The organism is Prosthecobacter sp. SYSU 5D2 (assembly GCF_039655865.1).
In the GTDB taxonomy this organism is placed as follows: domain Bacteria; phylum Verrucomicrobiota; class Verrucomicrobiia; order Verrucomicrobiales; family Verrucomicrobiaceae; genus Prosthecobacter.
The window spans coordinates 288,358-346,028 of sequence record NZ_JBBYXL010000007.1 but is presented as its reverse complement, the minus strand read 5'-3'; the positions used below and the strand labels follow the sequence as shown (position 1 = coordinate 346,028).

Sequence of the window (57,671 nt, the reverse complement as noted above, 5' to 3'; positions counted from 1 at the left end):
CGGAGGCGAAGGCGGTTTTGGGGAGCCAGTTGAAGGCTCTTTTGTGACTGTAAATCATAGCACCATCAGGTGTTGAGATACTCTCAATGAAGTAGTCCCAATCAAACTTCCCCTCTCCTAGTGGCATTCTCACCAATAATCCTTCATCACTGAACTGGTATGACACCGTAGTTGCGAAAGATGGAGAAGTTTTCAAGCCTCGCAGGTAGATTCGCGGCCCCAGCCAATAAACCAATGCTATTAAGATCGCGGCTCCCACCAAAAACCAATACTGCGGGAACATTTGGATTTTACCCTGGCTGAGAATTGAGGGAACGGTGGAGATAACAACCAATGCAACAGCCACCCAAAATGGCCAGCCAAATGCTGAGGAGCGACGTCTGTGCCATTTGTAACCCGCCAACATTGTTGGAGAATCAAAAGGCATTGAAGCTGTAATCTCTTCGTTCATCAAATTGGTTAGGCAGCCGCGAGCAGCTCTTCCTTGACCCAGTCGTAGCCTTTTTCTTCGAGCTTGAGGGCGAGTTCCTTACCGCCGGTGTGGACGATCTGGCCGTCCATCATGACGTGGACGATGTCGGGCTGGATGTAGTTCAGCAGGCGCTGGTAATGGGTGATGACGAGGAAACCGCGGTTCTCGCTGCGCATGGCGTTGACGCCGCGGGAGACAACCTTGAGGGCATCAATGTCGAGGCCGGAATCGGTTTCATCAAGGATGGCGTACTTGGGCTCCAGCATCATGAGCTGGAGGATCTCGTTGCGCTTTTTCTCGCCGCCGGAGAAGCCTTCGTTGACGCTGCGGCCGGTGAAGCTGCGGTCCATTTCCAGCTGGTCCATGCGTGCATAGAGCTGCTTGTAAAATTTGATGGCATCAATGTCCTCGCCTTTCGGCAGGCGGGCCTTGAGGGCGGCGCGGAGGAAGTTGGCGTTGCTGACGCCGGGGATCTCATGCGGATACTGGAAGGCCAGGAAGAGGCCGGCGCGGCTGCGGGCATCCACGGCCATGTCCAGGATGTTTTCGCCATCCAGGAGGACTTCGCCGCCGGTGACTTCGTAGTCTTCGTGGCCACAGAGGACCTTGCTCAGGGTGCTTTTGCCGGAGCCATTGGGGCCCATGATGGCGTGAACTTCACCAGGATTAATCGTGAGGTTGAGGCCTTTGAGGATTTCGCGGCCGGGGATCTGGGCGTGGAGTGCTTTGATTTCGAGGGACATGAGGGAGGGGAAAATTTATGACTTACGATTTATAATTTATGATTTGCTGACGCAGGCGGAGCAGGTGCCGTGGATGGCGATGTCCATGCGGGTGACCTTGGTGCCGGTGGGCAGGTTCCAGAATTTGGCGGGGTCGAAGTCGGCGGCAGGATGGGCGTCAATGACCTTGCCGCAGGTCTCGCAGTGGAAGTGGACGTGCTCGTGCAGATTCGCGCAGTAGCGGGACTGACCGCGCTCCAGCTGGACCTGGCGGATGAGGCCGTGGCTGGTCAGGTGTTCGAGACAGTTATAGACGGTGGCCAGGGAGATGCTGGGAGAGCGCTCTTTGACCTTGGCAAAGAGGTCGTAGGCAGTGGGGTGGTCGTTGGACTCAGCCAGGGCCTGGAAAACTTCCCGCCGGTGCGGGGTGAGGCGGGCATCGGTGCCCAGCACGGCCAGACGGCAGTCCAGGCCGCTGGGCTTGGGGGTAGAACGTGGGGATGGGGTCGCCATAGTTAGGTTAGAATTAGAATTGGAATGATTCTAATGTAATCGGTACGCGGCAGAATCAAGGGCGGATTTAGGAATTGAGGTGCATGTTTCTGGAGCGGGAGACAAATATGATGTTAGATAATATAATATATCATTAATGAAGTAGAGAGCTGGTGCCAGGCTTCTAGGGAGGAACACAGTGCCTGGGGCCGCGCTCGGGAGGCCAGTGGGGACCCAACGGTGCTACTCGAGGTGCTTCAGTAAGAAGGCGACGGTACGAGCCTGGATTTCGGCGAGGGCGGGCTGGATGTTGTCGCCACTAAAGCCGTGACCGGCGCCTTTGGAGATGAGGCACTCGATGGGGATGCCCTTGGCGGTGGCGGCATCGCGGAGGGCGAGGGCGTTGCTGTGGTTGAGGACGACATCGGCATCGCCATGGGCGACGAAGATGGGCGGGCTGCCCGGGCGGAGGAGCTCGATGGGGCTGAGCTTCAGGGCGAGGTCGCGTTTTTCCTCCAGCGGCCCGCCGAGGAGGGGGAGGAGGCGCTGGGGGCGCTCAAAGTTGCTGCCCTTCATGAGCTCGCGATCCACAAAGGAGACGAGGGGATAATACGAGGCCACGCAGCGGACCTGGACAGGCGGGCCAGAGATGGTGGGATCGCAGGGATAATCAGCCTCCTGGCCAAGGGCGGTGACAAGGGTGAGATGGCCGCCGGCGGAGGAGCCGAAGGTGCCGATGCGGTCCGGATCGAGACCGTATTCGGCAGCATGCCGGGCCAGGAAACGGACGGCGTCTTTGCAGTCGGCCACGGCATCGTTGGCGGTGGTGGGTTTTCCGTCCACCAGGCGGTACTCGATGCTGGCGCAGGCGATGCCATGCTGATTGAGGCTGCGGACGACGCCGATGATGTCCTGGCGGAGAACTTTGTATTTGTCACCGCCGCCCCAGCCGCCGCCGTGGATGTAAACGACGAGGGGGGCCTTTTCGAATTTCTTCTCCGCAGGCTGGAAAAGCATGAGGTCCAGCTTTCGGCCACCGGCTTCTTTGAAGACGATGTTGTTGATGATTTTGAGGTCCTCAGGGAAGCGCGGCACTTTGGTAGAGACACCTTTTGGAGCGGCGAGCGCAGTGGAAAGGAGCAGTAGACTGTTGAGGGCGAGGAGGAAAAGGGGGCGGCTCATGGAAGGGGCGTGGGTTAAGAAGAGAGCGCTGGTAACGAAGCGCAGAGGAATTTGTCGCAGCGGGTTTTGGGGGTGTTTGAATAGGGTCTTATCAGGGGTTGCCAGCGCCGGTCCGTTTCATCATTGTAAATCCTCATGCCCATGAACCTCACGCACGCTGAAGATCTGCCCTGGACGACTCAAAGCTCACCGAAGGGCAAGTATGGGGTGATGCGAAGGGCGCTTTCGCAGGGGGCGGGGGGTGGGAAGGATGTGGGGACTTGGGGCGGGGGGCATCCGTTTGAGGTGGAGATCCACCGGGTGGCACCCGGGAAGATGAATTTTCCTCTGCATGAGCACTCGGCGCAGTGGGAGGCTTATTACATCCTTTCAGGCAGGGGCCAGGTGCGTGGGGCGGAGGGGAAGGAGGGGATCCGGGCGGGGGATTACCTGGTGTTTCCGCCGGGGGAGGCACATCAGATCATTAACGACGGGGAGGAGGACCTGACCTTCATGGTCATCGCGGACCAGCCGCAGGCGGATGTGATCCATTATCCGGACTCGGGCAAGTGGCTGGTGAAGCCGCAGAAGAAGGTGTTTGAGATGAAAGCGGTGGAATATTTTGAGGGGGAGGAGTGAAGGGTGCGTCCTCGGAGGCGGGGACGGGGAACGAAATTTTTACGAGCACCCTGCACGCTCTGTGCTAAACATCACGCCCCGCCTTGCCTGGCGGGCTTAACTTACCCTTCTGAATCATGCCCAAAAAGACCATCCGCGACATCGAACTGAGCAACAAACGCGTCCTCGTCCGTGTGGACTTCAACGTGCCCCTCGACGAGAAAGACGGTGCGATGGTGATCACGGACGCGACGCGCATCCAGGAGACGCTGCCGACGCTGAAGTACCTCATTGAAAAAGGCGCGAAGGTGATCCTCTGCAGCCATCTGGGCCGCCCGAAGGGACAGCGCGATCCGAAGCAGTCCCTGGCCCCGGTCGCCCCGGCGCTGAGCGAGCTGCTGGGCTGCCCGGTGGAGTTTTCTGAAGAAACCACGGGTGAAGCGGCGAAGGCGAAGGCCCTGGCGCTGCCTGCCGGCGGCGTGCTGCTGCTGGAAAACACCCGCTTCCATGCCGGTGAAGAGAAAAACGACGCGGAACTGGCCAAGGGGCTGGCGGACCTGGCCGAGATTTTTGTGAATGATGCCTTTGGCTCGGCCCACCGGGCGCACAGCTCCACAGCGGGTGTTGCGGATCATCTGCCAGCGGTTTCCGGTCTGCTGATGGAGAAGGAGCTGACTTACCTGCACGACGAACTGGAGAACCCGGAGCGTCCGTTTGTGGTGATCCTGGGTGGTGCAAAGGTCAGCGACAAGATCGGTGTCATCAACCGTCTGCTGGAAAAGGCGGACACAATCATCATCGGCGGCGGCATGGCCTATACTTTCCGCAAGCTGGTGCAGGGCATCACGATTGGCAAAAGCCTGTATAAGGCCGAGTGGGAGCCCATCGCCCAGGCGGCGATTGACAAGGCCAAGGAGCGCGGTGTGAAGCTGCTGATTCCCGTGGATGCGCTGATCACAGATGCGTTTGATTTTGATGCCAAGAAGCTGGGCAATACGAAGTACACGGGCGTGAATGAAGACATCCCGGACGGCTGGGAAGGTGTGGACATCGGGCCGGAATCCGTGAAGCTTTTTTCTGAAGAAATCGCCAAGGCGAAGACCGTGATCTGGAACGGCCCGATGGGCGTTTTTGAGATCAAGGAATCGGCCAAAGGCTCCTTTGATGTGGCTGCGGCCATCGCTGAGAACTCCGCTGCGAAGACCATCATCGGCGGTGGCGACAGCGTGAAGGCGGTCAAAAAAGCCAAGCTGGATGACAAGATGACTTTCATTTCGACAGGTGGCGGTGCCTCTCTGGAACTCCTTGAGGGTAAAGTCCTTCCGGGGGTGGCCTGCCTGCAGGAGAAATGAAACGATGCTGAATTTGGCTGTGGTTGGCGGTTCCCGAAACTCCGCCCGCCACGGTCTGCCGGAATAACAACCTCTGCCCAAACCTCCCGACAGCGGGACATCCATTCAACACTCACCTCACCTATGACACACGTTCGCAAGCCTATCATCGCCGCCAACTGGAAGATGCACATGACGCCCCAGGAGACGGATGACTTTCTCCGTGCCTTCTCCCGCCTGGTGCCGGAAAAATGCCCGGTGCAGATCGTCATCGCGCCGCCTTCCGTCAGCCTTGCCCGTGCCCAGGAAGTGCTGAAAAATGCACAGGAAGACTGCGTGGAACTGGCCGCCCAAAACATGAGCCAGCACCCTGCCGGAGCCTATACGGGCGAGATCAGCGCGCGGATGATTCTGGAGTGCGGCTGCAAGCACGTCATCCTGGGCCATAGCGAGCGCCGCAGCCTTTATGGCGAGACGAACGCAGTCGTGAACGCCAAGCTGCTGGCGGCATTGGAAGCCCGCTTGCACCCCATTCTTTGCATTGGTGAAACTCTAGAAGAGCGGGATGGCGGCCTCATCGAAAAGGTGCTGGAAAGCCAGCTTCGCGAGTCATTGGCCGAAGTGGGCGCCCGCCGTGTGCTGGACTGCGTGATTGCTTATGAGCCCGTCTGGGCCATCGGCACCGGCCGCACGGCCAGCCCGCAGCAGGCCCAGGAAGCGCATGCCTTTACCCGCAGTGTGCTCACGGACATGTTTGGTGAAGACACCGCGCAGAAGCTGCGCATCCAGTATGGCGGCAGCGTGAAGCCTAACAACATGGGCGAACTGATCAGCCAGAAGGATGTGGACGGTGCTCTGGTGGGCGGTGCCAGCCTGGAAAGCGGCAGCTTCTGGGAAATTTGCCGGGCTTCGATCGACTGGATCAACGCCCAGCAGGCGTAGTTTCGTAAAAGGTCTTTTTGACCTGCGCCACCGGGTTGCTGGCGGCGCAGGTTTTCAGAAAAACTTGGGAATTTTCCCAGCTTGTCATGTGCGGCACGACTCCATCCTTGCACTGGCAGGGTGTGAGTCATAGGATAAAGTCCTGATGTCATCCGGCACTGAAGACATGCCCCTGCCCAAGGCGGAGGCGGTGAACTGGCGTTCACCGCCAGTGCTGGCTGTCTGGACGCTGGGCTTTGGCATCTCCTTGATGGCAGGATGGAGCGCGGTAGGACGGCTGGTGGAGCCTGAGAAGAGCCCGCAGGCCCTGGCGCTGCTCAGCGGCGGAGGCTCCCTGCCCTTCATGCATGCGGCGCTGGAATCGGCGACAAGCGAGGGGGAGGATGTGTCGGAGATCGAAACTCAGAAAGCTCTGGTGCAGGCGGAGGTCAGCAAGCTGGAAGAACAGATCGCCATTGAGACGAAGAACATGGCTGACTTGAAGAAGCGGCTGGAGGCACTGATGGCCACGCAGGGCAGTCCCCTGATGGACACCGCCGGACGCAAGCGGCTGGCGGAAGCCAAGCTGGCGGTCCTGAAACAGCTGAGCCAGTCGGCGGAGGCGCTTTTGGGGGCTAAAAAAGCGGCGGCTGACATGGCGGGCATGGTGCCGGTCGGCGGCGATGATTTGAACGAGAAGACCCTGGCGGCATGGCAGCAGGAGTGGGAAGCGCTGACGGCCGAAGCGGCAGGAAAAATCAAAAGCGCGCGGGAAACTTACGCTGAGCTCAAAGTCATCCAGGATGAATGGACCGCGTGGAGCCAGCAGCCGGGCAATGCGGGCAACTATGCGCGGATGGATGAGGCCAAAACACGCCTGGCGGAGCTGGATACCCTGGTGGCGGAAGCCCGCAAGCTGGAACCGGAAGCGCGAACCAAGCTGATGGCAGCCGTGGAAGAGGCGGAAAACCGGCTGGAAGAAGCCATCCAGAAAAGCGAAACGGGAGCCGCTGCTGAAAATGGCAGCAACAACCCCGCCAGTCCTGGCGCAACTGTGCCCTGAGCCATGTTTTTACAAACCTTCAGAATCCTCCCCTGGCAGCTTGGCAGCGCCGGGCTTCTGGCCTTTGGCTCAGCGCTGGGCGGCGGATATCTGATGATGGCCCCGGGGGCAACGAAAGAGGTGTGGGTGCCTGCCTCGAAGTCCTTGACGCTCGCCCTGCCCAAGGATGACCCTGCGGCAGCTTTGAAGGAAGAGCTGAACCGGCTGACCCTGGCCCAGAAGCAGGCTGGAGAAAAGCTGCAGCAGGTGAAACTGGAGAGCACGCAGTTGCAAAAACGTCATGAGGACCAGCAGGCCGCCATGCGCAAGCAGCAGGAAGACGCAGGCGCGCCCCTGCCGGAAGAGGAGCTTCTGAAGACCTACTTGGCAAAGCCTCCTGCCTGGCAGGAGCTAGGCCTGACCGGGGCGGATCTGAGCCTGGTCAGCAATGCCTGGAGCGCCCCTGCGAGCGAACCCTCCAAGGCGGAGATAGAAGCCGCAGAACTGCTGGAAAAAAGGCGGCAGCAGGTGATCCAGCAGGCCGAGCAGGAAAAGAGCGGATTGAAGAAGACCCTGGAAGAACGGAAATCCATGCTGGTGTCCCTGAAAAACGGGGTGGAGCAAAAAGAGATGGAACTGGTCTCCAACCTGGATCTGTCCAGCCTGAAGGATGAAGAGATAGCGGCGTTGAAGGCGGCAATCATGGGTCTGATGCAGGGTTCCCTGCGCGCTGTTCCTGGAAAAAACTTCACCAACAGTGTCGGCATGGAAATGGTGTGGGTGCCTTTCAAAGACAGCGGATTTTGGATCGGGCGGACGGAAGTGAAAATGACGGAACTCAAACAAGTGCTGCCTGCTGAAAGCAACAACTGCACCGCAGATGATGAAGGCATCGTGTACAGGATCCTGTTCTCTGAGGCTGATAAATTCTGCAAAGTGCTGAGCCAGAATGAGCGCTCTGCCGGAGCCATGACCAGCGGCCAGCTCAGCCCGGAAGGCTGGGCCTATCAGCTTCCCTCATCTGGGCAATGGCAGTATGCCCGCCAGACATCCAATGCACAGGGGCTGGGCCTGGAAAATCTGCAAGGCGGGGTGAGCGAGTTGATGTCAGATTCCTCCAATGCGGGATACCGGGTTATCTTTGGTTCCTCACCCGGGTCCTCGGAGGCGGATACGCGGCCCAAGCAGGTGCCGGACAGCCGCACCTTTGTCAAAATGGGGAATGACGCCAAAGTCGTTGGCAGCTCCATCACGGAATTTACCGGCAGGGTCGGTTTCCGTGCGGCCTTGCTTCCGGCCCCGCTCAATTAGGATATGAGCTCTCAGGGCTGCTTGGCGACCCGAATGCTTTTCCTTGCCAGTGTCTTGACGGTATCAGACGGCTGGAGAGTCAGCATGACGGTATGCTCATCGGCCCAGGACAGGTTTTGGATGGCGGGGGTGTCGGTGGAGGGGCATTTGCCATTGACATGCAGGCGCTTGGGCTGCGGGCCTTTTTTGGGGTCATACTCACTGGCGAGGCAGGCCAGAGAAGCGGAATCCGGGGAGAATTGGATTTGGGTATAGCCGCCGAGGGATAAGCTGGCCAGAGGCTGGCGGCGGGTCCAGAGGGCGGGAATGGTTTGCAGGGCCTCATCGTTGATCCGTAGAATGGCGGAATAACTCTGGATCTGCATGCCATCGGAATTCTCTGCCAGAGCATGAAGGGGATGTTGGGAGATGAACGCGAGCCGGGTGCCGTCCGGACTGAAGAGCAGCGAATCTGTCTGCACACCTGGGTAGGTGCCGAGACGGCGGTCATCCAGATAGACAGTGGCTGTGCCTGCCGCTGAATAAGCGACGGCCACATGACGGCTGTCCGGGCTGAAAAGGAGCTGGGCGGAGGCCGTACGGTTCAGCAGGGGAAGGGAGGCTGGGGCGCCTTCGGTTGAACCCGGCGCGAGGTCCAGGGGCAGCGGGGGCTGGCCTTCCACATGCAGGGTGGCTGCACCGTCCAGAGACCGGATAAGACAGGCGAAGCGGCTGCCGTCTGGAGCCAGGGCGACCTGCAAGATCTCCCCGCCCTCCTGGCTGCGGATGTCCACCGGGCGGTCATTCACAATGAGTTGCTGGCTGCCTGAGCGGAAGCGGGCCACACAGGCCACACGCTTGCCGTTTTGGCTTAGGGTCAGGTGGCTGAGGTGATCGTAAATAGCGCCGGGTCCCTGCTCGGTTACCACACGTTCTCCGGGCGGCGGAGCGTCAGGATCAGAGTGAGGCGATTTGACGGCGATGTAAGCCCAGTGCCGGCCTTCGGCGCAGAGCCGCAGGCTGGTGATGTGGGGATAGCTGGTGATGTGCCGGTCGTTGAGATAAAGACGGTCTTCATCGGAGGCCCGGGTGATGTAGGCAAGAGTGCTGAAATCGCGGCTGCCAAGCCAATGCTGCAATTCCCCTTCCAGGCCATGGGTGCGGTCCGGCAGCAGGAGGGCCTGGCGGCCATCGACGTCCTGGGCCTGGATGAGCCAGGCAGAGCTGTCTTCGGAGAAATGGAGCGCACTTTCCCCAGCCACCTGGAGGACGGTGCGGACGACCTTGTCCCCGAGATAGACGTCCGTAAGACTCGTCGCTCCCGCATCGCGGCGGGCAAAACAGAGCACCTGGCGGAGGTCTGGGCTGACCACGGGACCGCTCACTTCCAGGGAAGGCCTGGGCGGGTAAAGAATGTCTTCCGGCGGTTGGGCTTCTGGGTGAGGTGGGGCCACCGTGGCGGCTGCGGTAACGGTAGCGGGCGGTGGCCTGGCAGCGGACAGCGGCGATGAAACGTTGGCAGCTGCCGCGGCCAGCGTGACCTGCGGGAAGAGGGGCGCTGGAAGTGCAGGGCTGTATTGCGGAGGCTGGGGCTGCCTAACAAAAACCGTGACAACCATGATGACCAGCGCCGCAGTGCCAAGGACCCAGATCAGCCTGCCTTTTGGGGCAGGCGCAACTTGGGCCGCCGGGGGTGGTGGCGCTGGTTTTTCGGGGATGACTTCTGGCGAGGCCGCCGGGGTGCTGTGGGGGGTCGGGACAGCCGTTTTTGGCGGGGCTGCCGGAACCGGAGCGGCGATGGCCAGGGTAAACTGAAAATCGGCCACCTGAAAGGAGTCGTCATTCTGGAGGCACTGCCGGGAGACGGGCTTTTGCTGGCAAAAAGTGCCATTGGTAGAGCCCAGGTCAGACAGCCACCAGTTAGACTTGTTCAGCCTGATCTCGGCATGGTGCCTGGAGACTTTTTCGTGTTCCAGGATGATGTGGTTGTCTGTATCCCGGCCAATGCTCACATGCTTCCGGTCTCCGATGTCATATTCGGTAGCCTCCAAATCTGGGTGCAGGATCTTGAGACGCGGCATAGGGAAAGACAAAGGGATGAAAAGCGGCCTAACCAGGGAATGAACGCGAATACCACGCCGGGCAAAGAGCGCAAGCAGCCGATGCTTATTTCCAGCAAGGCTTCCGGCGAATTTGCGGAAGCGGCGGCAAGACTGGCAAAGGGATTGACAGGACGGGTGAAACACCCAAAGACTGCGCAGAGTGAAAGGACTACTCGAATACTTCAAGCCGGGCAGCCAGATCGTGGTCAAAGAGCTGAGCAAGGAACAGACGGCCTTTGGTCCTGCCCAGGTGCAGGCCGTCATCGAATGGCAGCCCGCCCGCGCGACCTGGACAATCCTGTGCGCTAACCCGAATGCGGGCCTGACCGTCAACGGGCGGTCGCTCACACCGGGTGCCCGGGTGGCGCTCGGGCACTTTGACGTCATTACCTCAGGGACCACGAATGTTCGCTTCCTGCGCATTCCAGAGCCGCCCCAGATGCGGTCCAGTACCTGTTGGGAAGTATTTCTGGGCCAGCGGAAGCTGGTGATCGGCCGGATGGACGGGGACGCGCTGACCAGCAGCACTCAGCCTGCAGATGTGGAATTTTGGAACCTGGATAATGATGACCGCTCCATTTCCAAGATCCATGTGGAGATCCGGCGCGAGTCAGCAGGGTTTGTGATTTATGACCGCAGCCGCACGGGCACCTATTTGAACGGGTCCGCCTTTGAACCGCGCCCGCTGGTGCCGGGTGACCGCTTTAATGTGGGAAGCTACTACTTTGAGTTCACGGGAACGTCCGTTCGCTGCGTGGATCAGGTGTGCGGAGCTCGGGTGGAGGGGCGTGGCCTCACCCTGGAGGTTCCTCATGGGGACGGGGTGAAGCGCATTCTGAAAGGCGTGTCCATTGAGATCAAGGCGGGCGAGTTTCTCGGCGTCCTTGGCGGCTCCGGCCAGGGCAAGTCCACCCTGATGAACATTCTGGCCGGGCTGTCCCTGGCCACCGATGGAGAGATTCTCGTGGATGGAGCACCTGCGGCCAAACACCGCAGCGAGGCCGGCGCCGTGGGCTTTGTACCGCAGGATGACATTGTCCATCATGAGCTGCGTGTGCGCGATGCCATCACCCTGACGGCAAAGCTGCGCCTCTCCGTACCGGATGCCGCCATTGAGAAACTGGTGTCCAGTATTCTGCACCGGCTGGGCCTGGAGCGGCAGGCGCAGCAGCCCATTTCGTCCCTGTCCGGCGGGCAGCGGAAAAGGGTGAACATCGCCACAGAGCTGCTGGCGCGGCCTCCCGTCTTGTTTTTGGATGAGCCGACTTCGGGCCTGGATCCCGAGAACGAAGAAGGCGTCATCTCCACGCTGCAAAACCTGTGCCTGACGGGGCAGACCGTGGTGTGTACCACGCACAGCCTGCACAAGGCCTATCTGTTTGACCGCATCGCCTTCATTCATGATGGCAGGCTGATGTTCATGGGCACGCAGGATGAGGCGCGCAGCCATTTCCTGGAGGTCAAGGATGCCACGGCCACGGAGAGCAGCGGAGCCTCGGTCAAGCTGGAGCGCATTTATAAACTGCTCAGCGAGCAGAAAGACACGGAGAAGTGGGAGCAGAAATTTGTCACCTCCCCGCTGGCCCCCTTTCAGCCGGATGCACCGCCGCCGCCGCGCCGGGTGGTGGCCAGCCTCCGGCGGCAAAAGCGGCCGGGCTTTCTCACCACCCTCAGCGTGCTGATCCAGACCCAGTGGAGCATCCTGAGGGCGGACCCGCGCAACTGGAAGTCGCTGCTGCTCCAGGCCGTGGGCATTGGTGCCCTGGCAGGCTGGGTGGGCCGGGATGACCCGGAGTTCAGGTTCTTTGCCTGCCTCATCGCCACGCTGTGGTTTGGCTGCAGCAATGCTGCGCAGACCATCACGCGTGAACTGCCCATCTTCCGCCGGGAGCGCATTGCGGGGCTGAGCCTGCATCCCTACATCTTGAGCAAGACGGCTTTCCTGTCTGTGATCTCCTGGCTGCAGGTGGTGATGCTGCTGCTGGCTCAGGCGGTGCCCGTGCTGCTGGGCGGGGCCACAGGGCTGGTCAGCAGTCCGGGACGGGATATTTTTCCCGGCACCCTGACGGGCATGGGCCTCTTTGGCCTGGCCTTCGGACTGGCCGGGGTGGTAGGGGTGATGATCGGCCTGAGCCTGTCCTCCCACGCGCGGACGACCACCCAGGCCACTCTGTGGGTGCCGCTGGTGCTGATCCCGCAGATCCTTTTCAGCGGCTTCGTGGTCACCCTGCCGGAGATGCCTCCGCTGGCGCGCTTTTTCAGCCATGCCGTGCCCAGTGCCAGCGCCCAGCGGCTGCTGGATGCCGGGAACATCGCCGGCGCCCGGATGCCGCTGATGACCGATAAAACGGAGGTCCCCATGTTTCTGTGGACAGACTTCAAGGATACGATGCCAGGCAAGCTGCCCCAGACGCTGATCCCGCTGGCCGTGGTGAAAAAAATTCGAGTGGACGGGCGGCAGGAATCCATGAGGTACCGCGAGGTGGATGAGTATGCCACTTCCTGGCAGAATGTCGCCGTGGATGCGGACAAGACTGGCAAGGTGCTACTGCTGCCGCATAGCGGCAAACCAGAGGATGAAGACGCGGACGGAGACGGATCCTCCACCAAAAACTATCTGTATAAACGTCCGGATGTGGTTATCGAATCAGGCAGCTTCTATGCCATGGGCAGCGCCGCTGTGCAGGGGGTCATTTCACTGCTGGCCTGGGTGGTGGCCTGTTATGGCATCATCTGGGTGGGGCTGACGCTGGCCCAGCCGGAGACCCTGCGTCCGGCCTGGGCACGCCGTCTGAGCGCGCTGGACCAGTTATGGAAACGCAAGCCTTCAGGCCGGTGAGCTGACCACGCGCTTCTCCTTCAGGCTGCGCCAGGCGATGAAAAAGATGACGAGGGCCACCACGCCGGAAACGATCGCCAGAATGTTGAGCCACCACGTGCTGCTGGCGTTTTTTACAATGTCCAGATCCTGGCTGAGCGCGCTGGAAGCATCGCCGCCTTTGAACTCCACCTCCAGGGGATGGGTGCCGTTCGGAAGCTGGTCGGGTACCTGCCAGCTTTTGATGACCTTGCGCGGGGAGTTGTTCAGCAGGCCGCCGGCCCGCGCGCTGCTGTTGACCAGCTCCACCACTGGCCGGCTGCCGGCATCCCAGCCGCTCCCTTCCAGGTTGGCGATCTGCCAGACCAGGATGGGTTTGGCATAATCAAATCTCTTTTTACCCGAATCCAGACCGCCCAGGAATTGCAGGCGGGCCGTCTGCTTGGGCGGCTGGTAGGCCAGGGGCTTGACCGGCTCCGGCTCCCCGGGAGCCAGGGGTGGCGGTTCACGCGGAACCAGCACTTTTTCCGGGGCCACGCCCATGGCGTACCAGGAGATGCGCACCTTTTGGTTGCGGGCGCTGCTGCGGGCTTCGGAGCCTTTTTGATAAAAGCGGGCGATGAGCACCTGCTTAAAACTGTCCCGGGGGGTGAACACCTCCGCATTGCGAGGGCTGGGACGTGCAGGCAGGAAATACTTGCCGATGGCGGCGCGGATGGATTCCACCGGATACTGCGGGGCCAGCTCCTTCAGGTAGCGGTCATAGTCGCGGGCGGTGTGCCCGGGCGGACCGTCCGCCCGGTAGTCCGGATCATCCTCTTCATCAGAGACCACAAACAGGTAATAACCCAGGCGGGACTTTTGGGAAAGCGTGTCCGCCGCCTGCGCCATGGCAAACCAGTAGCAGGTACTCGTGTCCTTCATCTGGCGGGGGTAGCCATCCGCCACCAGCGTGCGGATGCCCTGGATGTCCCGCAGCTTGCGGTGCACCTCGCCGTTGAGCACGGTGGTCAGATTGCCCACCGGCAGGCTCAGAAAGCTGTTGCCCGCAGCCATCAGGGGCCGCAGCTCAGCGGAGTTGGCGGTGCGCGGCTCCCGCAGATAATCGGCAAAGAGCTCTCCCATTTCCGGGCTGCCAGGCTCGGCCACCCAGTTGGTATTGGAGAGCGGCTTGCCCTCCAGCAGATCCTGAATGATGCCGCGTGCCCCTTCATGCCCGGCAGTATCGCGCTGAACAGAAACGGACACATCCACCAGCATGGCCACATCCTTCGTGGGGGCGAAGTTGCGATACTGGTCCGGGTTCTCCTGGGCTGCGGCCTGGGAAATCCACGACAGGCCGGCAGCGGCCAGAAGCAGGGCCGTTTTCAGCGGAAGGAGCGATGAAGGCATAAGCGGCAGCGGCTAAAATTCTCAGAACGATTTCAGCCAATCATTCTGCGAATTCTTCAGCTTCTCAAGCGCCATTGACCAGACGGATGGAAAGGCCAAAGAAACACCCCATAGGAGAAGCAGGCAGCCGATGACATAGGTGGACATGACGGAAAGGCCAATGGCAGCAGCCACCCCTGCCACCTCCGCCAGAATGCCGCCGCCGACCCCGACGATCATGATGCCCGAGATGAACTTGAAAGCATCCGGGTTGAACTTCGCTTGCAGCGCCTTCAAGGCCTCGCCGGAAGAATTCACCAGGCTGGAGATAGACTCCACCACTTTGGATTTGGATACCTTGTCAATGAGGCTTTCCAAAGAGTTCCAGTTCCCCTTGGAGATGGCGGCTCCCGCTTCAATGATGAAGCTGCTCTGAGTCGAACGGAAATGAGCCAGGGCTTTGTCGAGTTCGGAGTTCATGGGGTGCGGTTTTAGAGTGGTGACATCATCAAGAGTGCTGTCAATTTTATGGCAGCAGCCAGAACCAAACTTTTGACGAACCTGTACCGAACGGATTGTAACCTTTCGTCTTAGTGCCGTCCCAAAGGTCAATGTGACGGTAAACGATAATATTGTTGTCTGACCCTTGTTGATCAAAGTAAACGATCCCCTTTTTCCCCGATATCGTTGCTGATGAGCTGGTATCCAAGGTGACTGGTGCACCGAAAGTGCGCCAAATATAATCAGCCAACGGCTTGGCTCCTCTGGCCAGACTGGTTTGATTTACAAGACACACAGGCCCCCAATTAGTTGCAAAGCCGCCATCCAAAGGGAAGCCAGCCGCTTGCAAGGCGGTGCTCATACGAATTGCACATTGATTCTCGTAGATTGCGCAATTTCCTCCTACTCGAAGGATGTTGCCCTGAGGATCCACTGGATAATGCTTTTCAAGTTCCGCATAGGTGGGAAGAACTTTGTTGCCAGAATTAGCGGGTGTATAAGACATATAATTATCTTTTTAAATTCACATCTTTACTTAAAACTCAAAGCTGAACTCGCCGTCTTTGACGCCGACGTTGACCTTGTCGAGCTGCTGGCCGTCCATGAGGCGGGTCAGGAATTCGCGGCCGATTTCGGGGAGGAGGGTGTTGGTGATGAGAGCATCCACCAGGCGGGCGCCGCGCTCCAGCTCGCCACAACGCTGGGCGATGAGCTCCAGGACGGAGTCGTCGTAAGTGAAGGGGATGCCATGGTTTTCCAGGATGCGTTTTTCCACCTTGCGGAGGTTCAGCTTGATGATGGTACGCAGCATCTCCTGGCTGATGGGGTAATAAGGGACGACGACGAGGCGGTTCAGCAGCGCGTCCGGGAAGACCTTGGTCAGCGGGGTGCGCATGGCCTTTTCCAGAGCCTCGGCATCCGGCATCAGGTCAGGGTCTTTGCACAGGCTGGTGACGACGTCCTGGGCGGCGTTGCTGGTCAGGATGATGAGGGTGTTTTTGAAGTCAATGAAGCGGCCTTCACCGTCTTCCATCCAGCCTTTGTCGAAGACCTGGAAGAAGATCTCATGGACGTCCGGGTGGGCTTTTTCCACTTCATCCAGAAGCACGACGGAATAGGGGCGGCGGCGGACGGCCTCGGTAAGCTTGCCCCCTTCCCCGTAACCAACATATCCGGGAGGTGCGCCTTTCAGGGTGGAGACCGTGTGTGACTCCTGAAACTCGCTCATGTTGATGGCGATGAGGCTGCTTTCATCGCCAAAGAGGGTTTCCGCGAGGCTGAGAGCGGTCTCCGTTTTGCCGGTGCCGGAAGGGCCGGCGAGCATGAAGACGCCGATGGGCCGGTTGGGATTGTCCAGGCGGGCGCGGCTGGTCTGCACACGGCGGGCGATGGTGTTCAGCGCGTGGCGCTGGCCAATGACGCGGCGCTCCAGGATGTCCGCCAGCTTCAGGGTCTGCTCGATCTCGTTTTTCACCATGCGGCCGATGGGGATGCCGGTCCAGTCTGAGATGACGGCGGCCACCGCCTGCTCATCCACATGCGGGAAGACGAGGGGGTTTTCCCCCTGGATATCGGCCAGCTCTTTTTCAATGCTGAGGCAGCCTTCCAGGATGCCGGCCTTGTCGCTGGCCTGGCCTTCTTCATCAGGCTTCTGCAGGTCGGCGCGGGCGGCGAGGAGCTTGAGGACCAGGCCTTTTTCCTGCTCCCAGCGGGCGGTCAGACCGGCGAGGCGCTGCTCTTCAGCGGCCACTTTTTCGGCAATGTCAGCTTTGCGTTTCTGGTGGTCCAGGCCGATGGCGCCTTCACGGTCCAGGATGTCCAGCTCGGCCTTCAGCACCTCGATGAGGCGGGTGGCATCCTCCACGGAGGCGGGGGTGGCGTGCTGGCTGATGGCCACGCGGGCACAGGCGGTGTCAATGAGGCTGACGGCCTTGTCCGGAAGCTGGCGGGATGGGATGTAGCGGCCGGAGAGGCGGGCGGCGGATTCCAGGGCGGAATCCAGCACGGGAACCTTGTGGTGTTTTTCCAGCACCGGGGCCAGGCCGCGGATCATGCGGACGGCTTTTTCGACATCCGGCTCCTCCACCTTGATGACCTGGAAGCGGCGGGTCAGGGCGGGATCCTTTTCAAAGTACTTTTTATACTCCGCCCAGGTCGTGGCGGCGATGGTGCGCAAGGTGCCGCGGGCGAGCGCGGGTTTGAGCAGGTTGGCCGCGTCCTGCTGGCCGGCCTGGCCGCCCGCTCCGATGAGGGTGTGGGCTTCATCAATGAACAGGATGATTGGCTTGGGAGAGGCCTGGACTTCCTCGATGACTTTTTTTAGGCGTTCTTCAAATTCGCCCTTCATGCTGGCTCCGGCCTGGAGCATGCCCAGGTCCAGCGTGCGCAGGGTGACATCGCGGAGCGCGGGCGGTACATCCCCGCTGGCGATGCGGAGCGCAAAACCTTCCACCACAGCTGTCTTGCCGACGCCAGCCTCCCCCGTGAGGATGGGGTTGTTCTGCCGGCGGCGCATCAGGATGTCCACGATCTGGCGGATCTCCTCATCCCGGCCCAGGATGGGATCAATCTCGCCTTTGCGGGCGCGGTCAGTTAGGTCCACCGAGTATTGGGCGAGGGAACTGCCCTGCTTGGAATCTCCCTGCACAGCACCGCTGCCCTCCCCAGGGGCGGCCCCGGCACCGACGGTCTCCGTCATGTCATCTTCCGGAGAGCCGCCGATGATTTGGGGCAGTTCGTCGGTCAGGGGGTCCACTTTGATTTTGCGGAACTCATCGCTGATGACCTGGAGGTGGCCGCTGAGGCCGGGATTCTTCAGGACACCGACGAAGATATGGCCGGTGCGCACCTTGCCCTGCTTGTACATCAGGGATCCATACACCCAGCCCTGCTCGACCGCCTCCCGGAGGGTCTGGGCGAAGCCGCTGATGCTGCTGGCCCCGCGCGGTAGCATGTCCAGGGAGCGCTGCATGTGGGTGCTGAGCTTGGAGGTATCAATGCCGAAGTGCTGGATGATGCGGTGCACGTCACTGTCCTGCTCATTGAGCACCTGGTGCAGGAAGTGGATGAGCTCCACCTTGGGGTTGCCCCTAAGCTTGCAGAAAGTGGCGGCACTTTCCATGGACTTGTAACCCAGGCGGTTAAGCCTGCCAAAGAGATCACCAGGACGGATTTCGGACATAATTAGGGAGCTTGTTTGAGGAGTGAGTGATGAGGATCGGGAAAGGCGTAAGATCAGGAATTCTCCGCAGGGGTCAAACCTCCGCCACGGATATGGTAGTCACCGGGATCATGCTTAAAGGGCAGACTGCTCAGCCATGTGGTGTAACCAAGCCGCCCCGTCTGGCCAAGACTTATTTTCGGCACTTCCTCTTTTTTTAGCAGGATGGAGGCCTCCCAATAAAACTCGCGCCGGGTGTAAAAGGCGATCCAGTCATGCAGCGGCTGATGGCTGGACCCGCCAGGGGCAAAGGTTTCAAACTGGCTGAGCGACATCGGGCCAAGAAGTACACTGAACTTCATGTGCCGGTCCCAGATCACAGAGCCGACGACGCATGACTGGCCGAGCGTGCCCAGCGCCCTGGAGCGGCCCAGGTAGCAGCGCTGGTCGGCCGGGATCGTCACCCAGTGACCGGTGAGATTCAGCACCTCGGCACGGGTGGCAAAGGCATCTGCGAGGACGCCTTCCAGACCGCTGGAATGCCGGGTTTGATTGGCCAGATGGCCGGCAAAGGGCAGCTTCTGCCAGGTGGGGATGGAGTCCAGCCCGTCCATCTCGGGCAGTCCAGTGCCGAACAGGCAGGCGATCCACTCGGCAAAAAAGCGGTCTTCCTCGCGGTCAAAATCCACCGTTTTCTGGGACACGGCCCAGGCGCGGTAGAACAGGGAGATCATCCGGTGGTGGAAGATGTCAATAAACTCCGCCAGGGTGGAATCCCGCGGCGAGGCGACTCCGTTCTCCACCCCGATGTCTGCGGCGGTGCCCTGAATGTCGGAATCGTAGATGCCGCGCAGCCGGTTGCGCATGAATTCGGTGAGGCGAAGAGGCAGCGGGCCGTGGGGACCGGTGAGGCCCATGAACCGCACCGTGAGCTTTTGCGCCTGGTTTTCCAGTTGCGGCTGGGCCAGGGTGGAGGTGGCAAAGCTCAATGACAGGAGCTGGCCAAAGCGCAGGGGATCATCCCGCAGAGTGCGGGAGCGGCCGATGCGCGGCTTGTCCTCAAAGGCGCATTCAATGGCACGCAGGCCCTGGAAGAAATCATACTTCCAAGGCTCTGCGCACAGCTCCTGGATCAGACGATGGGGATCTTCCCGACCCGGGGAGGCCATGACATCACCTCCTTCCTTTGTGCGGTTTTCAACGTCAGGCGGGTGAAGCTGTTCAGGGAAACCTGGCGCGCCAAAAATTGATCCAGAACACTGGCGAGAGGGAAAATGCCGCTGCCGGCGTAGCGGTCCTCATCCAGCGTCAGCGTGATGTCAATGCCGCGGATGAAGACCACAGGACCGCCGCCAGGACTGCGGGCCAGGGAGGGCTTGCTCTCGATGCCCAGAATGCCGTCAATGATCGTCTGGCTGGGGAGGTTCAGCGTGTACAGCCGCAGAAGCTGCCGCAGCGATTCAGCTCCATCGGGGCCTTTTTCCACCAGGGAGAGATAGTTCAGCGAAAGATGGCTGATGGCCCGCCAGGCATGGCGGCCTTCGGCGAAGGAGGGGCGTGGGACGGTGGGACCGGCCAGGCAGCGGATGGTGCGCACGGGGAGGTGCTCCTCCGGGATGAAGTCGGTTTCCCCAATGCCTTTGGGCATGCTCAGCGGGAGGTGGCGGTTGGTGCACAGCGCCGTGATGCCGAGCTGCTCCAGCTTGGGGGAAAACGGTGCCGCCGTGGGATCCACCAGGGTCAGAAACACCTCGCTGCCTGCATAGGTTGACTTGGCGCCGAATTTCTTTTCATTCTCCGACAGCGTGCGCTGCAGGCGGTTGACCGAATAAAAACCGCCCAGGTTTGGATGATGGGCTGGCCGCAGATAGAAGGGGTGGAATTTCTGCTCTTCGGAGGAGGTCCGGCCGTAGCCGTTGACCTCCAGGACGGTATGAACCTCATAATCCAGCATGCGCAGGCGGTCCATGACCACCTGGTATTCAGTAAAGCCGGGGCTGATCGGGACGCGGTCTGAGCGTTTGGGAAAGAGATTGATGGCCGGGGTGCAGTTGAGCTGGAAAAGCTTCCCTGAGACAAAGTCCACCATGTTCTCTTTCCGCTCAGCCAGCGGGATGATCAGGTCCACCTCCCGGCCTGGCAGCCGGGCCAGCGCGGCTTTCACGCCCTTGATGGCAAAGAAGAGGTTCCGCTGCGGCAGCATGAAATGCTCGCGCAGGATGCGGTGGCCTTCAAAGCTGCGTGGGCTGACGGGCAGCATGGACTCGTTTTCGGCAAAGCCCACATGCTCCAGCGCCTCCGTCGTGAGCCACGTGCTGTGGCGGTGGCGCACATCCCCCGGCTCACACAGCAGCACACCCTGCGCATGGGCGAATATTTCTTCCAGCACCGTGGCGGGCAGATGGTCCTCACCATGGATGTAGAAAACCAGCCGGTCACAGTCCACCTGGCTGATGGACTGGTCATCAGGGGCGTGGAGCTGCAGCCGGATGCGCAGGGCGGCACGGGGATTCGGGCAGAACTTGGCCACGTTCAGCTCACCCACCGTGCGGGTATGGTATTCCGCACCTTTTTTCGTTTCTTCAATTTTGAACGGGCAGAGCCTGACATCGTGGGAAGTGACAAAGGTGCAGGTGGTAGATTCCTCTTTGAGCCGCAGAGAATTCAGCCGCGTACCACGGGGCACCAGTGCCCCTTCCATGAGGGCTTTGTCATTCCATTTGGGCTCCAGCCGCACAATGGTGGCAGAGGGCCACGGGGCCATGTAGTCCGGGTAAACCGTCTCTAGAATGCCCTGCGTGAAGCGGGGAAACTCCGCCTCCAGCTTGAGCTGCACACGCGCAGCCAGGTAGGCGAAGCCTTCCAGCAGCCGTTCCACAAACGGGTCCGGGCAGGCATCGCGCGCCTCCTTGTCCAGCGCCAGGCGGCCGGCGATCTTCGGGTAGGAGGCGGCAAATTCCGCTGCGCGCTCACGGATGTGGCGCAGTTCCTCGTTGTACAGCTCTAGAAAGGCGCGGTTCATGTGATGATGGAAAGCTCACAGGCTCCCGTCTCCAGGTCCATCTCCGTGCGGAAAAGAATACGCTCCGCATAAGGCAGCGCCCAGAGCTGGCCATTGATCTCGAAAGCGATTTTGCCGTCATCCGCAGCATCATGGATCAGCCTGACCTGGAGGGAATCCGGGATGATGCGCGGCTCAAAGTGCAGGATGGCATCCCTCAGCTCCGATTCGATCTCCAGAGGATCAAACGCGGAGGAGGTCAGGCCAGCAAGGTCGCGGGTGCCGAAATTGAGGACGGAGCGGGCGACTTCAGGATAGTCGTACAGCGCTTCCGTTTTCAGATGGCGGGGTGAATTGAGCAGCCAGCGCAGATCCCTGAGTACAGCCATCCGATATTCTTTCAGGGAGATGGAACGGCGGTGGGAAGGCCCCACCGCCTGGCCCGGAGCCTCGTCAATCAACCGGTCGAGCAGGCAAGGCAGGCGGCTCTCAGCTTCTTCCATCATGCGCGGCGGAGGGGTCAGAGGGCGTTGAATTCAATCTGGCGGACATCCAGCAGGGGAAATTCACCATCGTTTGTCATCAGCACCCGCTGGCCAAGTCCGACATAAAAACCTTCTGCAGGGGATTCCCAGTCCGTTTCACGGGAAAGCTTGAGCAGGTCCGATTTCCAGCCGGCAGCACCCGGATAGCGGACGGGGATGAAAGCGGAGATGCGGGCGTCATTTTCCAGGGACAGCTCGGCAGCAGCCCAGATGGCATCCCGTGCCTGGGTCGGTTCCTCCAGGGTGACGCTGCGCAGACGGTTCTGCGGCACCCAGTAGTACTGGCCGTTGATGATGGCTTCAAAAAGGGTGCCCATGCGGCTGTCACCATCCATCAGCCATTCAAAAGGGGTGCCATTGATGCTGCCGGAGACGGCGGGCGCCTGCTCCAGGGCTTCACTGCGCAGACGGATGGCATCCGCAGGGTTGCCCTGGGCGGACTGGCTCAGGGACTGGACGAGATAGGACACCCACTCGGGCGGCTCGCCAAAAATGGTGGGTGCTTCCTGTCCCAGAAAGACATGTTTGCGGCGGACCTCGGCATGGATGACATCATTAAAAACAATGGGCAGGGGCGACTGGCGGCCAGTCAGCTCGGAATAGGCGACGAGCTGGTTGGAGGCAGCTTCCCAGTCGGCCGCAAGGCTGAGGGTCTGGAAAAGCATGAAGCGCAGCTCGGGGTCAGTGGGAGCCTTGCGGATGGCGGCTTTGGTCGCAGCGATGGCAGCCGTCAAATCACCGTTTTTGATCTGCTGCTGGATTTCTTCCGACGGGGTCATGCAGGTTTTTGCGCGGGGGTTGGGAAAGTCAGGAACAGCCCGGCCTGACAGGGGGATCATTTCATAAAGATGGCGTGCTCTGTCACGTCAGAGCACGCCACCAAGTTTGCTTCGCAAGAGCTGATGCAAAAAGACGAACTTAACCAACTAGGTCGTAACGTTCTTCACAAGGTCATGGGTGGCGGTCATGTTGGCGACCTTGGCACCCGTCTTGTTGTCAATGTGGTTGTATTCCCACTTCACCTTGCCGAAGGAGAAGGAGACGGTTTCCACCGGGAACTCCTGGCCCTGGCCACCACCGATGTTGATGGAGCTGACGACCACGTTTTCGAAGGTGTATTTCATGAAGACTTCCTTCTGACCGGTGCTTTTGCAAATCTCCACCACGGCCTTGTCAAGGTGCTTGCCCTGGCAGCAGTTCTTGTTGAGGTAAGGGGAGCTGAGGTCCAGACGCTTCGTGATGGTGAAGTCCTGCACGTCCACTTTGCCGGCCACACGGGTGGATCCGCCGCTGATTGCGCCAGATCCCTGCTGGGAAAGGCCGTGGGAGAATGAGAAAACCTCAATCCAGTTCTTGTGTTTGTCATCGGTGGATTCCCCTTTGATGGGTTCCAGTTGAAGATAGGTATCGAAGGCCATGATGTTTTTAGGTTAGTGTTTTGTCTGTTTGTTTTCGCGGTGTGATTTGCTCTAGCTTTTGCGTTCAGAAGGCAGGCGGGAAACCAGGCGGAGGCTGATGTTGACTCCTTCCAACTGAAAGTGGGGGCGCAGAGAGAACTGCGCACGGTAGTAACCGGGATCTTCAGGATTGGCCTGCACGGAGACTTCCGCTGCAGACAGGGGTTTCTCCGCCTTCGCCTCGTCGGAGGCTCCGGAATCCGTCACATACTGCATGATCCAGCTGTTCAGCCAGAGCTGCATGTCATCCCGCTCCTTGAAGGAGCCGATCTTGTCACGCACAATGCACTTCAGATAATGGGCAAAACGGCAGCAGGAGAACAGATAAGGCAGCCGCGCGGAGAGGTTGGCGTTGGCCGTGGCGTCCTTGTCATCATACTTGGCCGGTTTTTGCAGGGACTGCGCACCAATGAAGGCGGCATAGTCCGTGTTCTTCCAGTGGGAGAGCGGCATCATGCCCAGCCGGGCCAGCTCATGCTCGCGCCGGTCCGTGATCGCGATTTCAGTAGGGCACTTCATGTCCACGCCGCCGTCGTCCGTCGGGAAGGCATGCACCGGCAGGTTTTCCACCAGACCGCCGCTTTCCACACCGCGGATCTGGGCGCACCATCCGCTCTTTTTAAAGGCGCGGGTAATGTTGGTGCCCATGGCATACGCCGCATTGGACCAGATGTAGTTGGAGTGGTCGGAACTGGAAGCATCCTCTTCAAAGGCAAAGGCATCCACCGGGTTGTTCTTGGTGCTGTACGGCAGCCGGGAGAGAAAGCGCGGCATCGCCAGACCCAGGAAACGGGAGTCTTCAGACTCACGGAGGCTTTTCCAGGAGGCATACTCGACGGTGTCGAAAATCTTCGCCAGATCCCTTTTGTCACCCAGCTGCTGCCAGGTATCCATGTTGAGAAGATTGGGCCCGGCGGCGGCGATGAACGGGCAGTGCGCCGTAGCGGCGATCTTGGACAGATCCCGCAGGCACTCCACGTCGGTGGCGGTGTGATCGAATTCATAATCGCCGATCATGGCGCCGAAGGGCACCCCGCCTGGCGTGCCAAATTCCTCTTCGTAGATCTTTTTGAAGAGCGGGCTCTGGTCCCACATGGCACCTTTGTAGCTCTTCAGCGTCCGGTGGATCTCCTTCTTGGAGACGTTCATCACCTTGATCTTCAGCATCGTGTCTGTCTCCGTATTGAAGACAAGATGCGCCAGACCGCGCCAGGAGCCTTCCAGCTTGGAAAAATCCGCGTGATGCATGATCACGTTCAGCTGCTTGGAGAGCTTCTGGTCAATTTCAGCAATCGCCCCTTCGATGAAGGTGATGGCATCATCACTGAGACCGGAACCGGGGGCAATGCTGTCAATGAGCACCTGCACGGCAGATTTCACCGCACTGCGGCGTTCGTCGGTTTTCGCGGCGAAGCTGGTTTCGAGAAGGCGGTCGAATTCGCTGACTTCAGCGACGTTTTCTTGGAGCTGGGTCGTGGCTTGAGCCTGGGCGGACATGGGTTTTGGGAGAATGACGGGTTAAGGGCACGTTACTCGGCAGCAGCTGGGCTGGTCTCGTCCGCCGGTTTGGGGGCGGAGGTGACGGACTTACGGAAAGCCTCGTCACTGATGAGCTTGGCAATCAGGTCTTCCGCCTGCGTTTTGCCGTCCATGTAGCTCAGCAGGTTGGTCAGTTCCGTACGGGCTTCCAGCAGCTTGCGCAGCGGTTCCACCTTCCGGGCGATGACTTCCGGTGAGAAGTCATCCATGCTTTCAAAGGAGATGTCCACCGCCAGATTGCTGCCCTCTTCTTCAGACAGCACGTTCGGCACGCTGAAGGCCACACGAGGCTTGATGGCCTTCATGCGGTCATTGAAATTGTCCATGTCAATCTCCAGGAACTTGCGGTCCTTCACGGCTGGAAGCGGCTCAGTCGGCTTGCCCGAAAGATCCGCCATCACACCCATGATAAAAGGCAGTTCCACCTTTTTTTGGGCTCCGTTGACATCCAGTTCATATTCAATGTGAACTCGGGGTGCACGGTTTCTCTCGATGAATTTGCTGCTGCTCTCAGAAGGTTTCGGCATATGGGTTTCTGATAAAGTTTATAATGAAAGGGTTTAGTGGACTGATGGGTGACGGTCAAGTTTTTTTGTTTTACTCAGAAGTTGCAGATGGTTTGAGAATTAACTCAGCCTGATCCTTGGTGACGGCGAGTTCATCAATGAGTTCCATAAAGTTTTTCCCAATGCAGAACTTCGCCCGGTTAAGAAGAAACGGTACCGGGCTTGATGGCTCCGTTGTTTCAAAGAAGCGGATCACCTGGTCCAGCATCGCGATGGCGGACGTCCGGGTCATGGCCCCTGGCCTGCTGGCTGCCACCACTGGACCGCCGCTTTCTGCCGCTACGGGATGCTCCTCACTGCCTGGGTCCTCGGCTTCTGCCCCGGAGCTGTAAGATTCAATGATCTGCATGCTCCGCGCCAGCATGGTGCGCATCTCGGAAAGGTCAATGCTGTCATCCGTCCCATACCGGTTGTCGAAACAGTTTTCGATGGCCTTCGCATGCTCCAGCGCCTCATCAATGGCGACCAGGTTGGCTCCGCGCTTTTCTGGGGAAAGTTTGGAGAACATAGCCGTGGCCAGACGCGAGAGGCGGGAGTCCGTCGGTTCCTCGCCAGGACCTTCCCAGCCGCTCAAAAATTCACCAAAATCGAAGTCATCTCCGGGGTCCTTCGGGGCATACACAGCCCCCAGGATGGCTTTCATCAGCACCTGCTCGCGGTTGAGGGACTGGAGCAGAGGCTGGCGGTCATAGATTGGATGCAGGCTGTCCCAGTACCGCTCCGTCCATTCACGGATCAGGCGGAGCCCGTCCCGCAGCCCAAAAAAACCTTCCGTCACACAGCCTCCCTCAGTCAGGATGGCCGCCACGCGCAGGTTCTTGCCACGCTTGCTGAGTTCCAGGCCCTTTTTCTGGATCTGCTGCCACTTCGGTTTCAGACGCTGGCCATCCTTGGGGTCAATCTCCCCCTCCACCATGCTTTCCAGGTTTCCCGCCTCGTAGCTTAGCTGGTGGTCATCATCGAAGTCCACCCCGCTGGGTGCCTCTTCGGAGATGGGTTGAATCAGATCTTCAATTTCCATACGCTTTTTTCAGGCTGAATGCACCCCTAAGCTCAGGGTTTAAACCATGAGCGCAATCCATTGCAAACCTTATTTAGCAACGAAGGTGATTCTTGAGTGTTTTTCAGGGGCTCAAAGAGACTGGATTCACTGAACCACCTTATCAGGATGCCTTGGGCTTCCGCCTTGAGTTCCGGCGTGTAATTAAAGGGAACGGTGCAAGTCTGCGGCTGGCTGCTCTCCGGGGCAAACAGTGAACCAAGGATACGGAAGTGGGGCGGGCAGAGCGCAAGATCAGCAAAGGCCTGCCGGGGCCTCCACACCACCGTCGTGCCCGCCGGAGGCTGAAAGAGGTGCTTCACCAGAGACTGCCACAGGGTGGCCGACTGCCAGGGTCCCCCCAGGTGCAGCGGCACACGGGCTGAGCCGGCACTGGCCCCCGCCGGGGACAGCGCATGGCAGATCCGCCACAGACCCTCCTTCTCCTGGCCCAGCGGCAGGCCCTGCAGCCAGGCTTCACGGGCGGAGGGGCCGGGCGGGCTGGCCGCTGGCGTGGATAGCAGCTCCAGCACCTGCGCCTGCGCCTGGTTGTGGACCTGCCGCAGCGCGGCAAGGTCCCGGGCTCCCGCCGCAGCAGTCAGCGCCGTCTCCAGCAGCTGGCCGATGTCGGCGATGCGGTTCAATGAACTGAAATCACTCCCGTGCAGCGCCAGGACCAGTGGGAACTGCTTCCGGCCCGCCGCATCGGAGGACTGCTGGAAGCGCACGGCCATCCAGCCCTTGCGGCCCAGGCTCAGCAGGCAGTGGTCATAGGGCGGCGCGTCCGCAGCCGGCAGGTCCTTCAGCCACGTCTGCCGGTTCAGACATTCCGTGATCCCTTCCAGATAAAACGCCTGCTTGAAGGCCACCAGGGAGGAGGTGGACAGGCCCATGTCCTCCAGATGGTCCGCTGCCGCCGGATGCTTGCCAAAGAGGGCCAGCTTCCCCGGCGCGCCTAACAAAGAGTCTTCCAAAAAGGGCGGCATGGGCCGCGCCATCATGGTGGTCCTCGGGATGGTGGTCGTGGGCGTCGCCATAGTCAGGTCATCGGCTTGGAGGTTCGGCTGGCAGATCCAGGTCGCTGCGCTTCGGCCACTGGCCGGCGGGCAGGCTGGGGGAGGAGGTGATGCTGAAACTTTTCCCGGAATTCTGAATTGGAAACCGGTTCCTTCCGCTGGTGGCCACCTCCCTCAGCAGGGACCATTTGGACTCCGGGCTGCTGTAATAATAGGACTTCTCGTTGACCGGCGCCGGCGCGGAATACCGCAGAATGATTTTGACAGGCTCAATCCCCTTATAGGGCACCGGCTTGTTGTCCCCTGTCGGCGGGCCGTCCACCATGTCCCTGCCGCCGATGGAGATCCTCATGTTGAGGCAGCCGTCCTGAATCTCCTTGGGGATGGGGACGGGGGGCGGGGCTCCCGGCGTGCCAAACCCCGCTGCAGGGTCGGGGACTGGCTCTTGGACCGTTTTCTTCACGGCCGGTGCGACGGCGTCCATTTCAATGCTCAGGCTGCCGCTTTTCATGGCCTGCTTGATTCGAAAAACCGCGGACAGCTTCTCCATCAGCCGGTCCAGCTCCTGCTTTTCCGCACATTGGTACAGGCCGTCAGACAGCGTCTGCATGTCATTCCTGTCCTTTTCCACCTTGGCCAGGTTTTCGCATTCCGATTCGAACTGGAAGTAGTCATCGTAACCGGTGCTGCAGAGCACGAGGGGAAACTTCAGTTTCGGGTTCAGATAAGTCAGCAGGGACTGGCGGTAGTTCTTGAAGACGGTGGCGATGAGGGGCGTGCCGCGAAACTTCTTCAGGTAGGCTTCGATTTTGGAGGCCTCTGTCTCGGGTGCGGGTTCTGCCGCAGGGGCCGCAGAGCCTTGCTGTTCGCGCACTACTGCCGCAGCCGCCTGGAGCTTCTGGGACAGGTTGCCGATCATGTTGTCCATGGAAAGGTTGGCATCAATGGCCTGGATGGGCATGAAGCTTTTTTCATATTCCACCAGCCGCTTCCTTGCTTCTTCCCACGCGCTGTCGCCTTCATCGGCATTCGTGCTCGCCGTGGCGCTTCCCTGCTTCTGCTTTTTCGCTGCTGCGGCTGCATGGATCAGCCCGTCAGGGGCGTCATCGTCCAGGGCATCCGCTGCCGTCAGGATGTTTTTGGCGGTGTTGGTCACCAGATCCATGCTGAGCGCTGAGCGGGGGCTCGAACCGTCGTTCTTGATGGCTTTTTCATAGTTGGCCACCGCGTCCCGGAAAGGTTGCAGGCCGTCCATTTCCACCACCACCCGCGGCCCGGCAGGCTTCTCTTCCGCCAGGCGCAGAATGGCTTTCTCAGCCTCCGTGATGCGCTCCACGGCACGCCTTTTTTCCGCCAGCTTTTCAGCCTTTTGCTGCTCGTTGCTTTCAGCTTCCTGCCGCGTGTTGCCAAAGATGAAATCAGCAGCTTTCGCCAGGGCGGATTCTTCCAGCGGCAGGCCGTCCACCGCAGCCTCGCTCATCCAGCCACGGCTGCGCAGGTCCAGCTCCTGGCTGTACACGCTCTGAGCCATGGCCACCAGATCCTTGACGATCGGCAGCGGGGCGGAAGCCGTCGCAGAAGGGGCTGCCGTAGCCCCGGTTTCAGCAGAAACAGCGGCAGCCACCCCGCCAGGGGGCGCAGGATCCAGGATGTAAGCCAGCAGATCGGTAAAGAATGCCTCCCAGGTCTTTTTATCCGGCGCGGGTGCAGCTTTCCCGCCCACCCAGGCCTCCAGCAAAAGCAGCTGCGCATAGGCTTTCGCCATGCGCGTCTGCGTGGCATCCGAGGTTGTCGCGCCGATGGCCGTATCCCACAGGATGCGCTCGCGGGCGGCATCCAGCACCGGCTTCATGATGCTGCCTTCCGCCAGCGTCAGGAAGGCCTGGCGGCGACGGCTCAGGAAGTCGTTCCACTCACCCACCGGGCTGAAGACCCAGGACAGGCTGATGGGTTCGTTGACACGCTTTTGGATCTCTTCCAGCAGCCCCAGATTGGAGGTGTTGCCTTTCACCGTGCGGTCCGCTGTCCAGGTCCAGGCAGGGCGGTCCTTGCTCGCCTCAGAGTGCTCATTGCTCCGGGTCAGCACCGGCAGGAAGGTGCCGTTGTTCCACGTGCCGTTGGCATCCGCCCACAGCTGCTGGTCGCGGTTCAGCTGCTCCTCAATCCGGTTCTTCACGATCCAGGCCAGGCCCAGCGCCAGCAGCAGCAGGGCGGCCGTGGCTCCGTAAAAAGTCGTCAGGCGTTTGCGCAGGTGCGCGCCGATATCGAAGAGGCGTGTGACCAGCCCGCTTTCCTGGAAGATTTTTTCCATGAACAGGTCCCGCAAAAACACGGATTTTTCACGGGCGAAGAAGCCTCCCGGCGGAAGCTGGTTCACCGACATGCCCAGGGCCTGGGCCAGCTGCTGGTCCAGCTGCGCGCCTTCCCGCAGCGCACTGGTGAAGTACAGGCCGCGAAAGAACGGCGGCTTGGTGGCCCATGTGCCGGTCTGAAAAATGATGTCCAGGTATAACCGCAAGCGTGGCGAAAGGCTGCGCAGCACCTGGGGAAAGGAATACAGCGCATCCACCTCGTCCAGCCGGCGTGCGGATGGGTTGGGGGAGATCGGGTCCGCAAGCAGGGCCAGCGCCCGCCCCTGCAGGCGGTGGGCAATCGCGTCCACGGCCTCATAGATGCGCTCCGGGGCAAAGGGCTGCCCCAGGGGGTCCGGATTCGACCAGCCCGTCATCTGCCGCTCAAACCCGGCCTGTCCCTCCGCGTCAAAAAACTCCCGGAAGCCCGGCAGCCGGTCGCTCTTGCTGATCATCAGGTAGATCGGGAAGCGGACATCCAGCGCCTTTTGAATCATGCCCAGCTGGGAGGCGATCGTGCGTGCCTTCTGTTCCGCCACATGCGGCGGATCTGCCAGCAGGCTGTCCGTGGGGATGGTCAGGATCATCCCGTTGATCGGGCAGGCGGGACGGTGCTCGCGCAGAAGGTTCAGAAATTCCTCAAAGCGGGCTGCCGCCTCCGGCTGCATCAGGATGGCCCCCGCCGTGTCCAGAATGATGGCCTGGTTGGTAAACCACCAGTGCATCGAGTAGGTGCCCCCGGTACCCTGGAGCTTGTCCTGCAGCGCATCCGGAAAGCGCAGCTCACTGCGGCGGATCGCCTCTGTCTTGCCGCTGCCCGGCTCACCCACGATCACGTACCAGGGCAGGGAATAGATGTCCTTGCCGTAATCCTTGAAGGCCTGGATGCCCTTTTGGAAATTGCTCCGCATGTCATCCAGCCGGGCGATTTCCGCCGGGTCGTTGACGGAGCCGTCCCAGCCCGCGGCAGAGCCGCGCAGCGCGGATTCAAATCCCTCCCCCTGCTCCTCATGCTCGCGCTTGGCCTTGCGGGCGCGGAAGCCCATCACCACCATGCCGATGACGGTCATGACGGAGATGGCGATGATGGACCACAGGGTCCCCTGCCCGTTGCCCCACTTGTCCCCGGCAAAGTAGGCCAGGCCCGTGACAGAGCCGGCCATGATCAGGCTGTAGAGGGAGGTCACCGGCCCCGGCAGCGCATTGTAACCCCAGTTTTTGGCATGGCTGGAGGTGTAAACCTCCATCTGCGGTCGCGGGGCGGAGGGTCTGGTAAACTTCGGCATGGGAGTGCAGGAAAAACCGGGTTACTTTTTCAGCAGAAGCGCAGCCCCCTGGTGGGACTCGTTGATTTCACGCAGGTGGATCTGGTTATCCAGTTTCTCCACCAGCCCCTTGGCCAGAAAGGCATAGATCGGCAGGCCCGCCAGCAGCAGGCTGATGATGCCGGCAAACAGGATGGAACTGCGCAGCTCCGGCGGGCGGACGAAATCACGGGTGTCCGTATGCTGGTAGGCCTGCGGCATCAGCTTCTCCACCGTGCTCTCCACCAGCCAGGGGCGGATGGCGGCGGTGATCCGGCGCACATAGTTTCGCAAGCGCTCCGGATCGTTGAAAAAATAGCCCTGAAACCCCAGGCCCAGGCAGACATAATACACCAGCAGCCTTTCCGCCAGCGCCTTGGAGGGCGGCTGCTGCAGCTCCTTGTCCAGATGGTTGGTGAAGAAGGCTTCATCTCCCGCCAGCCCGTCTTTGGCATAGCCCAGCCGCTCGGTATTCCAGCGTTTCGCAAAGGACAGCCTCGGATTCTGGGCGATGACGTCATCCACAAAATAATTCACCGGCGTCTTCAGCTGCCTCACATGATCCTGGAGTGAGAGGTCGTCATTGGCCTTCTGGTCAATCGCGCTCAGCAGCGCCATGATCTTGCCCCGCACATCCCCATAGGACAGCGGGGCGCCGCTGCGGGCCAGACGGTTCACCTGGCAGAGGTATTGCAGCAGGGGGTCGTAGAGCAGGAGGGCTTTCATAAGCGGCGGGCGGGAGACTTAGCCGATGGGATTGGGTACCGTGGCGTACAGCGTCAGCTTGTACTTGGAGTGGTCGGCCGCATCGAAGTGGATGATGCCCTGGGGCTCCCGCATGAAGTGCTCCCAGATGCGCCCGCTTTCGTCCACGTTGACCCGGTAAAAATACTGCTTGGCCTTCACCGGCAGCTCCAGCGGCGGGTGCCTCTCCTCCTTGAGCATCAGCCCGCGGATGGCGCGCAGACCATAGCTCGCCGGCATCAGCTTGAAGCGGTCCCTGTCCTCCACCAGGCGCACCAGCGTGGCAGGATCCAGCGGCGTTTCGACAGAAAGATAATAGCCGGTGACCTCCTTGAAGAACTCTGGGTTCAGATCCCCCACAAAGACCCCGTCATCCAGCTGGAATTCGATCTTGCGGTAACGCGGCCCCGAGATCCCGCCCAGGAAGGAGCGGATCTTCACATCCAGATCCGCAAAGGGCGGATACGGATTGTCGTGGTCGTAGGGCAGCGGCTCCAGCACCCCTTTCCCGGGATAAAGGGAGGTCAGCTCAGCCAGCAGGTCTTTCAGTGCCAGATACAGGTCAAAGAGCGGCACCCGCCCGGCGCACCCCGCCACATTCGGGGAATCATCCAGCAGCGAGGGCAGCAGCGAGGCTGAGCGGCTCAGGCAGCGCAGGCGGCTCAGGTGCTCGTATTGGGAGCCTTGCAGGGAGCGCAGGTCCAGCGGGGTATTGGCCAGTTGCGTCGCCAGTTGCTCACGCGTGGCGCACACCTGGCTCGTCAGGTCCTTCACCAGCTGGTAAAGCACCGGCGCGCCATTCAGCAGCAGGGTGGGCGGGACAAAATAAGGGTCAGGCCGCGGCAGCCCGGCAGCATCGTCGGAGACCTGCCTCACCACCTTCACCAGCGGAATGTATTCGACATCGGAGCGGCGCTCGTCATCAAACATCAGCATGCCATTCAGCTTGCGCAGCTGCATCGGCTGCGCATTGAGGCCGGTGTTTTCATCCGGAACGGGCACCTCGGCCACCTGGTAGATGAGTTTCTGGCCGGGCTTCGCCTTGCCCAGATCAATGGTGTTTTCTCCGGATGCCTGCCAGAGCGGCAGCGCCAGACCCACCGTGAAACCGCCCGCGCGGTCGCGGAAAGCCTCACGGATGTCCAGGGTCGGCAGCACCGCATCCTGAGGGAAGCGGAAGAGAGTGCCGCTGGGCATGGCCACCGTCAGTTTGTCAAAACGGATGCGGTTGTCCGCCAGGTCATCTTTGGCCAGCCGGGCCTCGATCACCCCGTATGAAAACGGCATGGACAGCCGGCGCTCCCCCCAGATCCCTGTGAAGACAGAGCGCTGCAGGGTCTGCAGGTGGTGCGGCTGAAGAAAGAGCCCTTCGTGCCAGTGAACTTGGATGGACATAGTGAATGGTGGGAAGCAGGGTCAGCTCCGGTGCACAGCATGGAAAAAAGCCTCGGCGGCCGTGACGATGTGCTGCTGCAGGCGGTGTTCGATCTCGTTGGGAGTGAGGGAATTGCTCAGCTGCTTGTAGCGCGCCCACATTTCCTCCGCCGTTGGCACGCGGCCACGGGCCTTGCGCAGCTCGCGCTGGATGTTTTCCGGATCTATGAACTGGGAGCATTCTCGCGCGAAGACCTGGCTCCCCTGGCCCAGACCGCTGAGGATGGCCACCAGCAGCCGGGCTGCCGTTTGCTGGTCGCGCAGGGCCAGGGTCAGCTCGGCGCCGGGATGCCCGTCCAGGCTGTTGCGCAGATGGTGGACCAGCGGCTGGCGTGAGGCGGCGGAAGGTTGCAGCCGGGCACTGCGGGACAGCTCCCGCCAGGCTGGCCAGACGGTGGAAAGCAGATCTCCCAGCAGGCTCACCTGGCCGGCAAGCTCCACCAGCAGGCCCAGCACATCCAGCAGGTCCAGCGGGCCGTTGTAGCGGGCCTCATGCATCTTCAGCCGGGTGCGCAGCACTTCCATTTTCAGCTCCGCCAGGTCCTCGCTCCCGGGCGGCAGTTTGACAAAGGCTTCCACGGGGGATGTCTGGGCCTTGGGCGGCGTGATGACTCCGCCTTCGATCAGCTCCGCCATGCAGACTTCCCGGGCACTGTCCGTCATCCCCGCCCACTTTTCCCCCAGCATCCGCGCCAGGCGGATCGGGTGGATTTCCTCCTCAGAATCTGCGGAATCAGAGGGAGAGGCTGTAGCAGGGCGTGGCGGCATGGAGATTCTCAGGGGCTTGGGTATCAACGGCCACCATGGCGGGCATTGAAATCCTCTTTGAATTTTTCTGCGACCGATTCCAGCTCAGGGGAAAGATGGATGATTCCTGCAAAGACTTCCACCGCCTGGTTGCCGAGCTGGTCCTCGGAAATAATATCCGTGGGGCCGTAGTCCCCGCAGAGGTCTGCCCCCCTTCCCAGCACATTGCGCAGCATGTCGTTGACCGTGCTCGCACGGCCCCGGCTCAGTCGGATGTTCAGCGCCGGCGGCCCTGTCGGGGAGGCATAGCCCACCACCAGGATCTGGCAGTCCGGATCTTCCAGAAGTGCGCGGTTGGCCTCGTTGTCCATCGCCTCTTTCAAGACCCGCTTCTCTCTTTCCAGGAGAGTGGTCTTGCCTGTGGGAAACGTCACCCGCGCGATCAGTTTGGCGTCCGTCAGCAGCTCGACCATCTGGCGGAGCTGTAGCTTTTCAGCAAAAGAGAAATGGTCGTTGGCCTTCTCGATGCGCTCCAGCAGGAAGATGCGCATGGCATCATCCAGCTTGGCTTTCTCAGCCCTTTCTGCCTCAGAGAGCAAGGCAGCTGCGGAAGGCGGTGTCTCCGCCGTCAGTGGCATGGCCGGGGACGCGACAGTTCCGGGGGGGGCATCCGGCGCAGGCGCGGCCACCACCGGATCCACCGGCTGCGGTGGCGGTGGCGGAGGTTCCACTTCAATCTGAAGACTGCGGGTTTCCGGCTCGCCCTTTTTCGGTTGGGCCGTGAATTCGAGTTTGAATTTGCCTGGTGTCGCAGGGGTCCCGGCCAGCACCCACTTTTCCGCATCCTTCGCGTTCGCCTGGATCACCAGCCCTTCAGCCATGTCCGATGTGGAGCTGAAGGTCACCGATTTGGCCCCGGTGATGATGGGCTGGTAGGAAATGGGCGTTCCCACTTTCAGCATGGCAGGCGTCTGGGAGAGCTGCCACTCCATGGGTTTGGGCAGGATTTCAATGGAGAGGCTCACCGGCTCTGCACGGCGGGTGCTGCCTTTTTCTTTGGCGGCGGTGAGCTGTACATCCATGCTTTCAGCTCCTGGCTTCGCGACGCCATAGATCGAATAGATTCTCTTGTCACCCGGTTCATCAGGAAAGGTTTCCTCCACCAGATTCATGCCTGTGGGCAGGGTAATCGTATCCATGTCCAGCTCCCCGTTCGTCACCGTGATCTCAACGGTGCGCGGCTCTTTGCCTTCCTGCACTTCAATGGCCGATTCAGAGACCTCAATGAGCGGAACTTTAAGGTAGTCATTGAGCCACAGACCACCGCCCGTCAGCAGCAGCAGAAGCACCGCCACGCCGATGAACAGCGGGAGCTTGGATTTTTTGCCGTTGCCGCCTTCCGGGGTTTTGTTTTTGCCCTTTTGGGTCCCGTCTTCAAACTGGGACCAGGGATCGTCTTTGTCATCCGCAGCCGGGGTATCCCATGAAGCGGCGCCCGAATAGGCGGGCGGCACCGGGTTGTCCGGCATCGTCTGGCTCCAGGGATCCGCTTCCGGTGTGCCAAAACTCTGCCCGTAGGGATCGTCCATGGCAGAAGCAGGCGGCTCCGGCTGGAAGGCAGGCGGCTCCGGATAATCATCATAACCGGAAGTCTCCGCAGCACCGCCGGCCGGCTCACTGCTCACCCCCAGCGCCTGGAAGGCGGCGGGGACGGATGGGCGGGATTCAAAGGTGTTTTCACAATGATTCTCCACGATCAGCGCCCAGGCCTCCGGGGACATCCCGGCCAGCACCAGCCGGCCATTGCCCACCTGCGACCAGCGGTGCAGCGCCAGCAGGTGCTTGAATCCGGCCACATCCATGGTGGAAACCAGCGTGCAGTCCAGAATGATGCTGGCACCTTTTTCCACGGAAGCCTTGATCCCCGTCACAAGATCAACACCTGAAGAATTGTCCAGGGCACCGCTGAGCGCGGCAACATGTATTCCATTCACTGATTGTAGCGCCAGGGGCATAGGCTGGAAGTATAGGTATCAGCCTCCTAGGGAGTCAAGCCAGGAAGACAGGGATATGCAAAGTATGTGATGAATGCGTTTTGCGGATTTCATGGGGTGGGTTTGCCTTCGGTTCAGCGGACCAGGATCCATTCTCCATTAAACATCCACCATGCATCCACCACGGCGGCGAGTCCTTCCTTCTCATTCACCAGCACCAGCGGGCTCTCTGCCGTGGCCTCATCCAGCAGCCGCGCCAGCCTGCCCTGGCTGGCCAGCTCCAGTTTTAACCCTCCCGCCGGCAGCGGTTGCAGGCTCCAGTCTTTCTGGCCCAGCAGGTGGGTGAAACCCAGAGCGTCATCCGCCTCTGCCGCTGATTGCAGATAGTAGGCAGATTCCAGGGCCGCACGGCGCACCTTGATAAAATCTTCGTGTCCGCCCTGCTTCAGCCGCTCATGGAAAGCCCGCAGCAGCCCATGCAGGGCAAAGTGGGTCCGCTGGTCATCCGGCAGCATCTGGCCCCGCCCCCACGGGCAGACAGGCCAGGGTGGCGGCAGCATCAGGGTGGACGTGATGCGCACAGATTGGTTGCGCAGTTTATGCGGACTGCCGATGCGCCATGTCAGCTCCTCCGCCTGGCCCGGCAGGGCCAGCAGCGGCGCATCATCGTCATCTTCTTCCGCTTCCCTGGTGGCGCTGTCCTCATGCAGATCCCCATGAGCCTCATGTCCCGGCGGCAGCGGCGGGTCCGGGCGCCAGCTCAATGTGCCGATGGCCACCAGATTGCGCACCACATCCCGGGCGAACTTGTGCTGAAGCACCACCTCCAGACGGGCATCGCGGCCAAAGCCTGCCCCGTCCTCCAGCGGGGAGACCAGCACCTGAATCTCATTGGCCCCCTGAAACAGCCATTCGTTCACCGGCAGGTGCACGCTCAGGGCCGAGCCGGTGACATCGCAAAACACCGGCACATCCCGGAGGCGTACCTCCACCATGCACTGGGCGGAACGTACCGCCAGGCTGAACACAGGCTGGTCCGAAGGGTGAAGGAGAACTTGCATGGGCTTTTTTCCAGGATCAGTCGCACCAGGGGATTTCGGCCGGTTGTCCAGGCTCGCCACCGCCTGGCCAGGCGCGTGCAGGTACCAGGGGGAGGCAGCCGGGCGGCTTGGCCCCGGCGGGCACCCAGCGGCGGAACCGGCAGCCGGGCCGCCATTTCTCCAGACCGGAGACGGAGCAGCCGGTGAAACTGAGCTGGGCCCGGCATTTTTTTTCCGCCGGCTCAGGAATGGGGGAATCTGCCGGGGGTTCACAGGCGGCGGTCATGCCCGCAGGTGCCGTGATGTCATCCACCCCGCCGCAGGTGGTCAGCAGTGTGTCATAGTCACGGATGGACCTTGCCTCCAGATGCAGGGAGATCCCGCCCGCTGCGCGCCCCAGGCTCTGGGTGGCGGCCATGGGTCGGCGTGCTTCCACCCCCGCCCGCAGGCTCACCTTTCCTTCCGCCACCAGCCACAGGCCCACCTCCTGGGTAATCTCCTCTATGCGCACCACATCCAGGCCCGCCAGCAGCGGTGCCAGCAGCGGCCTTTTGGCCGCATCTTCCAGCCAGGCGGGCAGCACGCTCATCTCCCCTTGCGCACCCATCACCGGATCCCCGCTCACCAGGGCCTTCAGGCTGTGTCCCAGCAGGCCGTTGCCTTCCTGCTCAAAGAGGGCGGACTCCAGTTGCAGGGAAAGCTGCGGCCACGGGGAGATGCCCAGCTCGCCATGCCGTTCCAGCCGCGGATTGTCCAGCCCCTGCTGCTTCACCCCCGGGCGCAGAGCCATAAGGGCCACAGCGGATTTGGCCAGCATCTCCAGGCAGTCGAACCACGGGCACAGCGCCTTCACCTGGTCACGGGTCTGAATCTTAAATTCTCTACCGTTGTAGTGGCAGGCCAGGTCGCCGCCAATCTTTACCTCAAATCCGGAACTGCTGCCGGGCCTCGCCTCCGTGCGCAGGGTTAGCCTGCCACGCCAGCGCACATCTGGAAAGGCTGCGACAGAGGCTTTCAGTTTGGAAGCCGGACAGCCGGGCACCGAAAGCGTCCAGACCTGCGCCGGCAGGCCGGCGGCCTTGAACGGGTGCAGGAGCGAAATCATGTCTTCGTTCAGCGGCTCCATCAGCCTGGCATCCAGGATGGCCGGCGCCTTCCAGCCCCATTGGTTGAAGGGTACATCCTGCTCGCCTCCGCCGATCCCGTCCACCTTCACCCGGTTGGGCCGTCCCGGGGGGCATTGGTTGGCCCCTTGCGCCGTGACCCCCACCTCCGCCACCTCCCGCCCTTCGCGCACAGAAAGCACCTGCAGCATCGGCGCTGGCACCTGGGCCGCCATCACCAGCATCTGCGAATTCTGCGGCGGCTTGTCAGGCGTCTCGTTAGGCAGCCGCGTTTTCAGCGGCAGCTCCAGGGAATAAGCCCGCTCGAAGGCCCGGCAGCTCACCACCAGGGACGTGCGTGAGCAGCAGCCCGGAGTCGGTGACTCGGCCGCCTGCACTGAGTCGCTGACCGGCTGCAGGCTGGAAAAGGACTTCTCCAGCTTTTCCGTGTTGAATTCAAAAGTCCAGGCATCCGCCATAAGACATCAAGCCTCCGTCTTGTTGAGCCCCTGTTTGGCCGCCAACACCAGTTGTTGAGCTTTCAGTGTACCCTCAACATTTTGCAACAAAATGCGTTCCGCCTCAGGATACTTGCCAGAGGAATGAAAATCCTCTCCAAAAGCCAGCCCCGTTTCAATGAACTGCACCACCGACGTCTCCGTGGTGATGCCATAGCCTTCTGCGGCGGAGACCTGGCGGCGGATCAGGGCTTCCATTTCCTGGGGCTGCATCGTTTCCACCCACTGCCGGTGGTTGGCCTTCAGGTAGGCGGTGACACGGCCCACAAAGGTGCTGCGCACCTTGTCGAGGAACATTTGAATCTGGTCTGGACGGATGTCAATCATGGGGGGCGGGCATTCAGGCAGGCTGGGTCACGCCGGGCAGCGGCTGGTCGGAGGTGAACTCGTCCAGCAGGATGCTGCGCCGGTCCACCATGCCGTTTTTAATGCGGTCCAGCAGCACGGCGGTGCCATCCTCGCTCTCACAGGCATAAGTGATGGGCAGGGGGAAAAGATGCTTCAGCTGGGCGCTGTCACAGGTGGTGGAAAAGGGTCTCCACACGCGTGGATCATAGAACCGGAAATAAACGATGCGTCCGTCCGGCAGGCGCACCTGGGCCAGGTCCCGCAGGTGGCCCAGCAGCGCATCCATATCGGTCCCTTGCGGGCAGCACAAAAAGATCCCCCAGTTCTTCCCCCAGCCATCTCCCGCCAGCCAGTCTGACAGGGTGGAATCTGGCAGCACGCGGGCCAGGTAGGCCGCACGTGTCACTTCCTCAGGCTCGTTGGAGGTCAGGGGCAGCAGCGGCACATGGTCGGCCTCCTCATCTTCCAGGTAATCCGGTAGCTGGCGTACGGTCGCCCCGTCCAGCAGGACGTAAAGGGACTTGGGATCTTCCTCGGGATCGGGTTTGAAGAGCGTCTTCCAGAGCTGTATTTTGGCGGAAGGGGAAAGCATGGGGCACAGAGGGAGGCTGATGAGGCGGGCGTTTCAGTGCGGCATGATTATTTGGAGTAGAAGGGGGATCCGCTTTGGGCAGCCAGGTCCTCCACGGTCTGTTTCTTCCACGTGCCCGGCTGGGAGGCGTGACCCATGCCCTTGGCTTTTTCCACCTTGCCAGCTTTGGAGTCGTCCGCCTTTTCCGCCGCTTTCGGTTTCTCGGGGGATTTTTTCGCCACGGATTTTTTGGAGCCCGCCGCTCCGCCGGAGTTGATGAGAACCATCGTGCCTTGAATGGTCACACCAGAGGGCCCGATGGCGATGAAGCCGCCCGCGCCTTTTAATGTGATCATCGGGGCCTCCACCACCACGCTCATGCCTGAGGCGATCGCGGTGGCCATTGCCGTGGTGATCTCCGTGTCTCCACCCGCCTCGATCCGCACATCGCTGCCGGCCGCCACCTGGAAGGATTTGCCAACAGAAGTGATGTCATCGCCACCGACAGTCACATGGTGGTCCTTGCCAATGCTTTCCTTGTGATGTCTGCCGATGGTCAGGCCGGCATCACGATCCACCTGCTCGGTGAGGTCATTGACCACCAGCAGGTGCTGGTCTTTGCCAGTGAATTCTTTGCGGATGTTTTTGACCCGCACGTCCATGTCCTTCTGGCCGTGGATGAAAACCTGTTCTGCGTCCTTGGCATCCTCAAGGCGGATTTCGTTGAAACCGCCGCCGCCCTTGCTGGAGTTGGATTTCCAGACGGAGCGCGTCTTGTCCGCCGGGAGATTGTACGGCGGGGTGTTCATCGCGTTGTAAACGCGGCCGGTGACCAGGGGCTGGTCGGGATCGCCGTTCAGGAATTCCACGATGACCTCCTGGCCCACGCGCGGGATGCTCAGGAACCCGTAGCTCCCGCCGGCGGACGGGTGGCTCACACGCACCCATTTGGAAGAGTTTTCATTCGCCTCGCTGCGGCGGTCCCAGAAGAAGTGCAGCTTCACGCGGCCGTGTTCGTCACAGTAGATTTCTTCGCCGGGAGGGCCGACGACGACCGCCGTCTGAGGGCCGCGGATCAGGGGCTTGGGAGACAGCCGTGCCGGCCTGAACACACTGGTGTCCGGAATGCAGGTGATGTGGCTTTCAAACTTGTCCCCGCTGCCGCCGCCGCCGCTGCCATAGGCATCCACGCTGATGGTCAGCACGGTGGATGTAATCAGGTATTTGCGTTCCTGGTCTTTGCGCTCCGCCCGTGTGAGCTGAAACTTGTAACCGCAGGACATGGCCCGTGCCGTGGTCATGGCATCAATGGATTCATGGCCTGCCTGGGCCTCCTCCAGGCGGATTTGGGACAGGCTGCTGCCGTCTTTCGTTTCCCGGAAAATGCCCGGATACTCGAAGTGCTCGAACTTGGCCGCCGCATGCTTCTTCTCTTTGGCCACCTTGGACCGGAGGTCCATTTGCGGCTTCATGAAGTTATAATCATTGGTGGCGAAGGCACCGGTGCTGACGGTTTTTTGCAGGCGGAGATCATACAGATAACCGTCCTCAAGCACGCCGGTGCGTGGCCGCCATTCGATCTTGGCGCGGTCAGGATGCTCTTTGTGCTTGGCCATGTCATCGGTGATGACCATGGTGTGCTTGCCGTTTTCGTGCTTCCACCAGTAGTACATCCCCTCATGCTCCATGAGCCGGCTCACAAAGTTGAGCGCAGTTTCGTTATACTGGACGCAGAACGGCTTGGGGCTGTAGCTGCCGGAAAGCTGAAACTCGTAATCTTCAAAGCCGAAGTCTGCGAACAGCTTTTCCAGGATCTGCCTCACCGTTTCCTTCTGGAAGGGCCGGCAGTCGCTGGCGCGGGAAAGGAACCACAGCCAGGGCACCATCTGCGCATGATAAACACCGGCATCCTCCTCGTATCCAAGGAAGGAAAGCGAGGCGATGTAGCCATTGAAATAGCGCATCTTGCCGTCCTCCTGCAGCAGGCGCACCGTCACGTTCAGTCCCACCAGCTTGTCAGGATCAATGTCCTGGGCCGGATCCAGAAGCACCAGATGATAGTCGAAGAGCCTGCCAAGTTCCTCACGTCCGCTCATGGACTTCAGGACGAGCTTGTCTGTCCCGAGCGGGGTGTCTATCGCCGCGTGGCGGTTCTTTCCAGTAGGGGAACTCATGGGCAAACGTGGAATAGCTACAATTCAGATAAATTCGCCAGCACAAAAATGCTAGGTGAAAAAACCTATAAACGTCAAGCAGACAAACAAAAAAGTGAGGGGTGCCTGCAACTTATCCCATACTGGTCTGAATTGAGTGGCGGTTCCTCATGCTCAAATACTCTTTTTAAGGCGTGGCAGTTACCAAATGCCGGTGTGAAAGGTCAGGCCTCCAGGAAAATCCGGCGTGGCAGGCGCTCCAGGTTTCGCTGGGCCCCCCGGCACCCTCCCTCGGCCGCCCGTTCGATCTGGCGCAGCGCGCGGGGAAGGTCGGCATTGGGTACGCCGAAGCCGTGGGCGATGCACACCGCCAGGTTATTCAGCGCTGTGTAGTCGGGCTTTTGAATGTCTTCAGACTCCTGCCAGGCCTGCTGAAAGAGCTTGTAGGCGCGTGCCATGTCCTGGTTCACTGCCAGTCCCGTCGCATAGCACAACCCCAGCATCCCAGCTGCTCCAGGAACTTTCGCTTCCTGCGCGTCGTTCAGGTATTCAACCGCCTTTTCCTGGCGGTGGAAGGTGTCTCCCCGCAGGATGAGAATGGCCAGGCGGAACTTGGCCTCAGGCAGCTCGTTCAGACGGATGGCATCTTCAAAGTTCCGCGCCGCCTCGGACACATCCGGCGGCAGGCCGGGGGCGCCATTGAGGTACATTTCCCCCAGCAGGACAAAGGCCTGTACCATGCCGAGTTCCGCTGCGTGGGCCAGGTAGCGTCGTGCTGCGGAGGGATCCGTCTGCCGGTGATGATCCCCCAGGCGATAGGCCGCCAGGGCAGAGCCCGCCTGCGCGGCCCGCTGCAAAGTCGCGAGTGCATGTGGGGACTGGTCCACCCCGGGGATGGTATCCACCGCCAGGGTCATCACGGAAAGGACTTCAGGCCGCTGTTTCGCATTTTCCCCTTCTCTGCACTGTTCCTCCAGGCGGCACAGCTCTTCCACCGCCGCCATCCATTCGCCGGCTTCGATCTGCTTGCGCACCTGGCGCAGGCGGTCCGTGACCAGGGAGGAGCGTACGGTGGCACCCACCTGCTGCGGCGGCGGCACCACGGCCAGCTGGTAGCCTTTGGGACGAAACGGCCGCAGTTGCTTGTGCCGGTCCACCTCCGGATCATAATCATCCGTATAATGTTCCGGCGTGAGGAGCTGGCGGGCCAGGCGCTTCCAGGCGGCCTGGTCTTCTCCCAGGTAGTCCCAGCGGGCACCGCGTGCGCATTCGTCCGCTTCGGTCCAGTCGTTGAAATGGGCCTTGCTCTCACAATACTGGACGATGAGCATGCCCAGCGCCTGCATGTCCTGGCGCTTCTCCGTGACATAGTCTGTCTCGGACCTCATCTGCATGTCCGTCAGGTAATGGTGCCAGGTGCCTTGGGAGCCTTCGTCAAAGAGGACGTTGCTTGGCTTCAGGTTGCCATGAGGCACGTTTAAACGAGGCTGGTGAAGGAAACACAGCGCCGTCCAGACATTGTGGACCAGATAAAAAAGGTCCTCGGATGAGCGGGGTTTGACGTTGCCATCAATGAGCTGCTGGAGGGAATAGGCATGCCACTCCCGCACGCTGTAGGCATGGTCCTGGATGTGCCCTGTACGGTCCAGGGGCGTGATGAACTGGCCCCCGCCTTTGCGCGCCGCCTCATCCTGCCGGCTATACTCTTCCAGGATGGCGGCCAGAGGGTCAAAGCTGTCTTCCGCATCGCTGTCGCCGCGCTGGATCCGCTGTGTATGCGTATCGGTCACCCAGGTCGTCAGGTGCACCATGGCATTGACCTGGCCGCTGGAGCGGAACTTGATGACGGCTTCCCTGCCATCGGGCTCCTTGATTTGCAGAGAGACCGAATCCGGCTGGGACGTGTGCAGGCGTTTTTCCACCGTCCCCAGCTCAAGCTGGGTCACCGCCTCTTCGTATGAAATGTCCATGGCAGAGATTCAAGGGGGCAAGGGTTAGGGCGCGCTGCGGAGGATGCAGTGAAACCCGGTGTCCGGGGAGCGGCGCGTGCGCGCTGCGGTGACCGTCTGCTGGTCCTGCGGGCGGCCGTGGGCATAGACTTTCATGCGGCGTCCTGCCTCCGTGAGGCTGGCTTCTTCGCGGGTCCATTCCTGGGTGCCGGCCTGCTCTTTCAGCGGCAGATCCTTCATGGCCGGAAGGTCAAACCACTCCACCCCGGCTTCAAAGCCGGCGGCCTGGGTCAGCCACTCGCAGAAGGAGGCGGCCTCCAGCCAGCTCAGGCCGGTGGCCGGGGCATCGGCAGGCAGGCTGGCAAAATCCGCGCCCAGGCTGTCTTCATCCAGGCCGAGCTGGCTCAAATAAACCTGCACATGCCGCTTCAGCACCGGGATTCCACGGGTGGGATCCGCATCCCTGACCTCCGCCACCAGGCTTGAAACGGCATCCGATTGCGAGCCGCCGGAGAACATCCACCCAAGTGCGCCACCCAGCACGCCGCCCAGAAGAATGAGGCCTAGCAGCATCATTAAAACGGGGCGCAGCGGGGAGATCTGCTCTCCAGACATGGCCTCCGCCTGACGGCGCGTGCTTTCCAATTCCTGCCGGGTCTGGGCCAGTTGCCGGGCTGTCTCTGCCTGGGCTTTTTCCAGGTCCTTGCGTGCCTTGGCTTCGGCATCCTGCACCTGCTGGATGCGGGTGTCCGCCGTCTGGGCGCGCTTGCTGGCCTCAGCGGCTTCCTTGACGGCGGCGGCATGTTTTTCGGTTAGCGTGGCCAGCTCGGTCTGGCTCTGTTTCAGCGCACTTTGTGCCGTATCCCGCTCCTCTTTCATTTTGGCAGCGTCCGCCTGGGCCTGCTGGATGAGTGCCGACAGCGCATCCCGCTCCTGGCCCAGTCTGGAGGCGGCTTCGCCGCCTGTCAGGGCGGTTTCGGACAGTTGCTGCTGGAGTTCGTTTTTCGCCTCTTCCAGATCCTGGAGCTGCTCGTCCAATTCGCGTAGCTGGGCTTCTTTCCCCTGGAGCGTTCCTTCCAGTTCCTCAATCTTGAGCTGTGCATTGAGCAGTTCCGTTTCATCCACCTTGCCGTGGGTGGAGGTTTCCAGTTCCTGCAGCCGTGTGGTCAGGACATGGAGTTTGGTCTCCTGCGTCTGCACGGTTACCCGCAGGCTTTCGGTCTCCTGTTGCCGGCGTTTTTCCTCCACCAGGCTGACGTTGGAGACGGTATGGGCGCTTACCCCCAGCAGCCGGGCCAGCTCGCTGGCGCTGGCGGGCCTTTTATCCGCCTCCTTGTGCAGGCACTGGGCGATGACCTGCTCCCAAAGATCCGGGATGGGCGGGGCGGACTTTACCCCGCGCTCATGCCGCCGCGCCATCATGGAAGGGGGAACGACGCTTTGGATCTGATGCTGGATGATTTTCGCATCCCCCTGGAAGTAGGGCGGCCTGCCGGTCAGGAGCTCATAAATCGTCACCCCCATCGCATAGATGTCGTCCGCGATGGTGCTTTCCGCGCCGTTGAGCTGCTGGGGGGACATGTAGGCCAGTGTGCCGGCCGCGCCGCCTTCCTCGCTTTCGCTGCCGGTGGGGGACTTGACCTTGTTGTGCCGCTGCGTGCGGGTGGTGAAATCCCGCAGCTTCTGCGTGATGCCGAAATCCGTCAGCAGCAGCTTTTCCCGGACCTGCCGGGTGCGTGTGTCAAAGGAGCGCTCCAGGAGCAGGTTGCGGGGCTTGATGTCACAATGGGCAATGCCGGCCTCTTCATGCGCGTAGCCGAGGGCTTCGCAGAGCTGGCTCACCCAGGATTTGATCTGGTCTGCGTCGTAGAAAGATCCGCCTGCCATCTGGTGGGGAGCGAGTTTGTCCCGCCATTCATCCAGGTTGTGACCCCGCACATACTGCATGGAGATACCCCAGCGCCCGTCCTGGTCATGGAAGTCATAAATGCGCACGATGTTCGGGTGCGTCAGTTCCAGGGCCTGGCTGGCTTCGTTCAGCACCTCGCTGCGCACCTGGGTTTCGGCCAGGATGGATTCGTTAGGCAGCTTCAGCGCCACCACGCGGTCCATGATCTTGTCCCGTGCCACATGGATCACGCCGGAGCCGCCGCGGCCAATGATGCTGGAATCTCTTCCCGGATAAATCAGGCCCACAAAACGGCGGAAAAACATGCCCTCTTCCCGCACCCCGGCACCGATGGACGGGAACTGAACCCCGTGATCGTTGTGGAAATGGAAGACCGGCGTGCGCATGGTTTGTTAGGGTGACCCCGGAATCGGGCAGCCGCGCGATAATAACTGGCTTCTAACCATGCTCAACAGGGATTGGCATAGAGACTGAAAGAACTGCTTATCTTCTTATTTCTGGCCTTATGGCTCTACCGTGTCGCTTAGGCCACTTCATGCGTTTGCGCATATGAGGGGCGGCCACTCTCTGGCGAGCGCGGCTACGGGTCGCAGCCTGCGCCAGCAGGTGGCCGGGGGAGATGAGGTGAGTCGTGGGCGACCACGCTCTGGCGAGCGCGGCTACGGGGGACTCAGGCGACGGCGTGGGCGGCGCAGTCGGGCAGGGTGCGGTGGATTTCATCCACACGGTAGCCAAATCCGCTGCCGCCGAGGCTGCTGAAATCCACCACGCCGCTGCGGCGGCGGTAGAGACCAGGATGGACCGCTTCTTCGACGGTGGAGGCATCGGGGTAAAACTGCATGGCATTGCACTCCACGCCCTGGATGGTGCCGGCATGGGCCGCCAGGCGCACATGCGGGATGATGGCCAGCATCGGGTTGGTCAGATCCTGCACCATGAGCGGCATGCCGTGGGCCTTGGCCCAGCACAGGCTCAGTAGCGCGCCAGTCTGTGTTTTGCAGGTCTTCAGCGCCACGCCGGACCAGCCCAGGCGGCGGCCCAGGCGCACGAATTCCCAGTCATGGGCGCTTTCATCCAGGAACAGGGGCTTGCGGGCGGAGACACTGCGCACATCAATCTGGTGCGCTTCCAGATCATAAGGGAAAGGCTGCTCGACATACAATGTGCGGGCATAGATCTCGGGTTCATTGGCCAGCAGGCGGTCGGTAATCGCATTCACATACGCGGGGTCTTTGACGGTGCAGTTAAAGTCCGCACTCAGCCAGATCACGCCATTGGCCAGGCCGATCCGGCCCACCCGCACCATGCGTTCGTAATCCCATTCGGCATCCGTGCCGCGCAGCTTGACCTTCAGGCACTTCAGTCCGTCGCGCTGGATCCAGTCTGCCAGCAGAAGCGGGTGCTCATCCTTCGGCTCGCTGCCAGTGAGGTCCGCTTCCTCCAGTGCATCCACGCCGCCGACGAGGTGCCAGACGGGCAGGCTTTTGGGTGCGTCCTTGATCAGGTAGTCCGCCGGATACTTGCCGGTAAAGGTGAGGCCGCTGCCTTCCTCCGCCTGGATAAAGGCGGACAGGTCGCGATTCATATGCTCGGCCGTGTAGGTCTCATAGACATCTTTCTCCAGGAGGTTGCCATAGGCATCATGAACTGCGATGTCGAAGGCGCTGAAGGCCACCAGGGAGCCCAGGTAAGGCATCTCCGGTCCGCCTGCGGCCGTGTTCGCCGCCGCCAGTGTTTCAGCCAGGGGGCCGTGGATGAAGTCCTGGCCGATTTCCATGGGATGCCCGGTCAGGCCGCTCTGCACCAGCTTGGTGGCCAGTTGTACGGAGAAGTCCTCCATCCGCCGTGCCCGTTCCGCCACGGCCAGGGTGCTCGGCCAGACCCAGGAAACGCTCAGCGGCGTCTCGCCCCAGCCGGTGGCGCTGCGGCCATCCCGATCCTCTACTTTCACCTGGGTACGGAGCACTACGGTATTGGTCACGGTTTCAGGACCGAACTTCAAAGGCACCCGCATGGTGACAGGAAGGAAATAGACTTTGGCCTCAGTGATTCGGATGTCCGTGTTCTTCATAATGACTGTATTAATGGGAGGATCTGGAAGTGGTTTTAGCAAATCTGCGTTGCATGTCTGGCAGGGTTCGCGCTACTACGAAAACGCCGCTCGACAGTACGTATGAGCCAGCTAAGCATTGCGCCCCGATGGTCAGAAAATCCAGTTGGATTCAAAGTCTTTTCGCCTGGCTGCTACCTGCGACTGTGGGTACGGCGGTAGGCGGCGGGATGATTGTGGTTCTGAGCCAGCCCAGTTTGCAGACGCAAAATGCCCTCGCCGCTCTTACTTTGAACCCCAAGGTGGAAACCCAGAGCTTTTTTAACCCGGAACCGCCAGTCAAACCGAAGGCTCTGCCCAAAAGCCAGCCGCAGACAGAGGTAGTTCAAGTGCCGGTCCCAGCACCTGTGGCCGTTGCCAAGCCTAAACCACAGCCGCAGGCCAAACCGCCTATCCCCGCCAAACCCTGGGTCTGGCAGCCGTTGGTGGATGACGTCGCGCTGCGCTTCCGCACGGAGATTCCGGATACCGGTGGACTGCCGCTGCTCTATCTGGCCGTCTTGCAAGATGACCCGGAATGGATCAGTCAGCTCATCGCGAACGGAGTCAATGTTAACGAGATCACTCCCGGCGGGGATACACCGCTCTGCGCCGCCATCCGGCACACCTCACCAGAGACTGTCCGGGCGCTGCTCTATGGCGGGGCGGATCCCAAGCAGATGAGTTTTGAAAAACAGCCTCCCATTGCCCTCGCCTCCCTGCGTCGTGGAGCGGACATTTTGCGTGCGCTGACCGTCGCCGGGGAGGACCCGAATACGCGGTTCATTTCTCCTGTTTCGAAAGCCGTGCTGGACCGGGTCACAATCAAGGACCTGAAGCACTCGCTGGAGAACGACCGGGGTGTCACCCCCCTCATCGCCTGCTCTGCACGCGGGGATGTGGAAGGTGCGACGGAACTGCTAAAAGCCGGTGCCAAGACCAACCTGTGCACGACCCGATACAAGCGCTACCCCATCAACTTTGCCGCTACCCAGGGATACCTTTTCCTGATGCGCATCATCCTGGGCCGCCAGCCGGAATCGGAACCGGAGATCCTGGTGACGATCAACCTGACCCAGCAGCGCGCCTGGGTGACGAAGGAGGGCCAGATCATTGACAGCTGCCCCGTTTCCACCGGGCGCCAGGGGTATGATACCCCCGCCGGCCGCTATGTGATCACGGACAAGCACCGTGCGTGGACCTCCACCATTTACCACGTCTCCATGCCCTTTTTCATGCGGCTGAACTGCAGCGCCATCGGCCTGCATAGCGGCTACGTGACCGGCCGGCCCGCCTCCCATGGCTGCATCCGCCTGCCCTATGAAAAGGCCAAAAAGTTCTTCGGCCTGGTCCGGGTCGGGGATGAGGTGCAGATCGTCTATTGATCCGGCTGCCGGTCACTTATTTGACCTGCCGGGCCAGCTCCGCCGCCAGTGCCTTCGGATCCGCCACGAGGCCTGTGGCTTCCAGCTCCACCGGCGGCAGGGAAAGATCCGCCTCATTAAAGACCCGCACTGCCATGGTCAGGCGGCCTTCTTTGATCCAGGTATGCGCCCCCACCGGTGTCTGGCAGCCGGCACCCAGCAGGCGCAGAAACTCGCGCTCCACCATCACCCGGGCTTCGGTGTCGCCATCGTTTAGCGCCCGCACTGCGTGGATGGAGGCGGCATCGTCCGCGCGACACTCAATGGCGATGGCCCCCTGCCCTGCTGCCGGTAGAAACACCACCGGGTCCAGTGTCAGTGCGCTTAGCGTCTGGCCTTCAATCTGGATGGTGCTGCCCTCCATGAGCCCCAGACGTTGCAGGCCGGCGGCTGCCAGCAGCACCGCATCCAGCGCATTTTCCCCCAGCACTTTTTTTACGCGGGTGGGCACGTTGCCGCGAATCTCCACGATCTCCACATCGGGCCGCAGCCACTTGAGCTGCGCGGCGCGGCGCACACTGCTGGTGCCCACGCGCGCGCCCTGGCGCAGTGTCTCCAGTGTGCAGGCCTCCCTCGTGATCAGTACATCTTCAATGGCCGCGCGCGGCAGCACCGCTGCGATGACAAAACCCGCCGCCAGGTCCGACGGCACATCCTTCAGGCTGTGAACAGCGGCATCAATCTCCCCATTCTCCAGGGCGATCTCCAGCTCCTTGATAAAGATGCCCTTGTCCACATGCGCCACGGCATTGAATTCAGAAAAGCGCAGGTCCTGGCGCTTGTCGCCGCTGGTCTGGATGATCTGGCGGATCACGTTCAGGTTCGTGTGCGCCGTTTGCAGCGCCTCCGTGACCATGCGCGTCTGCGTGAGGGCCAGTTCGCTGCCACGGGTGCCGAGGGTGAGATTGGGTTGGGACATCTTGCCCCCATGTTTGCCCGCAAAGGAGGCCGCGTGCAAAGGAATGATGCTTTGACAGTCACAAAGGGGCTTTTCATCATGCGTGCATGATCGTCCCTGAATTTTGGGCAGAAGGCCGGGTACAAGAGCGCGTGGGCGAGCGTCAGATCACCGTACGACGGTTTGGATGGTCGGACGTGAGTTTAGAGGAAGCCCAAGCGAATGCGGATGAGCGCACCCGAGAGGCCTTTCAGCGCATCGCCAGCGGGGAAAAGCTGGAGAAGTATGAGCCCAAGGTCGCGTATAACGGGGCGGACGGCCTGCCCATCCGGGAGGAAATCATCCGCCGGTATGGAAATGCGGTCATCACACGCAATATCTACGGTGCTCTTTGCCTGAATACTCCGGACGTAGTCTTTGCTGATGTGGATCTGCCAGAGGGCGTGCCGTGGCGTTTCAGGGGTGCCGTTTATCTGCCTTTTCTCACTGCCTCTGCCTTCTGGGCGTTTTCGACCGGCAACATCATGGACTTTGTCCGCGGCTTTGGCCTGACGGCGCTGATCGTCCCGTGGTTCACATCCCGGCTGTACCGTGCTTATGCATCGTATTCAGGCGGCGTCCGCAAGCTGGCCCTCCAGCACATCCGCGCTTTTTCGAACAGCCATCCGGACTGGCACCTGCGGGTGTATGACACCCCTGCCGGATTTCGCATCCTGATCATGCACCAGGTCTTTGATCCTGCGGATGAAGCCGTGCAGGCCTTCTTCAAAGACCTTTCCACAGATCCTCTTTACGCGCAGATGTGCCGCAACCAGCGCTGCTTCCGCGCCCGTCTCAGCCCCAAGCCCTGGCGCATCGGCATCCAGGAGCACCTTCGCCCGCGTCCCGGCTACTGGCCCATCAAACCGGAGCACCTGCCCACCCGGCATCGCTGGGTGAAGGCCTATGAACACAAGGCCGCAGGTTTTGCCTCCTGCCGGTTTCTGGAAAGCCTGGGCCGCACGGATGTCACCCACCCGGAGGCCGTCTCCATCCAGACGCTCCACGATGACCTCTGCCGCGCCCACAGCGGCCTGCCCCTGGCGTGAGGAGGAACGGTTTACACCAGCTGCCGCGCATTCCGCAGCCCGTCCGCAGTGACCACGGCAGGGTTCCGCGCGGCGACCATAAAATCTACATGGTTCTGCCACTGCATCGGTCGCAGGGAAGCCAGGCCCCCGGCCTGCCTGCGGTAGCCATAGTCGGCGATCTCCCAGCCGAACTGGCTGTGCCGGTGCCGGTAGTCATGCCGGTGGATCCAGGCGCCGAATTCATCCTTCCGCCACACGGCCGGGTCATTCCCTGGAATGGACTGAGCCAGGCTCCACACACGCTCCACCACCTCGCGGTCATAGCCGCCGGGTGTTTCGGATTCGTGGGGGGTGTCGTCAGGCATGGGCGCTGTACTACGTCAGCCGCGCGGGGGCTCAAAGGGTTTCGTTGTATCTGCCTCATGTAGCCCTGGCATTGCCCGTGCATTTGGGCGTGACCTGTGCATGGATGCAGCCGCCTTGCCACTGATGAAACTGGACCGCTTCCTCGCCAAACAATCTTCTCTGGGCCGCAGCGCCGCCCATCGGTTGATCGCCGCGCGTCGTGTCGCCGTGGATGGACAGGTGTGCACGGACAACCAGCAGGAGGTCAGCCGCTTTCACCAGATCACCCTGGATGGCACCGTGCTACAGCGGGCGCAGCGGGCGCTTTATCTCATGCTTCACAAGCCTGTGGGCATCCTCAGCGCGACCTCGGATCCCGTGCATCCGACCGTGATGGATTTGATTGACGATCCGGACAAACACACACTCCACATCGCTGGCCGTCTGGACCGCAGCACCTCCGGCCTGGTTCTGTTGACCAATGATGGCCGCTGGTCTAAGCGCCTCACTGAGCCGCTGGAGCGCGTGCCGAAAGTCTATCTCGTGGATACCGCCGAGGACATCCTGCCAGAAGCCGTCGCCGCCTTTGCCGCCGGTTTTTATTTCCATACCGAAGACCTCACCACCCTGCCCGCCGGGCTGGAAATCCTGGCTCCGCGCCAGGCCCGGGTCACGCTTTATGAAGGGCGTTATCATCAGGTGAAGCGCATGTTTCACCGCGTGCAAAACCGCGTCACCGCCCTGCATCGCGAAAGCATCGACGGCATCCGCCTGCCAGCGGATCTCGCCCCCGGTCAGTGGCGAAATTTGACGGTGGAGGAGGTAGGGGCGTTTGGAGTTTCGGCCTAACATTTGTTTGCAAATCGCCCTCTTCACAGGCTTGACCTTTGGTGAGAATGACCGCTAGTCTGAGGGACATCCCAACGAGGAGACCCCATGATATCCCTACGCACACTCACATTGGCAGGTCTCTTCATGGGCCTGGTCACCCCAGTTTTACAGGCTCAGGAGGCTCCGGCGGAAGCCCCGCCCACGCAGGAAGAGCAGGCCGCGATGGCCAAGGCCTTTCTGGACCGTGTGGAAACCTTTGGCTGGACGCGGGAAGGCACCGGCAATCTGGGCAGCATCGCCCAGGTGAAGATTCCGCAAGGCTGGCGCTTCACCGATGGCAACGGTACCCGCGAGATGCTCAAACTTTCGGGCAACCTCACCGGGGAGTCTGAGCTCGGCATGCTCACCACGGAAGATGCCGGTCCCTGGGTCATCTTTGAATTTGATGATTCTGGTTATGTCAAAGATGACGAGAAGGACAAGCTGGATGCTGATGCGATGCTGGTCTCCCTCCGTGAGGGCCAGGAGATGGGTAATGAGCGCCGTCGCGAGATGGGCTTGTCCGAATTAAAACTGCTCGGCTGGGCGGTGGCTCCGCGCTTCAATGACCAGACCAAAAACCTGGAGTGGGCGCTGCGGGTCGGCTCCGATAATGGCGAGTCCATCAACTACAGCACCCGCTTGCTGGGCCGTCATGGCGTGATGGAAGTGGATCTCGTCTGCGGTCCGGAAGAAATGAACACGCTTCTGCCGCAGTATCAGAACATCATTGCCGGATTTCAATACCTCACGGGCAACAGCTATGCCGAATACCAGTCCGGTGACAAGGTGGCCAAGTATGGCCTCACGGCTCTCGTTGCCGGGGGCGCTGCGGTAGCTGCCGGTAAGATGGGCCTCTTTGCCAAGCTCGCCGGTTTTTTTGGCAAGCTGGGGAAGGCCGCCATTTTGGTGGTGGTCGGTATTGGCGTAGCGTTAAAGAGCCTTTTTGGAAAACTCTTTGGCAAGCGCGAGCAGATCTGATCCTTCATGACCGACGGCCAGTCGCTGCTGCTGCTCTTTGTCGCGCTCTATTTCATTGAGTGCCTGCGCTGGCTGCCGCCACGCAGCCTGCTGCTTACTGGCAGCGGTGAACGCTGGTCTGGCCGGCGGCCCTTTCAACCGGTTAAGCTGGCTGGCCGCTGTCCAGTTCTGCTAGGCCTGCTGCCGCCTCAGCAGGCGCACCTCATTACGTTATCCTGGCAGCTTATCCCGGCGGAAGCGGGGCTGGAGATGCACCTGGATGATCGTCGGCCCCTGCTCCTGCCGTGGGAACAGGTGAAGCCCGTGGCGGATGGCCGCACCCTGCACCTCAGCCCGCAGATGCAGGTGCGCTGGCCCCTTGAAACACAGGCCGCCCACGCCTGCCAGCAGGTCCGCCAATGGCTGGCCATGACCCATCAGGAACGGGAGGCAGATTTTCTGGAACATGCCCGGCGCACCCTGGAGGCCGCGCCATTGACCGCGCAGGCGGCCGACCTCACCTCCCGCACTCACTGGCTTCGGCACCTCGGCAGCTTCATTTTCATCTGGACGTTTGGCGTTCTCGTCGTTCTGTATCGTTGGTTAGGCGATGGCCAGGAAGTCCTCTGGGCCGCTGCAGCCTTGCTGGCTCTGCAGCTTTCACAGGCCGTCCTCTTCTTCCGTCAGGCCCGCACGCTGCCGCATCGTTTTTGGAAGGCACTCATGGTCGCGCTCCTGCCTCAGCACGCCATGCGCGCGACCGACCTCCTTTGCGACGTCCCCTCCCCCGTCCCCGCCCATCCCCTGGCAGGCAGGCCGCTCATCGGCGATGAAGCCTGGAAAAAAATAGCCTGCCAGATGTGGAAAAAAGCCCGCTTCCAGCCCAGTGCCACCACCCGCCTTCAATGTCTGGTTTTGGAAACCTGGCTGGAAAAAGAAGGCCTCCCAATATCTGAAATTGAGGCCCCGCCTCAGCAGCAGACCGGTTCCGCCCTCTATTGCCCCTCCTGCCAGTCCCAATTTAAAGACGGGACCCAAACCTGCCTGGATTGCGGCGGTATCCCCCTCCGCCCCTTTGCCTCCGTCTAGGCCCTCCATTCTACTTTTCAGCACGCGGGATTCGTCATTCGTCATTCTGCATTCGTCATTCCTGCTCCTTCCACTGGCGCCCGGTGTCATTCTCGCCATGTTCCCGTCCGTCATGATCCCCGTCTTTGACGAGATGCACCCCCTTCCAGCCAGGAAAAATTCATCCGGTCCGCCCACTGGCGGCCAGGGGCATGACGCCAACCTGTCTCTCCCCTTGTGACTGATTACGATTTCATCATTGTCGGCAGCGGTGCCGGTGGTCTCAGCGCAGCGCTGCATGCTTCCGAGCACGGAAACGTCGCCATCATCACCAAGCGTGGTGCACTGGATTCCAATTCCAACTGGGCCCAGGGCGGCATCGCTTGCGTCACCAGCGAGCTGGACAGCATTGAGGAGCACGTGAGCGATACGCTGATCGCCGGCGCGGGCCTGTGCAATGAGGCCGCTGTCCGCACCATCGTCACCGAGGGTCCGGACCGTATCGCCGAGCTGGTGAAGTGGGGCGTGCACTTCGACCAAAAGGAGGCCTCGGATGGGCATCTGGAATTTGACCTCACCCGTGAAGGCGGCCACTCCCAGCGGCGCGTGCTCCATGCCGCCGATGCCACTGGCCGCGAGCTGACGGAGAAGCTGCTGGCCGCCGTGAAAGAGCGGCCCAACATCACCATCTACGAAAATCACTTCGCCATTGATGTCATCACCACGGCCAAGCTGGGTTTCGTCACGGAAGACCGTGTGCTCGGCCTTTACGTGCTGAACGAGGCCACCCAGGAAGTCGTCACTTTCCGTTCAGACCGCATTGTGCTTTCCACCGGCGGCTGCGGGCGTGTGTATCTTTACACCACCAATCCCCGCGTTGCCACGGGGGATGGCGTCGCCATGGCCTGGCGCGCTGGGGCCAGCATCGCGAACATGGAGTTCATCCAGTTCCACCCCACCTGCCTGTATCACCCGCAGAAGCGCTCCTTCCTCATCACCGAGGCCATGCGTGGCGAAGGCGCCCGGCTTATTGACAACCAGGGGAATGAATTCATGCACAAGTATGATCCGCGCGGCTCCCTGGCCCCGCGTGACATCGTCGCCCGCGCCATTGACAGTGAGATCAAGCGCACTGGCGGCCCCTGCGTGTATCTGGACATCTCCCACCGTTCCGCAGACTTCATCCTCAGCCATTTCCCCAATATTTACCGAGCCTGTCTGGAGGTGGACATTGACATCACCAAGCAGCCGATCCCCGTCGTCCCCGCCGCCCATTACCAGTGCGGCGGCGTTGTCACCGATGTGAATGGTGCCACCCGCATTCGCGGCCTCTGCGCCGTGGGGGAGGTCGGCTGCACCGGCCTGCACGGGGCCAACCGCCTGGCCAGCAACTCCCTTTTGGAATGCCTCGTCATCTCCCATCGCGCGGTGGACCACATGCTGCGCAAGATGCCCATCGGCAAAGAGGCCGAGCAGACCTATAGCATTCCTCCCTGGCAGAGCGGCGAGGCCGTGGACAACGACGAGCTCGTCGTCATCTACCACAACTGGGATGAGATCCGCCGCCTCATGTGGGACTACGTCTCCATCCTCCGCACCACCAAGCGCCTCCAGCGCGCCGCCGCCCGCCTCCGAAATCTGAAGCGCGAAGTCCAGGAATTCTACTGGAACTTCCGCATCACCAGCGAGCTGCTCGAGCTCCGCAACCTCGTCGAAACCGCTTCACTGATCGTCGAATGCGCCATCCGGCGGAATGAAAGCCGCGGCCTGCATTTCACGCTGGATTATCCGGAGAAGGATTTGGTCCGGGAGCCGGCGGATACGGTGGTTAGAAGGTATTAGTACAGTAGCCATCACTCTCCGAGTGATGGTTTGGGGAAAGGTGAAGGCACCCCGAATTACCTCTGGCTCGTTGGCTTTACCGGCAGCGGTATCCCTTTGCTCATCACTCGGAGAGTGATGACTACTGTACTTGAGCATCCCCCCCTCCCGCGCTACGGTCCGCCTCCCACCGGATGAAGGACACCCTCGAAGATCTCGAACAATTCATCATTGATGTCATCATCCACAACCGACGTGGATTGAGGGCGACGTGCATGCGTGCCGCGTTCTGGTTCCTTTCCGGCATCTATTCCGGGGCCGTGCGCCTGCGGCTGAAACTTTATCGCGAGCGATATCTGCACGACCACCACCTCGGCGTACCCGTCATCAGCATTGGCAACATCACGGTGGGCGGCACGGGCAAGACCCCCGTGGTGGAGCTGTTTGCCAAGGCCCTTTTGGCCCAGGGCCGGCGGGTGGCCATCCTCAGCCGGGGATACAAAAGCAAACGCCAGCGCAAGATCCCGCTGAGCTGGCGCATCGCCGCCAAACTCGGTCTGGCCCGCAAGCCGCGTGAGCTGCTGCCGCGTGTCGTTTCCGATGGTGAAAAAGTCCTGCTGGATTCCTACGTGGCCGGGGATGAGCCCTTCATGCTGGCGCAAAACTGCAAAGGCGTGCCCGTGGTGGTGGACCGCAACCGCGTGAAAGCCGGTGCCCATGCCATCCGCAAGTTCGGCGCGGATGTGCTCATCCTCGATGACGGCCTGCAATACCTGAAGCTCAAGCATCGCCATGACATCGTCCTGGTGGACAAAACCGCCCCCTTCGGCACCGGCTACATGCTCCCGCGCGGCACCCTGCGCGAGCCGCCCGCCAGCCTCCGCCGCGCCAGCTACATCTTCCTCACCAAGTCCGATGGCGACAGCGGCGAGATCATCGAAAAGATCCGCAAACACAACTCGGTGGCTGAGATCATCGAGTGCCGCCACCGGCCGGTGCACTTTGAAAACATCCACACGGGCGAGCTCCTGCCGCTGGATTCCTTTCGTGGCAAATACGTCGGTGCCCTGTCCGGCATCGCCGTGCCGGAGAGCTTTGAAAACGGCCTGCGCAAGCTCGGTGCCAAGGTCCACTGGACCGTCCGTTTCACCGATCACCACCGCTTCCAGGAAAAGGAGATCATTCAGTTCATTGACCGTTGCGAAAAGGCCGATGCCTACGCCATCCTCACCACCGAAAAGGATTTCGTGCGCTTCCCCAAATCCCTTCCCGATGAAATCCCCATCTACTTCCTCCGCGTTGAGATCGAGATCATCAAAGGCCGCGAGATCTTTGACAAACTGGTGCGCCTCATCGCCGAGCCACGCCACGTGACCCAGGGCATTGTCAGCGCCGAGCTTGTGGAGTCCACCTCATGAGCGAGTCCGCCTCCATCGAATTGACACATCTTCAGTTAGGCCATCCGCCTGAAAACCGTCAGGACGTCGTGGCCATCGAAGAGCCTCTGGAGATCCGGGTCGAGGGCCGCAGCGTCGCCGTCGTCATGCGCACTCCCGGACATGATGAGGAGCTCGTCGCCGGATTCCTCGTTACCGAAGGCGTCATCTCCAGCAGCCGCGACATCCTGGAAATCTCCCAATGCCCCAGTGTGAACAATGAGCACGGCAACATCGTGGACGTCCTGCTCGGCCGCGCCGTCGTGAACTGGGAATCCCTGACCCGGCATGTCTTCAGCGCCTCAAGCTGCGGCCTTTGCGGGAAGACGAGCATTGAGTCGGTGTTTCAAAAATTTCCACC

Annotated in this window: 47 protein-coding genes (2 of these 47 only partly in view); 14 read left to right on the top strand and 33 right to left on the bottom strand. The window is 61.0% G+C overall.

The window, feature by feature from the left end:
* The 4 genes from WJU23_RS14195 to WJU23_RS14180 form a co-directional block, all read right to left on the bottom strand.
* A protein-coding gene (locus tag WJU23_RS14195) for a YcxB family protein (RefSeq protein ID WP_346333250.1) crosses the window boundary here: on the bottom strand, positions 1-451 show its 5' portion. 65 nt of this gene lie to the left of the window's left edge; only the first 451 of its 516 coding nucleotides appear in the window; it begins with the start codon at positions 449-451; its stop codon lies beyond the left edge, outside the window.
* 8 nt (positions 452-459) lie between these two features.
* Positions 460-1,215, bottom strand: a complete 756-nt coding sequence (gene sufC / locus WJU23_RS14190) for a Fe-S cluster assembly ATPase SufC (RefSeq protein WP_346333249.1) — start codon at positions 1,213-1,215, stop codon at positions 460-462.
* Positions 1,216-1,251: 36 nt separating this feature from the next.
* Complete coding sequence (locus tag WJU23_RS14185) at positions 1,252-1,707, bottom strand: transcriptional repressor (protein ID WP_346333248.1); 456 nt, start codon at positions 1,705-1,707, stop codon at positions 1,252-1,254.
* 222 nt (positions 1,708-1,929) lie between these two features.
* A complete protein-coding gene (locus tag WJU23_RS14180) occupies positions 1,930-2,868 on the bottom strand; it encodes an alpha/beta hydrolase (protein WP_346333247.1) in 939 nt (312 codons plus the stop codon).
* A 141-nt stretch (positions 2,869-3,009) separates the two neighbouring features.
* On the opposite strand from WJU23_RS14180, the gene WJU23_RS14175 reads away from it, so the two are divergent.
* From WJU23_RS14175 to WJU23_RS14155, 5 genes are all read left to right on the top strand, one after another.
* Complete coding sequence (locus WJU23_RS14175; RefSeq protein WP_346333246.1) at positions 3,010-3,486, top strand: cupin domain-containing protein; 477 nt, start codon at positions 3,010-3,012, stop codon at positions 3,484-3,486.
* A 116-nt stretch (positions 3,487-3,602) separates the two neighbouring features.
* On the top strand, positions 3,603-4,817 hold the full coding sequence (locus WJU23_RS14170) for a phosphoglycerate kinase (protein WP_346333245.1): 1,215 nt from the start codon (positions 3,603-3,605) through the stop codon (positions 4,815-4,817).
* A gap of 123 nt (positions 4,818-4,940) precedes the next feature.
* Complete coding sequence (gene tpiA / locus WJU23_RS14165) at positions 4,941-5,738, top strand: triose-phosphate isomerase (RefSeq protein WP_346333244.1); 798 nt, start codon at positions 4,941-4,943, stop codon at positions 5,736-5,738.
* Between the two features lie 145 nt (positions 5,739-5,883).
* Positions 5,884-6,780, top strand: coding sequence for a hypothetical protein (locus WJU23_RS14160; protein WP_346333243.1), 897 nt, complete (start codon positions 5,884-5,886; stop codon positions 6,778-6,780).
* Between the two features lie 3 nt (positions 6,781-6,783).
* Positions 6,784-8,070: a hypothetical protein gene (locus tag WJU23_RS14155; protein WP_346333242.1), complete on the top strand. Its 1,287-nt coding sequence runs from the start codon at positions 6,784-6,786 to the stop codon at positions 8,068-8,070.
* An 11-nt stretch (positions 8,071-8,081) separates the two neighbouring features.
* On the opposite strand, the gene WJU23_RS14150 is transcribed toward WJU23_RS14155, so the two are convergent.
* Positions 8,082-10,130 carry an FHA domain-containing protein gene (locus WJU23_RS14150; protein ID WP_346333241.1) on the bottom strand — a complete coding sequence of 683 codons (2,049 nt, stop codon included), beginning with the start codon at positions 10,128-10,130 and terminating at the stop codon, positions 8,082-8,084.
* A gap of 181 nt (positions 10,131-10,311) precedes the next feature.
* On the opposite strand from WJU23_RS14150, the gene WJU23_RS14145 reads away from it, so the two are divergent.
* Positions 10,312-12,990, top strand: coding sequence for an ATP-binding cassette domain-containing protein (locus tag WJU23_RS14145; protein WP_346333240.1), 2,679 nt, complete (start codon positions 10,312-10,314; stop codon positions 12,988-12,990).
* On the opposite strand, the gene WJU23_RS14140 is transcribed toward WJU23_RS14145, so the two are convergent.
* From WJU23_RS14140 to WJU23_RS14015, 26 genes are all read right to left on the bottom strand, one after another.
* On the bottom strand, positions 12,979-14,361 hold the full coding sequence (locus WJU23_RS14140) for a hypothetical protein (RefSeq protein ID WP_346333239.1): 1,383 nt from the start codon (positions 14,359-14,361) through the stop codon (positions 12,979-12,981). The two genes, WJU23_RS14145 and WJU23_RS14140, sit on opposite strands and share 12 nt — an antisense overlap.
* Before the next feature lie 21 nt (positions 14,362-14,382).
* The gene (locus tag WJU23_RS14135) at positions 14,383-14,820 is read right to left on the bottom strand and encodes a hypothetical protein (protein WP_346333238.1); all 438 of its coding nucleotides are present in this window, start codon (positions 14,818-14,820) and stop codon (positions 14,383-14,385) included.
* 46 nt (positions 14,821-14,866) lie between these two features.
* Positions 14,867-15,346 (bottom strand): T6SS effector amidase Tae4 family protein, encoded by a 480-nt coding sequence (locus WJU23_RS14130; RefSeq protein ID WP_346333237.1) that lies wholly within the window; start codon positions 15,344-15,346, stop codon positions 14,867-14,869.
* A gap of 30 nt (positions 15,347-15,376) precedes the next feature.
* The gene (gene tssH, locus WJU23_RS14125) at positions 15,377-18,022 is read right to left on the bottom strand and encodes a type VI secretion system ATPase TssH (RefSeq protein ID WP_346333236.1); all 2,646 of its coding nucleotides are present in this window, start codon (positions 18,020-18,022) and stop codon (positions 15,377-15,379) included.
* A gap of 53 nt (positions 18,023-18,075) precedes the next feature.
* On the bottom strand, positions 18,076-19,170 hold the full coding sequence (gene tssG, locus WJU23_RS14120; protein ID WP_346333235.1) for a type VI secretion system baseplate subunit TssG: 1,095 nt from the start codon (positions 19,168-19,170) through the stop codon (positions 18,076-18,078).
* Entirely contained in the window at positions 19,134-21,023 is a 1,890-nt protein-coding gene (tssF, locus tag WJU23_RS14115) for a type VI secretion system baseplate subunit TssF (RefSeq protein ID WP_346333234.1), read from the bottom strand. The genes tssG and tssF overlap by 37 nt, the downstream gene beginning before the upstream one ends.
* Positions 21,020-21,508, bottom strand: a complete 489-nt coding sequence (gene tssE, locus WJU23_RS14110; protein WP_346333233.1) for a type VI secretion system baseplate subunit TssE — start codon at positions 21,506-21,508, stop codon at positions 21,020-21,022. The genes tssF and tssE overlap by 4 nt, the downstream gene beginning before the upstream one ends.
* A gap of 14 nt (positions 21,509-21,522) precedes the next feature.
* Positions 21,523-22,326: a type VI secretion system accessory protein TagJ gene (locus WJU23_RS14105; RefSeq protein WP_346333232.1), complete on the bottom strand. Its 804-nt coding sequence runs from the start codon at positions 22,324-22,326 to the stop codon at positions 21,523-21,525.
* Positions 22,327-22,473: 147 nt separating this feature from the next.
* Positions 22,474-22,965, bottom strand: coding sequence for a type VI secretion system tube protein Hcp (locus tag WJU23_RS14100; RefSeq protein ID WP_346333231.1), 492 nt, complete (start codon positions 22,963-22,965; stop codon positions 22,474-22,476).
* 51 nt (positions 22,966-23,016) lie between these two features.
* Positions 23,017-24,501, bottom strand: a complete 1,485-nt coding sequence (gene tssC / locus WJU23_RS14095) for a type VI secretion system contractile sheath large subunit (protein WP_346333230.1) — start codon at positions 24,499-24,501, stop codon at positions 23,017-23,019.
* Between the two features lie 32 nt (positions 24,502-24,533).
* Positions 24,534-25,070: a type VI secretion system contractile sheath small subunit gene (gene tssB / locus WJU23_RS14090; protein WP_346333229.1), complete on the bottom strand. Its 537-nt coding sequence runs from the start codon at positions 25,068-25,070 to the stop codon at positions 24,534-24,536.
* A gap of 70 nt (positions 25,071-25,140) precedes the next feature.
* Complete coding sequence (locus tag WJU23_RS14085) at positions 25,141-26,130, bottom strand: type VI secretion system ImpA family N-terminal domain-containing protein (RefSeq protein ID WP_346333228.1); 990 nt, start codon at positions 26,128-26,130, stop codon at positions 25,141-25,143.
* A 32-nt stretch (positions 26,131-26,162) separates the two neighbouring features.
* Complete coding sequence (locus tag WJU23_RS14080) at positions 26,163-27,185, bottom strand: hypothetical protein (RefSeq protein ID WP_346333227.1); 1,023 nt, start codon at positions 27,183-27,185, stop codon at positions 26,163-26,165.
* A 7-nt stretch (positions 27,186-27,192) separates the two neighbouring features.
* Positions 27,193-30,801 (bottom strand): type VI secretion protein IcmF/TssM N-terminal domain-containing protein, encoded by a 3,609-nt coding sequence (locus WJU23_RS14075; protein ID WP_346333226.1) that lies wholly within the window; start codon positions 30,799-30,801, stop codon positions 27,193-27,195.
* 21 nt (positions 30,802-30,822) lie between these two features.
* The gene (locus WJU23_RS14070; protein WP_346333225.1) at positions 30,823-31,545 is read right to left on the bottom strand and encodes a DotU family type IV/VI secretion system protein; all 723 of its coding nucleotides are present in this window, start codon (positions 31,543-31,545) and stop codon (positions 30,823-30,825) included.
* A gap of 18 nt (positions 31,546-31,563) precedes the next feature.
* Positions 31,564-32,958 carry a type VI secretion system baseplate subunit TssK gene (gene tssK, locus WJU23_RS14065; RefSeq protein WP_346333224.1) on the bottom strand — a complete coding sequence of 465 codons (1,395 nt, stop codon included), beginning with the start codon at positions 32,956-32,958 and terminating at the stop codon, positions 31,564-31,566.
* A gap of 21 nt (positions 32,959-32,979) precedes the next feature.
* Positions 32,980-33,765 (bottom strand): hypothetical protein, encoded by a 786-nt coding sequence (locus tag WJU23_RS14060; RefSeq protein ID WP_346333223.1) that lies wholly within the window; start codon positions 33,763-33,765, stop codon positions 32,980-32,982.
* 23 nt (positions 33,766-33,788) lie between these two features.
* On the bottom strand, positions 33,789-35,759 hold the full coding sequence (locus WJU23_RS14055; protein WP_346333222.1) for an STAS domain-containing protein: 1,971 nt from the start codon (positions 35,757-35,759) through the stop codon (positions 33,789-33,791).
* Positions 35,760-35,872: 113 nt separating this feature from the next.
* Complete coding sequence (locus tag WJU23_RS14050) at positions 35,873-36,799, bottom strand: hypothetical protein (RefSeq protein ID WP_346333221.1); 927 nt, start codon at positions 36,797-36,799, stop codon at positions 35,873-35,875.
* A gap of 16 nt (positions 36,800-36,815) precedes the next feature.
* A complete protein-coding gene (locus WJU23_RS14045) occupies positions 36,816-38,360 on the bottom strand; it encodes a hypothetical protein (protein WP_346333220.1) in 1,545 nt (514 codons plus the stop codon).
* A 6-nt stretch (positions 38,361-38,366) separates the two neighbouring features.
* The gene (locus WJU23_RS14040) at positions 38,367-38,726 is read right to left on the bottom strand and encodes a hypothetical protein (RefSeq protein ID WP_346333219.1); all 360 of its coding nucleotides are present in this window, start codon (positions 38,724-38,726) and stop codon (positions 38,367-38,369) included.
* Positions 38,727-38,739: 13 nt separating this feature from the next.
* Entirely contained in the window at positions 38,740-39,339 is a 600-nt protein-coding gene (locus WJU23_RS14035) for a DUF4123 domain-containing protein (RefSeq protein ID WP_346333218.1), read from the bottom strand.
* Positions 39,340-39,386: 47 nt separating this feature from the next.
* On the bottom strand, positions 39,387-41,492 hold the full coding sequence (gene tssI / locus WJU23_RS14030; RefSeq protein WP_346333217.1) for a type VI secretion system tip protein TssI/VgrG: 2,106 nt from the start codon (positions 41,490-41,492) through the stop codon (positions 39,387-39,389).
* Positions 41,493-41,695: 203 nt separating this feature from the next.
* Positions 41,696-43,441 (bottom strand): Sel1-like repeat-containing protein kinase family protein, encoded by a 1,746-nt coding sequence (locus WJU23_RS14025; RefSeq protein ID WP_346333216.1) that lies wholly within the window; start codon positions 43,439-43,441, stop codon positions 41,696-41,698.
* A gap of 24 nt (positions 43,442-43,465) precedes the next feature.
* On the bottom strand, positions 43,466-45,715 hold the full coding sequence (locus tag WJU23_RS14020) for a protein kinase (protein WP_346333215.1): 2,250 nt from the start codon (positions 45,713-45,715) through the stop codon (positions 43,466-43,468).
* 284 nt (positions 45,716-45,999) lie between these two features.
* Positions 46,000-47,400, bottom strand: a complete 1,401-nt coding sequence (locus WJU23_RS14015; RefSeq protein WP_346333214.1) for a mandelate racemase/muconate lactonizing enzyme family protein — start codon at positions 47,398-47,400, stop codon at positions 46,000-46,002.
* A 209-nt stretch (positions 47,401-47,609) separates the two neighbouring features.
* Between WJU23_RS14015 and WJU23_RS14010 the strand changes: the two genes are divergently transcribed.
* On the top strand, positions 47,610-48,803 hold the full coding sequence (locus tag WJU23_RS14010) for a L,D-transpeptidase family protein (protein WP_346333213.1): 1,194 nt from the start codon (positions 47,610-47,612) through the stop codon (positions 48,801-48,803).
* Positions 48,804-48,819: 16 nt separating this feature from the next.
* Here the strand turns inward: WJU23_RS14010 and hemC are convergent, their stop codons facing one another.
* Positions 48,820-49,761 carry a hydroxymethylbilane synthase gene (gene hemC / locus WJU23_RS14005; protein WP_346333212.1) on the bottom strand — a complete coding sequence of 314 codons (942 nt, stop codon included), beginning with the start codon at positions 49,759-49,761 and terminating at the stop codon, positions 48,820-48,822.
* An 86-nt stretch (positions 49,762-49,847) separates the two neighbouring features.
* Between hemC and WJU23_RS14000 the strand changes: the two genes are divergently transcribed.
* Entirely contained in the window at positions 49,848-50,828 is a 981-nt protein-coding gene (locus WJU23_RS14000; protein ID WP_346333211.1) for a hypothetical protein, read from the top strand.
* Between the two features lie 11 nt (positions 50,829-50,839).
* Here WJU23_RS14000 and WJU23_RS13995 read toward each other — a convergent pair whose 3' ends face one another.
* On the bottom strand, positions 50,840-51,175 hold the full coding sequence (locus tag WJU23_RS13995; RefSeq protein ID WP_346333210.1) for a hypothetical protein: 336 nt from the start codon (positions 51,173-51,175) through the stop codon (positions 50,840-50,842).
* A gap of 124 nt (positions 51,176-51,299) precedes the next feature.
* On the opposite strand from WJU23_RS13995, the gene WJU23_RS13990 reads away from it, so the two are divergent.
* The 6 genes from WJU23_RS13990 to WJU23_RS13965 all read left to right on the top strand — a co-directional run.
* Positions 51,300-52,004, top strand: a complete 705-nt coding sequence (locus WJU23_RS13990) for a pseudouridine synthase (protein WP_346333209.1) — start codon at positions 51,300-51,302, stop codon at positions 52,002-52,004.
* 87 nt (positions 52,005-52,091) lie between these two features.
* The gene (locus tag WJU23_RS13985) at positions 52,092-53,006 is read left to right on the top strand and encodes a DUF2167 domain-containing protein (RefSeq protein WP_346333208.1); all 915 of its coding nucleotides are present in this window, start codon (positions 52,092-52,094) and stop codon (positions 53,004-53,006) included.
* A gap of 6 nt (positions 53,007-53,012) precedes the next feature.
* Positions 53,013-54,074: a hypothetical protein gene (locus tag WJU23_RS13980; protein WP_346333207.1), complete on the top strand. Its 1,062-nt coding sequence runs from the start codon at positions 53,013-53,015 to the stop codon at positions 54,072-54,074.
* Between the two features lie 216 nt (positions 54,075-54,290).
* Positions 54,291-55,895: an L-aspartate oxidase gene (nadB, locus tag WJU23_RS13975; RefSeq protein ID WP_346333206.1), complete on the top strand. Its 1,605-nt coding sequence runs from the start codon at positions 54,291-54,293 to the stop codon at positions 55,893-55,895.
* Between the two features lie 173 nt (positions 55,896-56,068).
* Positions 56,069-57,292 carry a tetraacyldisaccharide 4'-kinase gene (lpxK, locus tag WJU23_RS13970; protein WP_346333205.1) on the top strand — a complete coding sequence of 408 codons (1,224 nt, stop codon included), beginning with the start codon at positions 56,069-56,071 and terminating at the stop codon, positions 57,290-57,292.
* Positions 57,289-57,671, top strand: partial view of a formate dehydrogenase accessory sulfurtransferase FdhD gene (locus WJU23_RS13965; protein ID WP_346333204.1) — the beginning only. Its footprint extends 526 nt past the window's final position; only the first 383 of its 909 coding nucleotides appear in the window; it begins with the start codon at positions 57,289-57,291; its stop codon lies beyond the right edge, outside the window. The genes lpxK and WJU23_RS13965 overlap by 4 nt, the downstream gene beginning before the upstream one ends.

Bases quoted from the DNA above. Each gene is read 5' to 3' on its own strand.
- sufC (WP_346333249.1), bottom strand. From the start codon at position 1,215: ATGTCCCTCGAAATCAAAGCACTCCACGCCCAGATCCCCGGCCGCGAA.
- WJU23_RS14185 (WP_346333248.1), bottom strand. From the start codon at position 1,707: ATGGCGACCCCATCCCCACGTTCTACCCCCAAGCCCAGCGGCCTGGAC.
- WJU23_RS14180 (WP_346333247.1), bottom strand. From the start codon at position 2,868: ATGAGCCGCCCCCTTTTCCTCCTCGCCCTCAACAGTCTACTGCTCCTT.
- WJU23_RS14175 (WP_346333246.1), top strand. From the start codon at position 3,010: ATGAACCTCACGCACGCTGAAGATCTGCCCTGGACGACTCAAAGCTCA.
- WJU23_RS14170 (WP_346333245.1), top strand. From the start codon at position 3,603: ATGCCCAAAAAGACCATCCGCGACATCGAACTGAGCAACAAACGCGTC.
- tpiA (WP_346333244.1), top strand. From the start codon at position 4,941: ATGACACACGTTCGCAAGCCTATCATCGCCGCCAACTGGAAGATGCAC.
- WJU23_RS14160 (WP_346333243.1), top strand. From the start codon at position 5,884: ATGTCATCCGGCACTGAAGACATGCCCCTGCCCAAGGCGGAGGCGGTG.
- WJU23_RS14155 (WP_346333242.1), top strand. From the start codon at position 6,784: ATGTTTTTACAAACCTTCAGAATCCTCCCCTGGCAGCTTGGCAGCGCC.
- WJU23_RS14150 (WP_346333241.1), bottom strand. From the start codon at position 10,130: ATGCCGCGTCTCAAGATCCTGCACCCAGATTTGGAGGCTACCGAATAT.
- WJU23_RS14140 (WP_346333239.1), bottom strand. From the start codon at position 14,361: ATGCCTTCATCGCTCCTTCCGCTGAAAACGGCCCTGCTTCTGGCCGCT.
- WJU23_RS14135 (WP_346333238.1), bottom strand. From the start codon at position 14,820: ATGAACTCCGAACTCGACAAAGCCCTGGCTCATTTCCGTTCGACTCAG.
- WJU23_RS14130 (WP_346333237.1), bottom strand. From the start codon at position 15,346: ATGTCTTATACACCCGCTAATTCTGGCAACAAAGTTCTTCCCACCTAT.
- tssH (WP_346333236.1), bottom strand. From the start codon at position 18,022: ATGTCCGAAATCCGTCCTGGTGATCTCTTTGGCAGGCTTAACCGCCTG.
- tssG (WP_346333235.1), bottom strand. From the start codon at position 19,170: ATGGCCTCCCCGGGTCGGGAAGATCCCCATCGTCTGATCCAGGAGCTG.
- tssF (WP_346333234.1), bottom strand. From the start codon at position 21,023: ATGAACCGCGCCTTTCTAGAGCTGTACAACGAGGAACTGCGCCACATC.
- tssE (WP_346333233.1), bottom strand. From the start codon at position 21,508: ATGATGGAAGAAGCTGAGAGCCGCCTGCCTTGCCTGCTCGACCGGTTG.
- WJU23_RS14105 (WP_346333232.1), bottom strand. From the start codon at position 22,326: ATGACCCCGTCGGAAGAAATCCAGCAGCAGATCAAAAACGGTGATTTG.
- WJU23_RS14100 (WP_346333231.1), bottom strand. From the start codon at position 22,965: ATGGCCTTCGATACCTATCTTCAACTGGAACCCATCAAAGGGGAATCC.
- tssC (WP_346333230.1), bottom strand. From the start codon at position 24,501: ATGTCCGCCCAGGCTCAAGCCACGACCCAGCTCCAAGAAAACGTCGCT.
- tssB (WP_346333229.1), bottom strand. From the start codon at position 25,070: ATGCCGAAACCTTCTGAGAGCAGCAGCAAATTCATCGAGAGAAACCGT.
- WJU23_RS14085 (WP_346333228.1), bottom strand. From the start codon at position 26,130: ATGGAAATTGAAGATCTGATTCAACCCATCTCCGAAGAGGCACCCAGC.
- WJU23_RS14080 (WP_346333227.1), bottom strand. From the start codon at position 27,185: ATGGCGACGCCCACGACCACCATCCCGAGGACCACCATGATGGCGCGG.
- WJU23_RS14075 (WP_346333226.1), bottom strand. From the start codon at position 30,801: ATGCCGAAGTTTACCAGACCCTCCGCCCCGCGACCGCAGATGGAGGTT.
- WJU23_RS14070 (WP_346333225.1), bottom strand. From the start codon at position 31,545: ATGAAAGCCCTCCTGCTCTACGACCCCCTGCTGCAATACCTCTGCCAG.
- tssK (WP_346333224.1), bottom strand. From the start codon at position 32,958: ATGTCCATCCAAGTTCACTGGCACGAAGGGCTCTTTCTTCAGCCGCAC.
- WJU23_RS14060 (WP_346333223.1), bottom strand. From the start codon at position 33,765: ATGCCGCCACGCCCTGCTACAGCCTCTCCCTCTGATTCCGCAGATTCT.
- WJU23_RS14055 (WP_346333222.1), bottom strand. From the start codon at position 35,759: ATGCCCCTGGCGCTACAATCAGTGAATGGAATACATGTTGCCGCGCTC.
- WJU23_RS14050 (WP_346333221.1), bottom strand. From the start codon at position 36,799: ATGCAAGTTCTCCTTCACCCTTCGGACCAGCCTGTGTTCAGCCTGGCG.
- WJU23_RS14045 (WP_346333220.1), bottom strand. From the start codon at position 38,360: ATGGCGGATGCCTGGACTTTTGAATTCAACACGGAAAAGCTGGAGAAG.
- WJU23_RS14040 (WP_346333219.1), bottom strand. From the start codon at position 38,726: ATGATTGACATCCGTCCAGACCAGATTCAAATGTTCCTCGACAAGGTG.
- WJU23_RS14035 (WP_346333218.1), bottom strand. From the start codon at position 39,339: ATGCTTTCCCCTTCCGCCAAAATACAGCTCTGGAAGACGCTCTTCAAA.
- tssI (WP_346333217.1), bottom strand. From the start codon at position 41,492: ATGAGTTCCCCTACTGGAAAGAACCGCCACGCGGCGATAGACACCCCG.
- WJU23_RS14025 (WP_346333216.1), bottom strand. From the start codon at position 43,441: ATGGACATTTCATACGAAGAGGCGGTGACCCAGCTTGAGCTGGGGACG.
- WJU23_RS14020 (WP_346333215.1), bottom strand. From the start codon at position 45,715: ATGCGCACGCCGGTCTTCCATTTCCACAACGATCACGGGGTTCAGTTC.
- WJU23_RS14015 (WP_346333214.1), bottom strand. From the start codon at position 47,400: ATGAAGAACACGGACATCCGAATCACTGAGGCCAAAGTCTATTTCCTT.
- WJU23_RS14010 (WP_346333213.1), top strand. From the start codon at position 47,610: ATGATTGTGGTTCTGAGCCAGCCCAGTTTGCAGACGCAAAATGCCCTC.
- hemC (WP_346333212.1), bottom strand. From the start codon at position 49,761: ATGTCCCAACCCAATCTCACCCTCGGCACCCGTGGCAGCGAACTGGCC.
- WJU23_RS14000 (WP_346333211.1), top strand. From the start codon at position 49,848: ATGATCGTCCCTGAATTTTGGGCAGAAGGCCGGGTACAAGAGCGCGTG.
- WJU23_RS13995 (WP_346333210.1), bottom strand. From the start codon at position 51,175: ATGCCTGACGACACCCCCCACGAATCCGAAACACCCGGCGGCTATGAC.
- WJU23_RS13990 (WP_346333209.1), top strand. From the start codon at position 51,300: ATGAAACTGGACCGCTTCCTCGCCAAACAATCTTCTCTGGGCCGCAGC.
- WJU23_RS13985 (WP_346333208.1), top strand. From the start codon at position 52,092: ATGATATCCCTACGCACACTCACATTGGCAGGTCTCTTCATGGGCCTG.
- WJU23_RS13980 (WP_346333207.1), top strand. From the start codon at position 53,013: ATGACCGACGGCCAGTCGCTGCTGCTGCTCTTTGTCGCGCTCTATTTC.
- lpxK (WP_346333205.1), top strand. From the start codon at position 56,069: ATGAAGGACACCCTCGAAGATCTCGAACAATTCATCATTGATGTCATC.